Origin of the sequence: Kitasatospora sp. SolWspMP-SS2h (genome assembly GCF_003259315.1) — a bacterium.
GTDB lineage: Bacteria > Actinomycetota > Actinomycetes > Streptomycetales > Streptomycetaceae > Kitasatospora > Kitasatospora fiedleri.
Map to the genome: position 1 here is coordinate 56,184 of NZ_QLLT01000010.1, position 55,299 is coordinate 111,482.

Consider the following 55,299-nt stretch of genomic DNA (forward strand, 5'->3'; position numbering starts at 1 on the left):
GGTCGGCCGCCGCGTCCGGCTCCGTCGCGTCCGTCCCCGTACCCGTACCCGTGCTCGTCCCCGTACCCGTGCTCGTGCCCGCGTCCGGCTCCGTCCCGCCCGGCTCCGTCCCGCCCGGCTCGGCCCCGTCCTCCGGGCTCCCCCGCCCCTGGTCCGTCATACCGTCAGATGGTAGACGGCCCGTCAGGGCGGGTGGGTGAACGGACGGTAGCGGATCCGGGTGCGGACGGGGCGGCCCGTTCGTCCGTCCGGCGCATCCCGCCGCGCCCCGGGGGTGGCGGGGCGCGGAGGCTGGGGGTGTCATGCCCGTTTCCGTCCCGCCCTTCGGAGGAGCCATGAGTGCCCCGTACCGGATCGACTCCCGCGACGACCTGCCCGGGCCGTTCCAGCAGCTGGCCCGGCTGGCCTGGCAGGCGGTGCTGGCGGGCGGGCTGATCTCGCTGGCGCTGGGGGTGGTGGTGCTGGCGTGGCCGAAGCAGACGCTGTGGGTGGTCGGCGTGCTGTTCGGCCTGTACCTGCTGGTGATCGGCGTCGTGCAGCTGGTCGGCGCGTTCGGCACGCACGCGTCGACGGCGCTGCGGGTGCTGGCGTTCATCAGCGGCGCGATCTGCGTGCTGCTGGGCCTGCTGTGCTTCCGTTCGGCGGCCCAGTCGGTGCTGCTGCTGGCGCTGTGGATCGGCATCGGCTGGCTGTTCCGCGGCATCACGCACCTGGCGGCGGTGGCCTCGGACCCGGTGATGCCGGCCCGCGGCTGGCAGGGCTTCGTCGGCGGCCTGAGCGTGCTGGCGGGCGTCGTGCTGATGGTCTGGCCCGCCCACTCGATCACCGCGCTGGCGATCCTGGCGGCCTGCGGCCTGGTGGTGATCGGCGTCACCGAGATCGTCGCGGCGCTGCGCATCCGCAGCGGTGCCAAGCAGTACCCGCGCGAGCTCTGACGCCGCGTCGCACCCCGGAGGGGCCCGTCCGCAGCGGTGCGGGCGGGCCCCTCCGGTGCGGCTACCGCTCGCGCTCCGACCGGCGGGCCTCCCGGACCTCCCGGTCGACGGCCCAGGCGTCGGCGACCGGACCGAGGTGGCCGAGCTTGTCCGGGTTGATGACCGAGCGGACGGTCTGGATCCGTCCGTCGAGCACGTCCAGGACGAGGGTGTGCAGGATCCGGCCGTCACGGTCGCGGAACAGCGCGCCGGGCTGCCCGTTGACCTGCCGCGGTTCGCAGCCGATGCCGGTGCGGAGCATCAGCGGGTGGACGGCCGCGAGCAGCCGGGCCACGTTCTCGGCCCCGGCGACGGCCCGGGCCAGCTGCGGGGCCTTGCCGCCGCCGTCCCCGACCAGTTGGACGTCGGCGGCGAGCAGGTTCTGCAGACCGTCGACGTCGCCCCGGGAGAGCGCCTCGAAGAAGCGCTCCGCGAGTTCCCGCTGTTCCCGGCGGTCGGCCTCGAACCGGGGCCGGCCGTCGTCCATGTGGCGGCGGGCCCGGACGAGCAGCTGCCGGCAGGCCGCCTCCGAGCGTCCGACGGCCGCGGCGACCTCGTCGAAGCCGAACGCGAAGACCTCCCGCAGCACGAACACCGACCGCTCCAGCGGGCTGAGCCGTTCCAGGAGCAGCAGCGCCGCCATCGACACCGAGTCGGCCAGCTCGGCCGCGCGGGCCGGGTCCTGGTACGGGTCGTCGAGCAGCGGTTCGGGCAGCCAGGGCCCGACGTAGGCCTCGCGCCGGACCCGGGCCGAGCGCAGCACGTCGATGGCGATCCTGGTCACGGTGGTCGACAGGTACGCCTTGGCCGACGCGGGCCGGGTGGGCGTGGCCGCGTAGCGCAGCCAGCCCTCCTGCACCGCGTCCTCGGCCTCGGCCACGCTGCCCAGGATCCGGTAGGCGATCGAGAAGAGCAGCGGCCGCAGCTCCTCGAACTCCTCGACCTTGTCCATCTCGGAACTCCCTTCCCTCGTCCGGCGGTTCGGCGTGCTCAGTGGAACGAGCCCGCGACGTAGTCGCCGGCGGGCTGCCGGGTGATGGCGTTCAACCGGTTCACCATGTTCATGAACGAGACCAGCATGACGAGGGCGGTGAGCTGCTCCCGGTCGTAGTGCCGGGCGGCGGCCTCCCACACCCGGTCGTCGACCCCGGCCGCACCGTCCGCGATCCGGGTGCCCCGCTCGGCGAGTTCGAGGGCGACGCGCTCGGCTTCGGTGAAGACGGTGGCCTCGCGCCAGGCGGCGACCAGGTTGAGCCGCTGCTGGGTCTCCCCGGCGTGCGCGGCCTCCTTGGTGTGCATGTCGATGCAGACCGCGCAGCCGTTGAGCTGGCTGATCCGCAGGGCGACCAGTTCCTGGGTGGCCGCGGGCAGCGGCAGGGCCTTCAGCTCCCGGCCGGCCGTCATGACGTGCTTGAGGACCCTGCCCGCGGCCGGGTCGGCGAAGTAGTCCAGTCGTGCGTCCATCGTGTGCTCCTCCGTGCTCGGTTGCTGCCTCCACCCCTCAGGACGAGGCGGCTCCCGGGCCTGTGACACGACGCGGTGTGACGCACGTCTCCCCGCCGTCCGGCCCTGTCGTGTCACGGAACCGGCCGCGGATCGCTCTCAGTACCGGAAAGTGTCCACCGGTTCTGGAGAGATCACTGGCATGGAGATCCTGCGGTACGTCCTCCTCGTCTTCCACCTGTTCGGCTTCGCCGCGATCCTGGGCGGGCTGTTCTACCAACTGCGCGGGAAGGACCCGGTGACGGGCGGGTACATGGTGTCCAGCGCGGTGGTGCAGCTGGTCACCGGCGCCGGGCTGGTCTGGACCCGGCACGCCCTGGACCTGCCGGTGCTGTACCCGAAGATCGGCGTGAAGCTCGGCCTGGACGTCCTGGTGGCGGTGGTCGCGCTGGTGGGCCTGCGCAACCGGCGGCCGTGGGCGTTCTACGCGGTGGGGACGTTCACCGCGGCCGCCGTCGTGGTGTCCGTCGCCTGGACGTAGACCCGGCCCCGGACGCGGACGCGGACCCGGACGCGGACGCGGGCCCGGCCAAGGATGCGGGCCCGGACGCGGACGCGCCCGCCCCGGCGTGCTGCGGGGCGGGCGCGCGGCGGGTCACCTCCCGGCGGCGGCGGGCCGCTCGGGGGCGAGCGAGTTGCCGGCCGGGATGCGCCCGCAGTCGGACGGGGCGGCCTTCCCGGCGAACCGGTCGTTCAGGTAGAGCACGGCGGTGGGCGCCCACGGGACGGCCGCGCCGAGGTGGCTGAGCAGGTCGTACTGCTGGTACTTGATGCTGCCGTTGCCGGTGGCGCAGTACTGCCGGGCCAGCGCCCGGACGTCGCCGGCCACCATCACGCCGTCGCCGGTGCCGATGCCGGGGACGTTGCTGAAGGTGCCCTCCAGGACGCCGCCGTTGCCCTGGGCGATGTAGCCGGGGACGGTGGGGGTGGCGGCCGAGCCGAGGTTGACCTTGTTGACGGCCTCCAGGAACTCGGGGATCGAGTTCGGGTCGGCGTAGGCGGACTTGGCGAGCTTCTGCCAGGTCAGGCCGGGGTACTGGCCGAGCGCGTTGGCGATCGAGGCGTCCTGCGTCTTCGCGAACACCTGCTTGCCGTAGTCGCTCAGGTAGGGCTGGAGGTCGAAGCCGTAGGCGCGGGCCACGCCGGTGACCGCCATCGGGATGACGCCGGGCCACACCACGCCCCCGGCCACGTACTTGAGGTTGTGCGCGGGGTCGACCAGCAGGCCGCCCTCGGCGAAGCCGACCAGGTGGCGGTTGACGTCGGGGGCGTAGCCGGGGGCGAGGGCGGCGGCCCAGTTGGTGGCGATCGCGCCGCCGGAGTAGCCGAGCATGCCGAACCGGGTGTTCGCGTTCATCCCGGTGGCGGACGAGGCGGAGGCGGCCCGGATCGAGTCCAGCGTGGTGGTGCCGTACTCGGGCCCGGCGGCGAAGTCCGCGGTCTGGCCCTCGGTGTCGGGGATCACCACGTCGTAGCCCTGGAGCACGAACGGGACGACGAACAGCGACTCGGCGTTGGCGATCGCGCCGCCCAGGCTGACGTCGCCCGCGACCGCCCGGGACGGGGCGTGCTCGGGGTTCAGCGAGTCGTAGAAGGACTGGTAGGAGACCGCCTTGGAGCCGTCGCTGCCCAGCCCGCGCACCACGGTGGTGACGCCCGCGCTGGGGCGGCCCTGCGCGTCGGTGGTGCGGAACAGCAGTTGGACGGCCCGCACGGGGGTGGGCAGACCGAGCAGGTGGTACGAGAGGGTGCGGGTCTTGAGCACGGTGCCGGGCGCGATCGAGGACAGCGGGGCGCTGCCGTCGTAGCGGTAGAACGGGTCGGCCGCGGTGGTGGCGGTCGCCGCGGCGGCGGTGGCGACGGGGGCTGCGGTGGCGACCGCGGCGGCGGCGAGGGCGGCGGCGATCGACCGGGCGGCTCGGTTCATGGCGGTTCCCGTTTCTGGGTGGGGGTGGGGGCGCGCGACCTGAACAACGGTGGGGGCTCGCGGGAGTTACCTACGGGTAGGTAACCTCCGGGAAACCATGATGACCGCGCCGCCCGGCCCCGTCGCCGGGCCGCCGCACAGAGATTCGCGAGGTGGATTGTGACCGCGCCCAACGCCCGACCCGCCGCCGGACTCACCACCACCGCCCTCACCACCGCCCTCGCCGCCGCCGGACTCACCGCCGAACCCACCGCCGCCGGAACCGCGAACGGGGGCGCGGACGGGGGCGCGACCGGAGCTGCGACCGGAGCCGTGACCGCCGCCGGGCCCGGGCCCGCGCCGGTGTCCGCCGCCGAAGCCGCCGGGCCCGCCCCCGGACCCGTCCCCGAACCCGCCGTCGACGGCCCCCGGTTCGGCGGCCGGCCGGTCCACCTGCGGCTGCTCGCGCTGGCCCCCGCGCTGGCCGGCGAGGTGATGGCCCGGCTGCTGGACCGGCTCCCGGCCTACCACGCGCTGCCGCCCGAGCAGTTGCGCGGCGAGGTGGCCCGTCAGGTCGAGCGCGGCATCCGGGCGTTCGTCGAGGTGATGCGCACCGGCGAGCTGCCGGGCGAGGCCGAGCTGGCCCGGATCCGGGAGTCCTCGGCCCGGCGCGCCGACGAGGGGGTGCCGCTGGAGTCCGTGGTCGGCGCCTACCACCTGGGCGCCCAGCTCTGCGCGGCCCGGGTGCTGGCCGAGGCCGCCCCCGCCGACCTGCCCGACGTCGTCACCGCCCAGGACCGGCTGCTCGGCTACCTGCGGGTGGTCAGCTGCGCGGTCGCCGCCGGGTACGTGCAGGAGCGGCAGGCCGCGCTCGGCGACGAGCAGGTCTCCCGGCAGGCGCTGCTCTCCCGGCTGCTGGAGGGCGGCGACCCGCGCGCCGCCGCCGACCGGGCCGGCATCCGGCTGCCCGCCCGCTACCTGGTGCTCTCGCTGGCCGTCGGCCCGCACCCCGACGAGTCCCGCCCCGGCGTCAACCGCTCGGTCGCCGCCCGGCGCAAACTCCGGCGACTGCGCGCCGAGTTGGAGCGCCGCACGGACGGGGTGCCGCTGGCCGCGCTGGCCGCCGACGGCGGCCCGGTGCTGCTGCCGGACGACTCCCCCGAACCGGCCCCCGACCGCGCCGCGCTCACCGACCTGGTCGACCGCCTCGCCCGGGCCTGCGGCGCCGACCTGACGGCCGGGGCCGCCCGCGCCGTCCCCGGGGAGGTCGCCGACGCCGCCCGGCTGGCCGCCGGGGTCCGCCGGGTCGCCGAGGCCACCGGCCGCGGCCCCGGACTGCACCTGCTGGACGACGTCCTGGTCGAGTACCAGCTCAGCCGCCCAGGACCGGCCCGCGACGCGCTAGCCGCGCTGCTCGCCCCGCTGGTCGGACGGCCCGAACTGCTGGCCACCCTGCGGGCGTTCCTCGCCTGCGGCCTCGACCGCCGGCGCACCGCCACCCACCTCCAGGTGCACCCCAACACCGTCGACTACCGGCTGCGCCGCACCGCCGACCTCACCGGCCTGGACGCCGTCCGCGGCCCCGACCTGCTCACCCTGCGCGCCGCGCTCGCCGCGCACGACACGGCGACGGCGCTGCCCTGACGGGCGTCCGACCCGGCGCCGGCGGGCGGTGCCCGCCGCATCCGCGGCACCACCGCTGACGCGTTCCCGCCCCGTCCGCGACCCCGCGCCGTCCGCGATCCCGCGCCGTCCGCGATCCGGTCCCGGGCGTGGGTGGGCCCGTCGCGCCACCGGGTCCGGGGGAAAGCCCGGTGGCGCGACGGGGGTTCAGGCGGCCTCGCCGCGCAGCAGCGGGAGGCCGCTGCGGGCGGTGCCGAGCGCGGCGGCCGGGCCGTGGCCGGGGAGCAGCACCGTGCTGTCGTCCAGCGGGCCGCAGACGCGGCGCAGCGAGGACTCCAGCCGGGTGCGGCTGCCGCCGGGGAGGCCGGAGTCGCCGAGGCGGTCGGCGAGCAGGGTGTCGCCGGTGAACAGGAGGGCGGGGTCGCCGTCCCGGACCGGGTCGACCCGGAACATCGTGGAGCCCTCGGTGTGCCCCGGGCTGTGGTGGGCCCGGACCCGCAGTCCGGCCAGTTCCAGGTCGGCGGAGCCCTCCAGGAGGGTCAGCCGTTCCGGTTCGCTCTCCGGGTAGCCCGCGAGCAGGCGGCCGGGGAAGGTCGGGGGCAGCGGCGCGGCCGGGTCGGCCAGCATGAAGCGGTCGGCGGCGTGCAGCACGGCCGGCGCGCCGGTCCGCGCGCCCAGCTCCCGGGCGCACCAGCTGTGGTCCATGTGCCCGTGGGTGAGCAGCAGCGCCGCCGGCTCCAGCCGGTGCTCGGCGAACAGCCGCAGCAGCGGGTCGGTGGCGGCCTGCCCGGGGTCGACCACCAGGCAGGGCCCGCCCGGCTCGGCGGCCAGCACGTAGCAGTTGGTGCCGAAGCCGCCGGCCGGGAAGGAGAACAGGAGCATCCGGATCAGCCGTTCACCCGCAGCACCAGCTTGCCGGTGGAGGAGCGGTCGGTGAGGGTGCGGTGGGCCTCGGCGGCGTCGGCGAGGGCGAACTCGGTGAAGTCCACCCGGACGTCACCGGCGGCGACCAGCTCGGCGGCCCGCTCCAGGTGCCCGCGCACCAGCTCGGGGGCGCGGTGCGCCAGGTCGCCGATGTTGTAGCCGACCAGGGCCCGGGAGCCGAACCACAGGTGGTCGGGCTGGACCGGCGCGTCCTGCTGGGCGGCGTCGCCGAAGATCAGCTGGCGGCCCAGCGGGGCCAGCAGCCCGGCCGCTGCGGCGCGCTGCTCGCCGCCGACCGAGTCGAGGACCACGTCGACGCCGCGGCCGTCGGTGCGGTCCGCGACCAGCTCGGCCAGCGCCTCGTAGGGGACGACCTCGTCGTAGCCGAAGTCGGCGGCGTACTTGGCCTTGGTGACGGTGCTCGCGGCGCCGAGCACCAGGGAGGCGCCGGCCCGGCGGGCGATCTGCGCGGCGGCGGTGCCGACCCCGCCGGCCGCGGCCAGCACCAGGACGCTCTCGCCGGGGAGCAGCCGGGCGGCGGACTCCAGCAGGCCCAGGGCGACCGGCACGTTGCAGGGGAAGGCGGCGGCGAGGGCCGGGTCGGCGATCGCCCGCGGGCCCTCCAGGACGACCGTCAGGTCGGCGCGGGCCAGCACGACCTCGGCGTAGCCGCCGCCGTCCAGGGTGAGCGCGGCGACCCGCTGCCCGGGGCGCAGCCCGGTGACGCCCTCGCCGACGGCCCGCACCGTGCCGGTCGCCTCCAGGCCGGGGACGTGCGGGAGGCCGACCTGGATCTGGCCGCGGCGGAACATCACCTCGGCGAAGTTCACCCCGGCGTGGGTGACGTCGACGGAGATCTGGCCCGGGCCGGGCTCGGGCACGGGCAGTTCGGCCTCGGTGAGGACGTCGGGGTCGCCGTAGCGGTCGAAGAGGACAGCACGCATGGGGTCTGCTCCTGGGGAGAGGTGGGACGGGGTGGGGTGGGGCGGACGAAGCCGGGTCAGTAGCGGGGCGCGGCCGGGGCGGGCAGGGTGTCCAGCTCGGCCAGGACGGCGGCGTCCAGGGCGAGTTCGGCCGCGGCGGCGTTCTGCTCCAGGTAGCGCGCGGTCTTGGTGCCGGGGATCGGCACGACGTGCCCGCCCTGGGCGAGCAGCCAGGCCAGCGCGACCTGGGCCGGGGCGGTCCCCAGGCGGGCGGCGACGCCCTCGATCCGCTCCACCAGCGCCTGGTTGGCGTCGATCTCGGTGGGCTGGAAGCGCGGGCTGCCGTGCCGCCAGTCGCCGGCCGGGAGGTCGGCGGAGCTGCGGATCGCGCCGGTCAGGAAGCCGCGGCCGAGCGGCGAGAAGGGCAGCAGGGTGATGCCGTGCGCGGCGGTGTGGGCCAGCACCCCGTTCTCCAGGACGTCCCGGGACCAGAGCGAGAACTCGGACTGCACGGAGGCCACCGGGTGGATGGCGGCGGCCCGTTCGATCTCCGCGACGCTCACCTCGGAGAGGCCGATGGCGCGGGCCTTGCCCGCCTTCACGGCCTCGGCCATCGCGCCCCAGGACTCCTCCAGCGGGACGGCCGGGTCGACCCGGTGCAGCTGGTAGAGGTCGACGTGGTCGGTGCCCAGGCGCAGCAGCGAGGCGTCGATGGAGGCCCGGATGTGCTCGGGGCGGCCGTTGCGGTGCATGGTGCGGCTGCCGTCGACGACCAGGCCGACCTTGGTGGCGAGCACCGCGTCCGCGCGCCGCCCGGCCAGCGCGCGGCCGACCAGGTACTCGTTGGTGAACGGGCCGTAGGCGTCGGCGGTGTCGATGAGGTTGACGCCGAGGTCCAGGGCGCGGTGGACGACGGCGATCGAGGCGGCGTCGTCCCGGCCGGGCTCGTCGTACGCCCAGGACATGCCCATGCAGCCGAGGCCGATCCGGCCGATCGCGGGTCCGGTGGTACCGAGGGTGGTGGTGTGCATCGCGGTTCGTCTCCCTGGACGTCGTGCGGAGGTGCGGGGCGGGTGGGGTGGGGTGGAGCGGGTGGAGTGGAGCCGGGGTCAGCCGCGGGCGGCGGCGGGCTCCGGGGCGGTGCGGGTGCGCGGGGCCAGGCCGTCGAGGTGCCGGACCAGGTCGGCCAAGCCGCTGCGGGTGGCCGGGGCGACGTACTGGACGTGGCCGTCCGGGCGGAGCGCCACCAGGACGGGGCGGGGGCCGAACGCGCGGAGCAGGGTGGCGGACGCGGTGTCGTCCACGGTGCGGACCACGGCGGGGCGTCCGGCGAGCGCGGCGGCCACCGCGGCACTGCCCCGGTCGTCGGCTCCGGCGGGGCCGGACGGGCCGGACGGGCGGCGGACCAGGACGGTGAAGCCGTCGCGGTCGAGCGCGGGGTCGGCCGGGGCGGCGGACGTGGCGGGGGCGGCGGGTCCGCCGAGGGCTTCGGGGGCGCCGAGGGCTTCGGGGGCTTCAGGGGCTGCGGGGGCGAAGACCGGCAGCCGGTCGCCCGGCCGCGGGTGGCCGGGGCGGGCGCGCCGGAGGCCGTCCGCCGCGTAGCTGACGTCGGTCTGGGCCATCATCGGCGCGATCCGGCGGCGCAGCAGGCCGCCCAGGGCCGCGCCGCGCACCAGGGTGTCGCGCAGGACCCGGCGCGGGCCGCCCGCGATCATGCCCCAGCGGGTCTGGGCGGCGGTGACGGCGGCGACCCGGGCGACCGCGGCGTGCCGTTCGCGGTGGTAGCTGTCGAGCACCGCGGCGTCGAGGGTGCCGCGCAGCACGCCGGCCAGCTTCCAGCCGAGGTTGAAGGCGTCCTGGAGGCCGTAGTTCATGCCCTGCCCGCCGGCCGGGCTGATGATGTGTGCGGCGTCGCCGGCCAGGAAGCAGTGGCCGTCGCGGAAGCGGTCGGCGATCCGGCAGCGGACCCGGAACGATCCGGTCCAGCGGGGTTCGCCCAGTTCGCCCAGGCCGGGGGCGCGCCGCCGCAGGGCTTCGGCGAACACCCCGGCGGGCGGCGGCTCGGCCGGGTCGCGGTGCGGGATGCTGATGGCGACCCGGAACAGCCCGTCGGGCAGCGGGACGACGCCGAGCGCGCCGTCGGCGGTGTAGCAGTAGTGGAGGGTGTCGCGGGCGGCCGGGCCGTCGATCGGCGCGTCGGCGATGCCGAAGGTGACGTCCACCGTGTCGCCGTCGAAGCCGATGCCCAGCTTCTTGCGCACCGAGCTGTGCGCGCCGTCCGCGCCCACCAGCCAACGGGCGTGCGCCTGCTCCTCGTTGCCGTCGGGGTGGCGCAGCCGCGCGGTGACGCCGCGGGCGTCCTGGCGCAGGTCCTCGAGGACGACGCCGCGCTCGACGGTGCCGCCGAGTTCGGCGAGGCGCTCCAGCAGCAGGCGCTCGGTCTCGTACTGGGGCAGGGTGGCGGCGAACGGGTACGGGGTGTCGGCGATCCGATCGACCGCGGCCCGGCCGAGCAGCCGGCCCTCGGAGCGGTAGCCGATGCCGGTCAGCCGGTGCCCGGTGGCCGCCAGGCGCTCCGCGACGCCGATGCCGCGCAGCAGTTCGAGGGTGCGGGGCCAGACCAGCACGGCCCGGGACCGGGGAGCCGGGGCGGGCGCGGCGGCGCTGTCCACCAGGCGCACCCGCACGCCGCGCTGCAGCAGGTCGCAGCCCAGGGCGACGCCCACCGGGCCGGCGCCGACGATCAACACCTCGCTGCTGCCGACCGGCCGATCGGGCTCCATGGCGCTCAACTCTTCTCCTCCGGTGCGGTGGGTGCGGGCGGTGCGGGCGGTGCGGACGTGCGTGACGCGGTCGGACGGTGCGGACTCCGCCGGACGGTGGGGCGGGCGGTACGGGGCGCCGCCCGCCCCCGGGTGACCGGCCGTCAGGGACGGTGCCGGCCGGTCGGCGGGTCGGGCCGTCAGGCCGCGGCCGAGAAGTGCCGCTTGCGCAGGAACAGTCCGATCAGCAGGGCGGCGAGCAGCACCACCCCGGCGTCGACGGCGATCGCGGTGCGGACGCCCTCGGCGACCGCGCTCTCGCCGTGGCCGGCGGCGGCGATCCGGCTGGTGGCCAGGGTGCTGATGATCGGGATGCCGATGGTGATGCCGACCTGCTGCGTCATCGAGGTGATGCCGGTGGCGCGGCCCTGGTCGTCGTCGGAGACCCCGAGGGTGCCGGTCACCATGAAGGAGACGATCGACAGCACGTGGCCGAAGCCCCCGACGGTGGTGGCGGCGATCATCAGGGTCAGGCCGGGGCCGTGGTCGGTGCCGATCAGCAGCAGCGCGGCGGTGGAGACGCCCTGGATGACCAGGCCGAGGACCAGCGCGGTGCGGCTGCCGAGGCGGCCGATGATCCGGGCGGTCCGGAGGCCGCCGAAGAAGGCCGCGGTGCCCAGGCCGCTGAACGCCAGGCCGGTGACCAGCGGCGAGTAGTGCAGGGCGTCCTGGAGGTAGAGGGTCATCAGGAACACCACGGAGGACATCATGGTGAAGGTGACCAGGCCGCCGATGTTGCCCCAGCTGATGGTGGGGCGGGCCAGCAGCCGCACCGGGAGCAGCGGTTCGGCCGTGACCCGCTCGATCGCCCAGAAGGCGACCAGCAGCGCGGCGGCGGCGGCCAGCAGGACGAGGACCCAGGTCTCCGTCCAGCCGTGCTCGCCGGCCCGGGTGATGCCGACGACCAGGGCGACCAGGCCGGTGCAGACGGTGAGCGAGCCGGGCAGGTCGATCGAGACCCGCTGACCGGAGCGGCTCTCGGTCAGCAGCCGGGGCGCGGCGGCCAGGACGGCGACGGCGACGACCACGTTGATCAGGAAGGCCCAGCGCCAGTCGAGCAGGCCGGTCAGCACGCCGCCGAGGATGGCGCCCGCGGTGAAGCCGGCCGACATCAGGGCGCCGTTGAGGCCCATCGCCCGCTCGCGGAGCTTGCCCTCGGGGAAGGACGTGGTGATCAGGGCCAGCGCCGAGGGCGTGGTGATGGCGGTGGCCAGGCCCTGCCCGACCCGGGCGACGATCAGCTGGGTGGGCGTCTGGGCGAGGCCGCCGAGCAGCGAGGAGAGGCCGAGCAGCGCCATGCCGCCCAGGAAGAGCCGCTTGCGGCCGAGCAGGTCGCCGACCCGGCCGAAGATCAGGGTGAACCCGGCCGCGGTGAGGGCGAAGGCGGTGACGATCCACTGCAGGCTGCTCAGCGAGAAGTGCAGCGAGGAGCCGATCTCCGGCACCGCGACGTTCAGGATGGAGAAGTCTGCGGCCAGCATGAACTGGGTGGCCAGTAGTACGAGCAGGATCGCCTTCTGACGCTGCGACATCTGCTCGTCACCGGTCTGCACCGGTTCGAGGTCTTGCACGACGGTCACGGTGGACTCCTGGTTTGTCCTTGATTGGCCATAGACGCTTCACGCGGTATCGAGGGTTGAGTCTATAGCGATGGTAGGTCAAATATAAAGACCCTGACACATGCCACGGTGTGGACGACCGGGCCGACCGGTCGTCCGGACGGCCGGGCGGCCGGTCAGACGGTCAGGACGTGCCGCCCCTGACCGCTCCGACCGCTGCTCAGCAGGGGTGCGGGCGCGTCCACGCCCCAGCGCAGCAGGGTGAGGCCGACGTTCATGCCGCCGCCGAAACCGGCCAGCAGCACCAGTTGGCCCGGCCGCAGCTCGCCCGAGGCGAACACCGCGTCCAGCGTGATCGGCACCGAGGCCGACCCGGTGTTGGCGAACTCCCGCACCGTCAGGCGCAGCGCCGACTCCGGCAGTCCGAGGCTGGGCAGCAGGCTGCGCAGCATCTCGCCGTTCGCCTGGTGCGGGACGAAGTGGTCGATCTGTTCGGGGCGCAGCCCGTTCTCCCGCAGCAGCTCGGCGATCGCCTGGGGCAGCTCGGCGGAGACGAACTCCCGCACCCCGCGCCCGTCCATCCGGAAGAAGTGGCCGCCCTCGCGCACCGTGCTCTCCGAGGGCGGCGTCCGGCTGCCGCCCGCCGGGACGCTGATCAGGCGGTGCTCGTCGCCGTGCCCGCGCAGCACGGTGTGCAGCAGGCCGCGGTCGGCCGCCACCGGGCCGAGCACCACCGCGCCGGCCCCGTCGCCGAACAGGACGGCGGTCCGGCGGTCGGAGTAGTCGAGGATCCGGGAGTAGACGTCGGCGCCGATGACCAGCGCGTGGCCGCCGCCGCGGACCCGCAGCAGGCCCTCCGCCATCGCCAGCGCGTAGACGAAGCCGCTGCACACCGCGTTGACGTCGACGGCCGCGGCCTGCCCGGCGCCGATCAGGTGCTGCACGATGCTGGCGGTGGCGGGCTGGGGGTGGTCGGGGGTGGAGGTGGCCAGGACGATGACGTCGACCCGGTCGGCCGGCAGTCCGGCCGCCGCCAGGGCGCGCGTCGCGGCCAGCGCGGCGAGGTCCGAGGTGGCCTGGTGCGGCGCGGCCCGGCGGCGCGCCACGATGCCGGTGCGGTTCTCGATCCACTCCGGGACGACCCCGGCCGCCGGGGCGATCTCCTCGTTGGGGACGGTGCGTTCGGGCAGGTAGGAACCGGTGCCGAGGATGCCGACGGCGGGGGCCTGGTCGGCCTGGCTGTACGGGGGCATGGGGTGTTCTCCTCCTGTGCTGACGGTGCTGGCGGTGCCGGCTGTGCTGGTGCGTCGTGCCGGGGGGCGCTGCGGTGCGGTCCGCCGGCCGCCGCGCACGGCGGTGTGCGCGGCGGCGGACGGGCACCGGGGGTGCGCGGCGGTCGGCGGGGCTCAGTGCCCGGGGGCGGCGTCCAGGAACTGCCAGCCGCGGGTGCGGGCGGCCTCGGCGAGCACCGGGTCCGCGCCGACCACCAGGCCGCGGCCGACGGCCTCCAGCAGCGGCAGGTCGCTGGCGTGGTCGCCGTAGGCGAGGCAGGCGTCGAGGTCGGCGCCGCGCAGCCAGGCCGCCGCGGTGGCGGCCCTCGCCTTGCGGCCGCCGATCATCGGCCCGACCACCTCGCCGGTCAGCTCGCCCCGGCGGACGATCGGCCGGGTGCCCAACGCCCCGTCCGCGCCGAGCAGTTCGGCGACCGGGTCGAGGCAGGCGAAGAACGACCCGGAGAGCAGCACCACCGCGGTGCCGCGGGCCCGGTGCGCCCTGAGGTGCGCGACCGGCTCCGCCAGCAGCAGCGACCCGCCGGCCTCCGCCGCGCCCCGCAGGGCGTCCTCGAACCAGGCGCGGCCGGACGCGGCCAGCTCGGTCGCCCGCTCCCCGGCGAACAGCCGGTAGTAGCGGCGGTTGATCTCGTGGCGCGGCGTCCCGGCGGCGGCGTCCGCGTGCAGCTGTCCGACCAGCGCGTCGTAGGTCTCCGGCCGTTCGCCCCGGCGCTCCAGGTGGAACCGGAGGAAGGAGAACATGCTCTTGACCGCGATCAGCGTCTCGTCGACGTCGAAGAAGGCCATCGGGGCCGCCACGGCGGTGGGGGCCCCGGCCGGTGCGAGGGTCAGCGGCACGCCAGCTCCAGGTCCACCACGATCCGGCAGTTGGCGGCCCCGTCCTGGGTGGCCAGCACCTCGACCGGGATGGGCGCGCCGGACAGCAGCGCCTCCCAGTCGGGCAGCAGCGCCTCCAGGCGCAGCGGCGAGTCCAGCTCGGCGAAGCGCTCGTACCGGGCGTCGACCGCCTGCACCCGGACCTTCCCGGGCGCCAGTCCGATGTGCTCCCGGACGGTGTACAGGGCGAGTTGGCGGGCGCCCTCGATCAGCACCATGCCGGGCAGGTGGTCCTGCGGGTGGTCGAACAGGCTCGGGTGGTCGCCGGCGATCCGCAGCGTCGACGTCGCGCCCCGGCCGGTGGCCGTCACGTCCAGCAGCACCGCGTTCTCCGGCAGCCGCCGGCCGACGAGCGGCGCGGCCACCGGCTCCCCCGCGACCGCGCCGGTGGCGAAGTCCGCGGTGGAGCCCATCGGGCGGCCCTCCCGGCCGCGCAGCCGCAGTTCCTGGTACTCCCCCGCCGCCTTGAAGCGCAGGCCGACCGTGGCCCGGCCGGCGTCCTGGACCGCGCCGGAGCCGTCGGCCACCGCCAGCGTGAGGACGTAGTCGACGCCGGTGGTGCGGCCGTCGCGCTCCCGGACCCGTTCCGGGTCGAGCCGGAGCAGCAGGGTGGTCGGCCTGGTGCCGCGGGCGAGCAGCTCGGGCCGGGTGATCCGCAGGTCCTGGTGGGTCAGGATGAACTTGTCGGTCCGGGGCACCCCGTGCTGGAGGTGCGAGGCGGCCAGGGCGGCCTGGCGGCAGACCTCCATCAGCAGCACCGGATCGTGACAGGCGGGCGCCAGCGAGTGGTCCCCCCAGTAGGCGTGCGATCTCGGCAGCTGGGCCGAGGCCAGGGTGCCGCCGCGCGGGTCGGGGACCATCGCGGTGACGAAGACCTCGCTGAGCGCACTGCGGTGCACCAGGGCGCGGTCGATGGTGCTGTCGGTGCGCGGCAGGGCCGTGCCGGCCGGCGGCAGCACCGTGGAGATCCGTGTCGACACGGAAGCGGACGCCTCTTGGCGAGACGGGGCGGTGGACGGCATGACTGGGACACCTTCCTTGAAGAGGGATCGAAGAGGGATCACCGAGGCTCCGGAACGACCGGCCCCCGCGTGCCGGGCACGGCGACGACGGGGCTCACCGCGGGAAGCCGCGGGATCGTCCGGCACCGGACCGGGCACGACGGCGTGCCGGACGGCTCCGGTGGGGTCAGGACGTACGGGGGGCGTCCCCTCCGGCGTGCCGCACTGCACGCGGGGTCCACGAGGACGCGAGGAGGGGAGCGAAGGGGTCGGCTCGGTGGCCGACGGCTCGGCCCGGGCGAGCGGCGTCGCTGCCGCACCGGGAGGAGGGGACCTGGCTGTGCTGCGGACCCGGCCCGTCGGGAACCGGACGGGAGCGCCGGAGACCGGACGCGGGGTCGGGAGAACGGGTCAGGGGAACGGGTCGGGAGGTCTGATCGGGGCGCTGTGCCTGGACGCTGGATCGGAACGCGGGGTCGGGACGCCGGCTCGGGACGCCGGGCCGGGTCGGGACGTCGGGGTGTCGGGGTGTCGGGGTGTCAGAGGGCCTGGACGACCAGGGCGGTCCAGGTGAAGCCCGCACCGGCGGAGATGACCAGCAGGTGGCCGCCGGGTGGAACGAGGCCCCGGGCGTCGGCCTCCGCCAGCGAGGCGGCGGCGTCACCGGCGCCGAGGTGGCCGGTGTCCGGGCCGAAGTCCAGCACCTCGCCCTCGACCAGCCCCGCCAGGGCGGGTAGGTACGCGCTCTCCAGGACCGAGCGGCCCAGGCGCGGCAGGGCCACCGGCAGGGTGGCGTTCGGGCCCAGCCGGGCCTGCTCCAGCGCGCCGGTCACCGCACGGCGCAGCGAGCGGTCGACCGTCTCTGCGAACACCTCCTTGCCCGCCCGGACCAGGAACGCCTTCTTGGTGCGCCGCACGTCGAGCGCCGCACCGTGCTGCCGCGGGGCCGCGGAGAAGGCGTCGTCCCCCCGGTGCATCAGCTCCAGTTCGGGCGCGGCGACGGTCGCCAGGCCCGCGACCCGGTAGCGGGCGTGCTCCCGGGTGAGCAGCAGGGCGGTGCCTCCGTCGCCGTACGCCACACCGTAGTCGGCGCGCCAGCGCTCGAACCCGGGGGCGGGGAAGCTGTCCGCCGTGGTCACCAGGGCGGCTTCCACCCCGGGGTCGGCCGCCATCCGGTCGAGCGCGATCCGCAGGGCGGCCGCGCCGCCGTTGCACATCTGCTGCACGCCGACCGGCTCGGCATTGCGCGCCCCCAGCGAGGAGGCCACGTAGTGCGCCGGGGACCAGAAGTCGTGGCCCTGGTGGTGGATCCAGGCGTGCGCGACCAGGCCCAGCCGGTCGGCCGTCAGCCCCGCGCGCTCCAGCGCCGTCCGCCCCGCCTCGACGGCGAGGTCCGGTGCCGCGCGCCGGTCGTCCACCGGCAGCCGGCGGTAGCCGTCCCGCCGCACCTCGTCGGCGTCGGCCCGACCGGCCAGCACAGCGGCGCCCGATGTGTCGTGCCGGGGTGGGAGATGCAGAACAGCAGAACGTATTCCGCTTCTGCTCTCACCACCGCCTTTTACCTCCCGGAAATACATGGCTTCCCCCCGTGTGACCTGCCGCCGCTCTCCGGCGGTGGCTGAAAGCTATCATGACCTTGATTCAAGTGTCATTAGATTTTTTCTCCCCTGACCCTGACACAAGACAAGGTAAGGAGCTTCACCCGACGCATCCGAACCGGTAGCCTGGAGCAACCAATGGGCCGCCGACGTCCGAACCGTGCACGGATGTCCGAACTGCGCACCGGGGTCCCACCAAGGAGGAAAGATGCCGACGACGGAGTCGGAGCTGCCGTTCGACCAGCGGCTCGGCAGTCTCATCAAGCAGGCCGAACAGGCCCTGATCGCCGAGAAGAACCGGGTGCTGCGCCCCTTCGGCCTGACGGTCCCCCAGTACTCGGCCCTGCTCCTCCTGGCGGAGAACCCGAACATCTCGGGCGCCCGGCTGGCCCGCATCTGCGGCGTGACCGCGCAGGCCATGAACGGGGTCATCTCGCTGCTCGACCAGCGCAAGCTGATCAGCCGGACCAACTCGCCCGACCACGCCAAGGTCCTCCTGCTCCGCCTCACCCGGGCCGGCACGGCCCTGCTCCGCAAGGCGGACCGCGAAGCCGTAGCCGTGGAGCGCCGTCTGATGCACTCCTTCGACGACCAGGACCTGGCCGCCTTCCGCAAGCAGCTCACCATCGCCATCGAGGTCCTGTCGGAGCACGCCGACTCCTGAGCCCGCCCCGGCTCCCGGCCCCGCCCCGGACCGCGATCCTCGCCCCGGCCCCACTCCGGTTGCATATCAAGGCAGTTGACGCGCCGTCACCCCGGTCGGGGCGCGCGGGTTCAGGCGGTCGCCGTCACGCCCGCCACGGCCAGCAGCAGCACCGCCGAGACCGCGGACAGGCGCCGCGCCGCCGCCGGGGTGGCGCCGAACCGGCCGCCGAGGCGGGCGGCGGCCAGGGCGACCGCCGAGTAGACGGCCGCACAGCACAGGACGTTGACCGCGCCGAGCGCCGCGACCTGCCCGCCGACCGGCAGCCCACCGTCCGGGGTGACGAACTGCGGGACCAGCGACAGGTAGAGCAGCAGGCCCTTCGGGTTGAGCAGCGCGGTCAGCAGCGACTGCCGCAGCACCGTCCGGGCGGGCTGCGGACCGGCCGCGGCCAGGGCCCGGGCGCCGCCGCCGTCCCGGCGCAGGGCCAGCAGCATCCCGGCGGCGAGGAGCACCAGGTAGCCGGCCCCCGCCAGGCGCAGGGCGGGCAGCAGCGCGGGGACGGCCCGCAGTGCGGCGGCCAGCCCGGCGGCGGAGAGCAGGGTGTGCACGGCGTAGCCCGCGCAGACGCCGGTGACGGCGGTGAGCGCGGCGCGGCGGCCCTGGCCGAGGCCGCGGGCGGCGATGTACAGCCAGTCGGGGCCGGGCGTGCAGACCAGCAGCACGTCGACGCCGAGGAAGAGCAGCAGGGCGTGCGGGTCCATGGGCACCTTCGGGAGGGCGTTCGGGGGAGCATCGGGAGGGGAAAATCTCAGCACCCGGACGCTAGCCGTCCACCGTTGGCAGCCGATGTCCCGTTTTCGCTGGTCACCGCCCTGCTCTGGCAGAATGTTGCGCCATGGACCGCCTCGACCGCAGAATCCTCCACGAGCTCCAGCAGGACGGCCGGATCAGCAACGCCGACCTGGCCGATCGGGTCGGCCTGACCCCGTCCCCGTGCCTGCGCCGGGTGCGCCACCTGGAGCGGCAGGGCGTGATCCGCGGCTACCGCGCCCGGCTCGACCCGACCGCCGTCGGACGCGGCTTCCAGCCCTTCGTCACGGTGGTGATGCGGCACGAGGACCGGGCCACCGTCGCCGAGTTCGAGCGCCGGGTGGCCGAGCTGCCGGAGGTGGTCGAGGCGCACCGCCTGTTCGGCGACCCGGACTACCTGCTGCGGGTCGCGGTGGCCGACCTCGCCGCGTACGAGCGTTTCGTCACCGACGTGCTCTCCGGGCTGCCGGGCATCGCGCAGGTGCACTCGCACCTGACGATGAAGCAGGTGAAGGCCGACACCGGCATCCCGGTGGCCTGAGCCCCCTCCCCCGGTGGCCCCCGGTGCCCCGCGCCGCCCTCCCCGCGCCGCCCTCCCCGCACCGTCCTCACCGCACCGCTCAGGCCGCGGCCGCGGACTCCCCGGGGACCTGCTCGATCCGGCGCAGCGAGTGGAAGTGCACCACCGTCGGCGGGTGCTCCAGCTCGCGCAGCTCGCCCTCCGACCAGACCGGCCGGATCCGCCACATCGGCCCGGCGTACGCCCGCAGCGCCTCCTCGTCCCGCCAGCGGGTGATCATCTGCACCCGGTGGTCCCCGTCGGCGCGGGCCCGCAGCAGTTCGCCGCCGAGGAAGCCGTCCCACCGGCCGAGGTCGGGCAGCACGGTCGAGGCGAGCCTGGCGCAGAAGTCCTCGGCCCGGTGCGGAGCGACCTGCGCCTCCCGGATTCGGATGATCATCTCGGCCTCCTCGGCCGGACCCCGGACCCCGCTGCCCATGATCGGACGGACCCCCGCCGTTTCGTTCCGGTTCCTCCGGTTCTCTCCGGTTCTCTCCGTTCGGACCGCCGCCGATTGCCGCCCGCCCGCCCCGGGCCGAGACTCGGCGGTGGACCCGTACGACGAGAGGAGCCCCGACATGGCGATCTGCGTGGTGTGCCAGAACGACTACTGGCTGTCCTTCGAGATCAAGACGATCACCGGCGACACCTACGTCTTCGACAGCTTCGAATGCGCGATGGAGAAGCTCGCCCCCCGCTGCGAACAGTGCACCGTCCGCATCGTCGGCCACGGCGTCGAAGTCGCCGGCCGCTTCTTCTGCGGCGCCCACTGCGCCCGCGCCAACAGCGTCCTGGGCGCCGAGGTCCGCGACGCGGTGGGCAGCCGCCCGTCCTGAACCCCGCCACCCGGCCCCCGGGGCGGCCACCGCTGTGCGCGGTGGCCGCCCCGCCGTCCGTTCAGAAGGTGAACCCCAGCGAGCGGACCCGCGGGCCGGTCGCGGACGGGACAGTGTCGGGGGCGGTGGTGGCGCGGATCTCCGGGAGGCGGGTGAGCAGTTCGCGGAGCAGGGCGCGCAGGTGGAGGCGGGCCAGGTGGGCGCCGAGGCAGAAGTGCGGGCCGCCGCCGAAGGCGAGGTGGGGGTTGGGCGAGCGGGTGATGTCGAAGGCGTCGGGAGCGGGGAAGACCGACTCGTCGCGGTTGGCGGAGCCGTAGCAGAGGAGCACCCTGTCGCCCGCGGCCAGCCGGAGGCCGGCGAGGCGGTGGTCGACGGCGACGGTGCGGCGCAGCCGGTCGACCGGGGTGGCGCAGCGCAGGACCTCCTCGACCGCGCCGCCCAGGTGGGCGTCGAGGTCGCCGAGCAGCAGGGCCCGCTGGGCGGGGTGGACGGTCAGCAGGTGCAGGCCGCGGGCGAGCGCGTCGCGGGTGGCCCGGACGCCGAGGTCCAGCAGCAGCGTGCAGAACGCGGTGAGTTCGCGGACGTCCAGCCCGCGGCCGTCCGGGCCGGGGGCGACCAGGGCGGAGATCAGGTCGTCGGCCGGTCGGCGGCGGCGTTCGCGGGCCGGGGCGGCCACCGCCCGCCGGACCGCCAGCCGGAGCGCCGACCCGGCCCGGGCGGTGTCGTCGCGGTCCGACCGGTCCGCGGCCCGGCGCAGGCGCTCCGGCGGGAGGCCCAGCATCGAGCAGAGCACCCGGTACGGGAGTTCGGCCGCGACGGCGGCGACGAAGTCGGTCGGGCGCTCCCGCTCCAGCCGGTCGACCAGCTCGGCGGCGGTGGCCCGGACGTCCTGCTCGACCGCGGCCAGCAGCCGGGGCGTGAACGCCCGACCGACCGTCCAGCGCAGGTCGGCGTGCCGGGGGTCGTCCAGGTCGAGCAGCGAGCCGCCGAACAGCGCCCGCGCCCACCGGCCCGGCTCCGGCCCGCCCGCCCCCGGCCCGGACAGGTACACCTCCGGCGCGCGGCCGGCCGCCGTCACCTCGGCGTGCCGGACCAGCGCCCAGCAGCGCCGCCCCGTCGCCCGGTCGGTGAACCCGACCGGGCCGGGACGCTCGCGCAGCCGGGCGAACGCCGCGGCCCGGGCCTCCTCGGGGAGCCGCCAGAACGCGGGGTCGCCGAGATCGATGCCGCGCGGGGCGGCGTGCACGGTGACGGCCATGGGGACGTTATCGCGCAACCGGTGACGCTGAGTCAAATCACCGTGACACGTGGCGACCGTCCCGACCGCGGCGATCGCCCCGGCCGACCCGACCGTCCGCCGTCAGGCCCGCGGGTCGGCGCGGTGGGGGTCGGCGGCGTAGGGGTCGGCGTACGGCCCCCGGCCCGGCCGCGGCAGCTCGCCGCCGCCGTGCTTCGCGTCCGCGTCCTCCGCGTCCGCGCCGGTGTCCGGGTCCGCATCCTCCGGGCGTCGCGCCCCCTCGGGCTCGTACGGGGAGAGCTCCCGGGCCAGCAGCGTCGCGCCCGCCACCGCGCCCGGCATCGCCAGCACCGTCACCACCGGGATCAGGAACAGCAGCGCCAGGCCCGCGCCGAAGCCGAGCGTCATCGGCAGCCGGGAGCGCAGCAGCCGCAGCCGCTGCTTCTGCGACAGGCCGCGCTTCTGCAGCGGGGTGCCCGTCAGCTCGGCGGCCAGGTAGAAGCCGGACACGCACAGCGCCACCACCGGGACGACGGTCTGCCCCAGCACCGGGATGAACCCGCACAGGAACAGCACGATCCCGAACGCCGCCGCCCGCAGCAGCACCGCGAGGCTGTCCCGCGCCGCGACCCAGAGCTGGCGCCACAGCGGGACGTCCGGCTCCGGCGGGCCGCCGCCCTCGGTCTCCTCGACCTTCGCCGACAGCGACTCGTAGAACGGCTCGCCGATCAGCAGCGCCGCCGCCGTGAAGGTCAGCATCGACAGCAGCCCGCCCGCGACGACCCCCAGCACGGCGACGACCGTCCGCACGGCGTCGCGCAGCGGCTCGCTCCAGCCGTCCGCGAACGGCGTCGCCCAGGCGGCCAGGTCGCCCGCGTAGACGATCAGCACCGCCAGTGCCACCACGTACCCGACCAGGGCGATCAGCGCCGGGATCATCCCGAAGCCCCACCACCGGCCGTGCCGCGCCACCCACCGCTGCCCGCTGAACAGGAACCGCAGTCCCGCCCCGAAATCTCGCATCCCCGCACCCTAGAGGAACCGTCAACCCCGGCGGACGCCCACCCGCCCCTGACGGGCCGTCAGCGCCGGGCGCGCGGACCCGTGCGGCCCCGGCCCGGGCCGCACGGGCGGTCTAGCGGGGGCCGCCCGCCGGGGCGGACGCGCGGGCCGGCGCGGCGGGGGCGGCGGCGGGCCCGGCGGGGCGCAGGACGGCCGCCGCCGCGGCGGTGACGGCGCACAGCAGGGTGAGCAGCAGGAAGGCGTGGTTGAGGGCGGTCAGGTGGGTGAGCCAGCCGATGACGGCGGGGCCGGCCAGCATGCCGAGGTAGCCGAGCCCGGCGACCCGCGAGACGTTGGCGCCCGCGGCGGCCGGGTCGGCGTGCCCGGCGGCGCTGAACAGTTGCGGGACGCACCCGGACAGGCCCAGGCCGAACAGCGCCCAGCCGAGGAACGCCGCCCACACCCAGGGCGTCAGGGCGGCGGCGGTGATGCCGACGGCGGCGGTGGCCGCGCCGTACCGCAGGACGGCCGCCGCCCCGTACCGGGCCGAGACCCGGTCGGCGAGCAGGCGCCCGGTGGTCATCGCGGCGGCGTAGGTGCCGTAGGCGAACGCGGCGGTGCTCGCGGGCGCGCCGAGCACGTCCTTGAGGTGCAGGGCGCTCCAGTCGTTGGCGGCGCCCTCGCTGAGCATCACCATCAGCGCCAGCACCGCGAGGACCCTGATCCGGCGGCGGACGCCGCTGTCGGCGGACGACCCGGCGGACGCGGCCGGCGTCTCGGCCGACGCGGCCGGTGTCCCGGGCGTCCCGGCCGGTGCCCCGGGTGCCTCGGGCGCGGGCCCGTCCCCGGTCGGCGCCGCGCCGCCGGGCAGCAGGCCGCGGGCGGTCAGCAGGGCGGTGGCGGCGCCGGCCGCGCCGAGGAGGGCGAGGGTGGCGGCCGGGCCGAGCCCGGCGGCGGCGGACGCGGCGGCGGCCCCGGCCGCGATCACGCCGCCGACCGAGAAGGTGGCGTGGAAGCCGGACATGACGGGACGCCCGTACGCCTGCTCCACGTGCACGGCGTGGGCGTTCATGCTCACGTCCAGGCAGCCGTTGGCGAAGCCGAAGACCAGCAGCGCCCCGGCCAGCGTCCACGGGTCCGGGGCCAGGGCGGGCAGCACCAGCGACGCGGCGCACAGGACGCCGGAGGCCGGGACGACGGCCCGGGCGCCGAGGCGGTCGGTGAGCGGTCCGGCCGCCCGCATGCCGCCGAAGGCGCCGAGGCCCAGCAGCACCAGCAGGCCGCCGAGCGCGGCGTGGCCGATGCCGACCCGGGTCTCGATCGCGGGGATGTGCACGACCCACGCGCCCATCAGGGTGCCGCACAGGACGAAGTAGACGTAGGTCGCCACGCGAGCGGCCCGGAGCGAGCGTTCCATGCGGACGACCATAACGAACATCCTGGATGTTCGAAAGTGGCGGTATCGAACAGATTGCCTGTGCGTTGTGCGGTGCGGTTCAATCTCGGTATGAACAACGCGGAGCGGCACGCCCTGATCGCCCAGACCGTCCGGGACGCGGGCAGCGCCACCGTTCCGGAACTCGCCGAGCTGACCGGCGCCTCCGGGATGACCATCCGGCGCGACCTGGACGCCCTCTCCGCGCAGGGCGTCCTGGAACGCTTCCGCGGCGGGGCCCGCACCCTGCTGCTGCGCGGCGAGGAACCCCCGTTCGCGCTGCGCGCCCGCGAGGCCGTCGACGCCAAGCGCCGGATCGCCGCCGGGATCTCCGCCCTCATCGCCGACGGCGAGACCGTCGTCCTCGACAGCGGCACCACCTGCCTGGAACTCGCCCGCCTGCTGCGCGAACGCCCCGTCACCGTGATGCCGCTCTCGCTGCCCGCCATCCACGTCTTCGGCGACACCCCCGGCCCGGCCACCCTGATCGTCCCCGGCGGACAGCCCCGCGCCGCCGAGGGCGCCCTGACCGGCCCGCTGACCCTCGCCTCGCTCTCCGCCCTGCGCTTCGACACCGCCGTCCTCGGCTGCTGCGCCCTCAGCGCCGCCGACGGCCTGACCTCCTACGACCTCGACGACGCCACCGTGAAGAGGGCCGCCACCGCCGCCGCCCGCCGCACCCTCGCCGCCGCCGACGGCGGCAAACTCGGCCGCACCGCCTTCGCCCGCGCCGTCCCCACCGACCACCTGCACACCCTGGTCACCGACCCCACCGCCCCGCCCGCCGAACTCGCCGCCCTCGAAGCCGCCGGCGTCGCCGTCACCGTCGCCTGACCCCGCCCGGCGTGGCGGAGGGCCCCGCACCGGGTACCCGGAGAAGGTGGACGCCGAAGAGCGGCGGGACGGACGACGGAGGTGGCCGGTGGACGGCGGAGTGACGGCGGAGCAGGCCCGGACGTGGCTGGACGTCGCGGTGGCCGAGGCGGAGACCGGACTCGCGGAGGGCGGCATCCCGATCGGGGCCGCGCTCTTCCGGCGAGACGGGCGGCTCCTCGGACGCGGACACAACCGGCGGGTCCAGGACGGCGACCCGTCCCTGCACGCCGAGACCTCCGCGTTCCGGGACGCCGGACGGCTGCGCGGCTACCGCGACACGGTGATGGTCACCACCCTCTCGCCCTGCTGGTACTGCTCCGGCCTGGTCCGCCAGTTCGGCATCGGCCACGTGGTGATCGGCGAGTCCACCACCTTCACCGGCGGCCACGACTGGCTCGCCGCCCACGGCACCGGCATCACCCTGCTCGACGACCCGCGCTGCGTACGCCTGATGACCGACTTCGTCACCGCCCGCCCCGACCTCTGGTCCGAGGACATCGGCGCATGACCCCCGGCCGCCCCCACCGGAACGGCACCGCCCGCCGCCGCGCACCAGGCGCGACGACGGGCGGAACACCCCACTCCCGACGGACCGTCAGGCCCGCACGGAAGCCACCGCGGCCCCCAGCGCCTCCTTGATCCGCGGCCCGAGCCGACCGAACCCGAGCTCCTTCATCGCCGCCCGCAGCAACTCGTCGTCACTGCGCTTCTCCCCGTCCGCGTCCAGCCAGGCCACCAGCGCGACCAGCTCCTCCGCGGAGTACCCGGTGATCGGCTTGCCCGGCGTCAACTCGGGCTTGACCGGCCCGGCCGCCACCACAACAGCCTCGGGCTCGGGTTCGGGCTCCGGCTCCACGGCCTCGGGCTCGGGCTCGACCACAGCAGCCTCGGGCTCCACGGCCTCCGGCTCCACCGCAACGGGCTCGACCTCGGGCTCCGGCTCCGCCACGACGGCTTCCGGCTCCACGACCTCGACGGCCTCCGGCTCCGGCTCCGGCTCCGGCTCCGGCTCGACCACAACAGCCTCAGTCTCGACCGTCACAGCCTCGGCCTCCGGCTCCGGCTCCACGACCTCGGCCTCAACGGCGACAGCCTCGACCTCAACGGCCTCCGGCTCCGCCACCTCGGCCTCGACCACAACAGCCTCAGCCTCGACGGCCTCCGGCTCCGCAATCTCGACCGTGGCCTCGACCTCGGTCTCCGCCACCGGCTCAACGGCCTCGACGGCGATCTCCGCCTCCGGCTCCTCAGCAGCAGCCTCAGCAGCCTCGACCTCGATCACCGACTCCTCGACGGCGACCTCAACCTCGGTCTCCACCGCCGGCTCCTCGGCCACCGGCTCCGAGACCTCAGCCTCGGTCTCAGTCTCGGTCTCCGCCTCGGTCACGGTCACGGCCTCGGTCTCCACCGCGACAGCCTCGGTCTCCACCACCGTCTCCTCGACAGCGGTCTCGACCTCCGCCTCCGCAGCCGCCCGCGGTCCCGCCGCCAGCGCGGCCTTCGCGGCGACGTGCCGGTCGTACGCCGCCAGCGCAGCGTCCTTGTCGGCGCGCCGCTCGTGCAACTCGTCCAGCAGCTCCGTGAGCCCCTGCTCGGCGAGTTCCAGCCGCAGCTGGCGCAGGGCGGAGAGGCGGTAGAGGGTGCCCTCGTCGGCGGCCAGGCGGTCGACGAGTTCGGCGAGTTCGGCGAGCGGGAGGGAGTCGAGGGCGCGCTCGGGGAGGAGGCGGGCCAGTGAGCGGACCGCGTCGGTGAGCGACTCGACGACGTTGGCGGTCTCGGTGAGCAGGGTGCCGTCCACGGGCACCGCGGGGCGGGAAGCCGCGGTGGAGAGGATGTTCCAGTCGCGGTGGGTGGCCGCGGCGGCGACCAGCGCGGCGTGCAGGTCGGCGCGGCCGGGGCGGGTGCCGGCGGCGGCGAGGGCGCGGGCCTGGGCGCGGAGCTGGCGGCGGCGGTTCCAGCCGAGCTTGGCGCCGCTGTCCTTGCGGTAGGCGGCGCTGCCGGTCGCGGCGGCGAGTTCGATCAGGTCCTGCTCGTAGACCTCGGTGCGCAGCGTCGCGCTGGTGGCGTGGACGCGCTGGAGGAGTTCGAGCAGGGTGGCGAGGCCGCCGAGGGTGTCGGGGATGTCGAGGCCGGCCTTGGCGGCGATCGCGTTGGCGGCCTGGCCGATGGCGCGGGTGTCGCGGCTGCGGAGCTCGGCGAGGACGGTGGACGCGGCGCGGGCGTCCTCGGGCCCGGTGAGCGTCTCGGCGGCCTCCAGCCAGGGGTTGGCGTCGGCGGTGAGGGTGAAGCCGCCCTGGTCGGCGAAGCGGCCGAGTTCCTCACGGGTGCTCTGGCGGGTCTCGCCGTCCGTCGCGGACGCGGTCGCGGACGCGGCGTCGTCGGCGTCGTTCAGGGTGCGCACTGTCATGTGAAGTCCGGTTCGTGGCGTTTGGCGGGCAGAAGGACTGGCGGGGCGGGTGGGGTGGTTGCGGCGGTGGTGGCGTCGCGGGAGGCCAGAATACGGGTGCGCGTTCGAGCCGTGCACGCACCGGCCCTCCGTGAAATGCCGGGCCGCGGCGGACCGGTGGCGGTGGGCGCGGGCCCGTCCGCGTGGTCCGCATGGTAGGGAGCGGCACCGACAGTACGCCCCGCCGGGGTGGGGGCCGGGCGTTGGGTGGGGTCATCGGCGCTCTCAGCTCGTCCGGCCGGGGACGCCGGGAGCGCCGGGGGCACCGGGGGCACGGCCGGGGGCGGCGTCCGCGGGCAGGAAGCGGCGCAGTTCGGCGAGCCCGACGGGCGGCTGGTGGTCGCGGACGTGGTCGCGGTGCCACCAGGCGCCGGTGTCGCGCAGTTCGGGGCCGTCGGTGAAGCGGTAGCGGTACAGGCGGGCCCGGACCAGCGCGGGCGGCGCGTCGGGGAAGGGGTTGCGGCGCAGCAGCCGCAGGGTGGCGGGGTCGTTGACGAGCAGGCGGGCGAGCAGCGGGAGGAACCAGGGGCGGGCGTAGGACGGGGAGATCGCGGCGAACCACATCAGCCAGTCGAGCCGCAGGTGGTAGGGGGCGAACTGCCGTGGCAGGCGGCGCACTTCACCGGGTTTTCCGGGGAACTCGTACTCCTGCCAGCCGTCCGCGCCGCGCGCGTCGCGGGTGCCCTCCAGGACGATCTCGTACCTGGTCCGGTTGACCGAGCCGAACGCGCCGTAGCTGTTGACCAGGTGGAGGCGGTCCCAGGAGCGGTTCATCTGCTGGCGCGGGGAGACCAGGTTGCGCGCGGGCTGCCACGAGCGGGCGAGCACCAGCAGCGCGTACGCGGCCACCAGGGCCTGGTACCAGGCGGGTTGGCCCGGGTAGCCGTGGTCGGGGCCGACCGGCAGGGCGCGGCGCAGGGTGCCGGTGTCGAGGACGGACAGGGCGAGGGCGACGGTGAGCCAGTTCAGCCAGGCGAAGTTGCCAGAGGCGATCAGCCACAGCTGGGTGGCGACCATCAGCAGGGCGGCGTCGGAGGCGATCGGCTGCGGGAGGAACAGGCTGAAGGGGACGGCGAGTTGGACGACGTGGTTGGCGGCGGCCTCGACCTTGTGCAGCGGCCGGGGCAGGTGGTGGAAGAACCAGCTGAGCGGGCCGGGCATGGGCTGGGTCTCGTGGTGGTGGTAGAGGCAGGTGAGCTTGCGCCAGCAGGCGTCGCCGCGCCACTTGATCAGTCCGGCGCCGAACTCGACCCGGAACAGCAGCCAGCGCAGCAGCCACAGCACGGGCAGCGGCGGGGCGACCCGGTCGTTGCCGAGGAACACGGCGAGCGCCCCGGCCTCCAGCAGCAGGGACTCCCACCCGAAGGCGTACCAGGTCTGCCCGGTGTTGACGATCGACAGGTAGAGGACCCAGAGCAGCGCCCAGAGCGCCATCGCCGCGCCGAGCGGCAGCAGGTTCGCGGCTCCGGCGAGCAGGGCGGCGGACAGCAGCAGGCCGGTCCGGGCGAGGGCGGCGTAGAGGCGGTCGCTGTAGTGCCAGTGGAACAGGCTGGGGGCGCGGCGGAACGGGACGCGGGCCAGGAAGCGCGGGATCGGGAGCAGGCCGCGGCTGCCCAGCAGGGCGCGGAACTGCCGGGCGGCGGCGAGGAATCCGCAGCCGTAGACGAGGGCGAGCAGGCGCAGGAACAGCTCGCGGGCGAGCCGGTACTCGGGTGCGGCGAACCATGCCATGCGGCCGCTCCTCCGATCGGCTGCGCCAGGGCCCGCCCCCATGCCTACCATCCGGCGCGGCCGGGGCGGCCCGGCCGGGGGCGCGGTGGTGCGCCGGTTCATCCGGTCGGCCCTGTCCGGCGTGCGGTGGAGGGGATTCGCCCGTAGTGACCCGTACCGGGTGCTGGAACTCCCTGCCGGGCGCGGGCGGAGTGTGGTGTCATTCCGCCGAACGCCCGTGTCAGGACCAAGACCAGGAGACGCCCATGTCCGCGCCCTCCCCGCAGACCCCGGCCGACGCCGACCCCGACTGTCCGGCCCCGGGGGCACCCCCCTCCGACGCGCCCTCCGCTCCCGCTCCCGCCTCCGCCTCCGCCTCCGCCTCCACGGCCGGGGCCGCCGTCCCCCCGGGCGGGCTCGGGGCGGCGGTGTGGGCGGCGCTCGGCGTCGTGTACGTGGTGTGGGGGTCGACCTACCTGGCGATCCGGGTGGTGGTGGAGACCATGCCGCCGCTGCTGTCGGGCGCGCTGCGCTTCGGCGCGGCGGCGCTGCTGCTCGGGGCGGGCCTGGCGGTCCGTCAGGGGTGGCGGGCGCTGCGGGTGACGTGGCCCCAGTTCGGCTCCGCGTTCCTGGTGGGCGCGCTGCTGCTGGTCGGCGGCAACGGGCTGGTGGTGCTGGCCGAGCGCACCGTGCCGTCGGGGCTGGCGGCGCTGATGGTGGCGAGCGTGCCGCTCTGGGTGGTGCTGCTGCGCCGGGTGTTCGGGGTCCGGACCGGCGGGACCACCCTGGCGGGGGTGCTGCTCGGGCTGGTGGGCCTGGTGGTGCTGACCGCGCCGGGCCTGACCGGCGAGGTCGGGCTGTCGGGGCTGCTGCTGGTGGTGGTCGCCGCGGTGGTGTGGGCGCTGGGCTCGGTGCTGGCGGGCCGGCTGCCGATGCCGGCCGACCCGTTCGTGGCGAGCGTGTACGAGATGCTGGCGGGCGCGCTGGGCGCGCTGGCGCTGTCGTTCGTCCGGGGCGAGCCGGGCCGGTTCGACCCGGGGGCGGTGTCCACCGGATCGTGGGCGGGGCTGGTGTACCTGGTGCTGTTCGGATCCATTGTCGCGTTCACGTCTTACGCTTGGCTGCTACAGCGCGCACCGCTGACCCTGGTGGCCACCTATGCGTACGTCAATCCGGTGGTGGCGGTTTTCCTCGGCTGGCTCTTCCTCTCCGAGGCGCTGACCTGGCCGATCATGCTCGGCGGCGCGATCGTGGTCGGTGGCGTGTTCCTGGTGGCCCGTAACGAGCGGTGAACGCTCCGTAGGCAAATCTCCCGGATTGCATTCAAGAAGGTAACGACTTGGCTGAATCACCCCCACCAATGATTTACTTCTTGACGACACATGATGGGTGGGCTTGACTCCCCTTCACCTCGCCGTAGGGACACGGCGCTGTCAGGGAGGCACCACCCACCATGAACTCGATGACGCGTCGACTCGTCATCGGCACGGCCGCCGTGTCGATGGCGCTGTCGCTCGCCGCCTGCGGGGACGACAAGCCCTCGTCCTCGGGCAACCAGTCCATCGGACTGCTGCTGCCCGAGCGATCCTCGTCCACCCGCTACGAAGCGTTCGACAAGCCGCTGATCCAGGCGTCCGTCGAGGGGCTGTGCACCAAGTGCGCCCTCGACTACGCCAACGCCGACGGCGACGAGAAGGTGCAGAAGGAGCAGTTCGACGCCCTGCTCTCGCGCGGGGTCAAGGTGATCCTGCTCGACCCGGTGAACGCCGCCGTCACCGCGCCGTGGGTCGAGGAGGCGAAGAAGAAGGGCACCAAGGTCATCGCGTACGACCGGCTGGCCGCCGGCGACGTGGTCGCCTACATCTCCTTCGACAACCAGCGCACCGGCGAACTCCAGGGCCAGGCCCTGCTGGACGCGATGGGCAAGGCCGGCAAGAAGCCCGCCGACTCCGACATCCTGATGATCAACGGTGCGGAGACCGACCCCAACGCCGCCGCCTTCAAGACCGGCGCGCACCTGGCGCTGGACGGCAAGGTCAAGCGGATCGCCTACGAGCAGTCCGGCGAGTGGAAGCCCGAGGTCGCCTCGGCGAAGATCGACGAGGCCGTCTCCAAGCTCGGCAAGAACGGCTTCCAGGCCGTGTACTCGGCCAACGACGGCATGGCCGGCGCGATCATCGACGCCCTGCACAAGGCCGGGCGCACCGACGTGCCGGTCGGCGGGCAGGACGCCTCGCTGGACGCGATCCGCCGCATCCTCACCGGCGATCAGGCGTACACCATCTACAAGCCGTACCAGCCGGAGGCCGAGGCGGCCGCCAACATGGCGGTCTACCTGGTCAAGGGGATCGACATCACCTCGGTGGCGGCCGCCGTCACCCAGTCCGGCGACAAGCAGATCCCCTCGATGCTGCTCACCCCGGTCGTCGTCACCAAGGACAAGATCGCCGAGACGGTGATCGACGGCGGTCTCTACAAGGCCGAGGACATCTGCACCCCGCAGTTCGCCAAGGCCTGCAAGGACGCCGGCATCCCCGGCTCCTACTGACCGGAGCGGGCGGCGCGGCACCTTGTGCGGGGGCGCCGCCCCGCCCGCTCCACCTCGCCGGAACCTCCCGCCCCGGCCGGCTCGTCCGTCCCGGCCGCCGTCCGCGCCCCGGGCCCGGCTCGGCCCTCACCGGCGGAAGCCGGTGCGCGAACCGCCGGGGCGGAACGTCCTCCCGGCGACGGGGAGCGAGATCACAGGACGGCGACGCGGTACCCGCGGCGGCCCGGGCTGTGATGCACTGGGCGCCTTGCCGAACGATGGGGAGCGTCGCGACATGGACCTGCAGACCGACTACTTCCGGGCCGCCGACGAGGCCGCCGTGCGGAAGGTGATGACGGGTGGGGAGCGCCCGGCCGCCGAGGTGTTCGAGTCGGTGCGGGCCCGGGGGATCGACCCGACCGTGGTGCTGCCCCGCCTGGTGTCCGCGTTGCGCGAGGAGGACGCCCCGGCCCCCGTGAAGGACGGCCCGGACCGCTCGGTGTGGCCGACCGGCCTGCAGCCCTGGCACGAGGAGGCCCCGGCCACCGCCGTCGACTTCGAGGACCCGTGGATGACCGGCCCCTGGGTGGTCGAACTCTCCGACGAGACCCGGGACGCCCTGGCCGGCGTGCAGCGCAAGCGGCTGCCCCGGCTCACCAGCCAGTGGGCCCGCACCGAGGAGGTGAAGAGCGTCGAGCGGATCGAACTCATGAAGCTGATCCACCAGTTGGGCGTCCTGGCCCGCCGCGCGCAGCAGGACGGGCAGCATCTCTACTGCGTCCTGACCGCCTGACCGTCCGCCGCCCGCACCCGCTCCGCCGCCTTCTCCGTTTTCCCCTCCGCCTTCCCCTTCCGCCAGGCCCTCCTCCGACCGGCCCGGTTCCGCCCGGCCCGCTGGGTGGCCGCGATGCAGGCGACGACGGCGAGGGCGGTCGGGACGGCGGTGGCCGGCAGTGTCTCGGCGAGCAGCAGGACGGCCCAGCAGAGCGTCAACAGCGGCTGGGCGAGCTGGAGTTGGCTGGCGCGGGGGACGCCGATGGCGGCCATGCCGCGGTACCAGACGACGAAGCCGCCGAACTGGGAGACCGCCGCCAGGTAGGCCAGTCCGGTGACGCCGTGCCAGTTCCAGCGCGCGGGTTCGACGGTCAGCGCGAGCGCGCCGGTGAGCGCGGTGACGGGCAGCGCGGCGACCACGCCCCAGCCGATCACCTGCCAGCCGGGCATCCGCCGGGCCAGCCGCCCGCCCTCCGCGTAGCCGAACGCGCAGACCAGCAGGGCCCCGAACAGGTACAGGTCGGCGGTGGTCAGGCCCGCGCCGCCGCTCTGCTGGACGGTGAAGGCGAGGACGGCGGCGGCCCCGGCCAGCGCGGCGGTCCAGAACGCGCGCGGGGGCCGCGCCCCGGCCCGCAGGGCGCCGACGGCGGCGGTGGCCAGCGGCAGCAGGCCGATCACCACGGCGGAGTGCGCGGTGGAGGAGAGCCGCAGCGCGAGCGTGGACAGCAGTGGGAAGCCGACCGCGCAGCCCACCGCGACGGCCGCCAGGCCCGGCCAGGCGGACCGGGGCGGGACGCGGGCGCCGGTGGCCAGCAGGCAGGCCCCGGCGAGCAGCCCGGCGAGTATCCCGCGCAGGCCGGTGACCGTCCACGGGCCGAAGCCCTCCAGGGCCCAGGCGGTGGCGGGGAAGCTGAACGAGAAGGCGAACACCCCGAGGGCGGCCTGGGCGGTGCCGCCGACCGCTATCGGGCGGAGTGCGGTAGCGCTATCTTTCTCTGACATGCAGGACGGTAGCAGTTGCCGCCCGTCGCCCGGAAGGGCCGTCCCGCACCACCGGAGGAGAAGAGCAGATGACCGTCCAGGAGCTGACCGACGCGCTGCGCGGCACGGTGTTGCGCTACTCCCGCGGCGAGCGGATTCCCAGTAGCAGGGAGTTGGTGGAGCGCTACCGGGTCAGCCCGGTCTCGGTGTCGCGGGCGATCCGGGAGCTGGTCGCGGAGGGCGTGGTGGTGTCGCGTCCGGGCGCGGGGGTGTTCCGGGCCGGTCCGCGGCCGGCGCCCGCCGCGCGGGGCGACTTCTCCTGGCAGGAGGTGGCGCTGAGCGCGCAGGCGGGTGCGCCGCCCGCCCGGGTGGTGGACGCCTCGGGGGTGCTGGCGGCGCTCGCGCCGGCCCCGCCGGAGGTGATCGACCTGAACAGCGGCTACCCGCACGCCTCGCTGCTGCCGGAGCGGGCGCTGGCCGGTGCGCTGGCCCGGGCCGCCCGGCGTCCCGGGGCGTGGGGGCGCCCGCCACTGGAGGGGCTGCCGGAGCTGCGCGGCTGGTTCGCCCGGGAGGTGGGCGGCGGGGTCACGGCGGCGGAGGTGCTGGTCACCGCGGGCGGGCAGAGCGCGCTGACCTGCGCGCTGCGCTCGCTGGCCCCGCCCGGCGCACCGGTGCTGGTCGAGTCCCCCACCTACCCGGGCCTGCTGGCGATCGCCCGGGCGGCGGGGCTGCGCCCGGTGCCGGTGCCGGTGGACGCGGACGGGGTGCTCCCGGAGCTGCTGGAGGAGGCGTTCGCGGCGTCGGGGGCGCGGCTGTTCGTCTGCCAGCCGCTGTTCCAGAACCCGACCGGCTCCGTTCTGCCCCCGGGGCGGCGGCGGGCCGTGCTGGCGGCGGCGAAGCGGGCGGGGGCGTTCGTGGTGGAGGACGACTTCGCCCGGCTGCTGGCCCACACCGACGCGGGCGAGCTGCCCGCGCCGCTGGCCGCCGACGATCCGGACGGCGTGGTGGTGCACGTCCGCTCGCTGACCAAGGCGGCCTCGCCGAGCCTGCGGGTGGGGGCGCTGGTGGCCCGGGGCCCGGCGTTGGCCCGGTTGCGCTCCGTCCAGGCGGTGGACTCCTTCTTCGTGCCCCGCCCGCTCCAGGAGGCCGCCCTGGAACTGGTCGCCGCCGCCGAGTGGCCGCGCCACCTGCGTTCGCTGGCAAGGGAGTTGACCGATCGGCGGCAGCTCTTCGCGACCGCGCTGGCCGCCCGGGCGCCCGCCCTGCTGCCGCCGGGCCTGCCGCGCGGGGGTTTCCACCTCTGGCTGCCGCTGCCCGACCGGGTCGAGCCGGCCGCCTTCACCGCCGCCGCCCTGCGCCACGGCGTCGCCCTCTCCCCCGGCCCGAACTACTTCACCGCCGAGCCCGGCCCCCGCACCCGGGTCAGCCTGGCCGCCGCCGAGCACCCCGCCCAACTCACCACCGCCGCCGACCGGTTGGCCGCCGCCCTGGAGTCCTTCGACTGACGGGTCGTCAACTCATCCTCCCTCTGCCCTCAGTGGGCGAGTTCCAGCAGCGCGATGCCCGCCAGCACGGTCGCGCTGGCGGCCAGCCGCAGGGCGCCGAGGCGTTCGCGCAGGACCAGGGTGCCGATCAGGGCGGCGATGACGATGGAGGTCTCGCGCAGCGCGGCGATGGTGGGCAGGTCGCCGACGGTCTGCGCCCAGACCACCAGCCCGTACGCGGTGAGCGACATCAGCCCGCCGGCCAGTCCGACGGCGCGGCCCTCGCGCAGCGCGGGCCGCAGGGTGCCGCGGCGGACGGCGGCCACCGCGGCGAGGACGGCCAGGCCCTGGAGGAGGAACATCCAGGCGATGTACCCGGCGGCCGAGTGGGCGGCGCGGACCCCGCCCGCGTCCACCACGGTGTACCCGGCGATCAGCACGCCGTTGCCCAACGCGGCTCCGATCGCCGGGAGTTGGTCCCGACCGGGGACGCCGCCGACCAGCGCGAGCCCGGCCAGGCCGAGCGAGATCACCACGACGGCGGCGAACTGCCCGGCGGGCAGCGGGCGGTGCAGGACGGTGGCGGAGAGCAGCGCGACCACCGCCGGGGAGGTGCCGCGGGCGATCGGGTACAGCTGGCCGAAGTCGCCGAGCCCGTAGGCGCGGACCAGCAGCAGCTGGTACCCGGTCTGGAGCGCGGCGGAGGCCAGCAGGTACGGCAGGGCGCCCGCGCCGGGCGCCGGGACGGACAGCGCGAGCGCCCCGCCGAAGGCCACGAACACCAGGTTCATCTGCGCGATCCCGGCCATCCGGTCGCGCACCCCGTGCACCAGCGCGTTCCACACGGCGTGCAGCAGCGCGGCGGCGAGCACCACGAACGGGACGGCGCCCTGGCTCACGGGTTCTCCCTCCCCAACGGTTCGACCCCAGAAGATGTACAGCCAACTTAGCGTCCCGCGCCATCCCGCCCACCACCGCCCCCGCTCCGGTCGCAGGCCGACCGCCCCGTCCTCGGGCCGAACGGCCGGGAATCCCACTTCCCTGCTCGAATCTGCGCGGAAACCGATATGATCACGCAGATTCAGTCACGCATACCGTCCGTGCACCCGTCCGACGGACAACCGACCACCACCCTGGGGGCGTCCACCGTGATCCTCACCGTCACGCCGAATCCGGCGCTGGACGTCACCTACACCGTCCCCGGGTTCCGCCCGCACACCAGCCACCGGGTCACCGAGGTGGCCGCCCAGGCGGGCGGCAAGGGCGTCAACGTGGCCCGGGTGCTCGCCGCGCTGGGCCGCCCCGTCCGCTGCGTGCTGCCGCTCGGCGGGCCCACCGGGGAGGCGGTGCGCGCCGACCTGGCCGCCGCCGGGCTGGACCACGCCGCGGTGCCGATCGGCGGCGACACCCGGCGCACCGTCACCGTCGCGGACGGCGCCGACGCCACCGTGCTCAACGAACCCGGCCCGGCGCTGACCGCCGCCGAGTGGGACGCCCTGCTCGACGAGACCGCCCGGCAGCTGCCGCAGGCCGCCGTCCTGGTGCTCTCCGGCAGCCTGCCGCCCGGCGCCCCCGCCGACGGCTACGCTCGACTCGTCGCGCTGGGACGGCGGTTCGACCTGCCCGTGGTGCTCGACGCGGACGGCCCGGCGCTGCTCGCCGCGCTCCCGGCCGGCCCCACCGTGATCAAGCCGAACGCCGCCGAACTCACCGCCGCCACCGGCCTGCCCGACCCCCGCGACGCCGCCCGGGTGCTGATCCGGCGCGGCGCCGAGTCCGTCCTCGCCTCGCTCGGCCCGGACGGCCTGCTCGCCGTCGACCGCCAGGGCACCTGGCGCTGCGCCCCGCCCGCCGCCGTCACCGGCAACCCGACCGGCGCGGGCGACTCCGTGGTCGCCGCCCTCGCCGCCGGCCTCTCCGGCAACGTGGGCTGGCCCGCCGTCCTCCCCGACGCCGTCGCGCTCTCCGCCGCCACCGTCCTGCACCCCCGCGCCGGCCACTTCGACACCCCCGCCTACCACCACCTGCGCGCCACCCTCACCGCCACCCGGGTCGACGCCACCGCCTCCCTCACCCCCTGACCAGCGCCCGGGCGGCCCCCGCGCACCGGCGACGTCACCGCGCCGCCGTTCCCGGACGCGGCCTTCGACCTGGTCACCTCCGCCCTGGTCCCGCACAACGTCCCCGACCCGGACGCCCGCCTGCGCGCCGCGGACGAGGCGCTGCGGGTGCTGCGCCCGGGCGGCCGGCTGCTGCTCGCCGACCTCTCCCCGAGGGTCCGCCGCTACGCTGCCCACCTGGGCGCGGGCACCGTCCGCGGCCTCGGTCCGGCGTCCTGGTACGGCGGGCCGTGGCTGCCGGTGTCGATGCTGGAACTGCGCGAGGACGGCTGACGGTTCAGACGCTCAGCGACTCCAGCACCAGCAGCGCGGCCACCGCGAGGTTGGCCCACCGGTAGGTGACCAGCACGGCGACGAACTCGCGGATGGTCGCGCTGGGCCAGAAGTACGCGGCGGTGGGCGAGCCGACCACGTGGCCGTTGACGCCCTCGCGGCGGGCGAACACGGCGGCGCGGAAGGCGTGGAAGTTGTTGGTGACGACGACGCAGCGGTAGCCGGGGTCGGCGGCGGCCATGATCGCGTGGCTGAAGCGGAGGTTCTCCTCGGTGGTGCGGGAGCGGTCCTCGCGGATGATCCGGTCGGCGGGGAAGCCGTGTTCGACCAGGTGGTCGGCCATGGCGTGGGACTCGGGGAGCTGTTCGTCGGAGCCCTTGCCGCCGGAGACGATCATGAACGGGGAGCGCCCGCGCTCGACCTGCCGCTCGTACAGGCGGCGGCCGCGCTCCAGGCGGCTGGCGAGCAGTGGCGGGACGCGGCTGCCGTCGCGCAGGCCGGTGCCGAGGACGACCACGTAGTCGACGTCCTCGCGGGGGGTCAGGCGGCCGTACAGGTAGGCGTAGCCGACGAAGCAGACGAACAGGAAGGAGAGGTAGCAGGCGAGCACGAAGACGGTGCGGGCGATCACGACCAGCACCTCGGAGTCGGCCCCGGTCGCGGCCAGCAGCAGGGCGAACACCGCCAGGATGGCGAGGCCGGCCAGCAGCGCGAGCAGGCTGCCGAGGCTGCGGCCCTCCTTGCGGACCATCTTGAGCCCGTTGGCGATCAGCAGCCCGGCGAGCACCAGGCTGCCCAGCGCGGGGGCCAGCACCACCACGATCAGGACGGCCTCGGCGGCGGCCGAGTCGGCCCGGTGGAGGGTGGCGAGCAGGGCGAGGGTGAGCAGGGTGACGGAGAGTCCGAGGCAGACGGCGTTGCCGAAGCGGCGCCGGTCGCGCAGCACGCCGACGCCGAACAGCAACAGGAAGACGAGCGCGAGGGCGTACAGGAGCATGGGGGCAGCCTAGGGCCCGTCCCGCGCGGAGGTGCGGGACGGGGCCGGGGCGGGGGTGAGGACGGGGCCGGCGGCGGGGCTGAGGACGGGGCCGGCGGCGGGGCCGGGGGCGGTGAACGGGCCGTCAGCGGCGGCCGGCGAGGGTGCTGCCGACCACCGGGATGCCCTCGGCGAGGTCCTCGGCGATCATCCGCTTGGCGATGGTGTCGGCGGCGGCGCGCAGTTCGGCGCTGCGCGGGCGGCCGCGGTCCTCCTCCAGGCGGCGGTTGAGCCAGTCGGCCCAGGTGCGGGTGATGGTCGCGGCCTCCTGCGCGCCGGCCGGGGTGTGCTGGTAGAAGCCGCTGCCGCCCTCCAGGTAGCCCTCGGCGACCATCCGGTCGAAGACCGGCTGGAGCACCTCCGGGGGGATGCGGCGGCGGGCGGCGATCAGGTTGAGGCTGGCGTGGCCGACGGTGCGGGTGAACAGTTCGACCTGCATGACGGCCCAGGCGCCGGCCACGTCGAGGCGGGTGCCGGAGACGTGGACGACCTCCCGGGCGGTGTCCAGCCCGGCGCTGCCGAGGAGCTTGGCGACGGCGAGTTCGAGCAGCCGGGAGGAGTCGCCGGAGGAGGGCTGGGCGAAGCCCTCGCCCATGTCGGAGGAGCTGGCCCGGGCGGAGTCGCGGAGCTTGACCTGCTTGAGGAAGAGCGCGACCACGAAGCCGACCAGGGCGACCGGGATGGTCCACAGGAAGACGGTGTGCAGCGAGTCGGCGTACGCCTGGATGATCGGCGCGGCCTGGTCGGGGGGCAGGTCGTGGACGCCGTGCGGGCTCTGCGCGGCGGCGCCGAGCAGCCGCGGGTCGGCGCCGGTGGCCCGGGCGGACTCGGCGACGCCGTCGGCGAGGTTGGTCTTGAGCGTGTTGGCGTAGATGGTGCCGAAGACGGCGGTGCCGAACGAGGAGCCCAGGGTGCGGAAGAAGGTGACGCCCGAGGTGGCGGTGCCCAGGTCCGCGTAGTCGACGGTGTTCTGCACGGCGATGGTGAGCACCTGCATGCACAGGCCGATGCCGGTGCCGAGCACGAACATGTAGAGGCTGGCGAGCCAGGCGCTGGTGCCGACGTCCAGCAGCGAGAGCAGGTACAGGCCGGTGGCCATCACCAGCGAGCCGACGATCGGGAAGAACCGGTACTGGCCGGTCTTGGAGACCACGTTGCCGGAGAAGATCGAGGCGATCAGCAGGCCGAGCACCATCGGCAGGGTGCGCACGCCGGAGACGGTCGCCGAGTCGCCGTCGACGTACTGGAGGAAGGTCGGCAGGAAGGTCAGCGCGCCGAGCATGGCGAAGCCGACGATGAAGCTGAGGATCGAGCAGACCGTGAACACCTGGTTGCGGAACAGCCGCATCGGCAGGGTCGGTTGGGCGGCCCTGGTCTCGGCCCGGCAGAACAGGGCGAGCGCGACCACCCCGGCCGCGAACAGGCCGATGATCACGGCCGAGCCCCAGGCGTACTCGTTGCCGCCCCAACTGGTGGCCAGGATCAGGGCGCTGGCGCCGATCGCGACCAGCGTGATGCCCAGGTAGTCGATGACCGGGCGGACGGCGGACTTGACCACGGGGATGTTCCGGGCGGCGGCGATCACCACCACGATCGCGATCGGCACGTTCACGTAGAACGCCCAGCGCCAGGACAGGTGGTCGGTGAACAGGCCGCCGAGCAGCGGGCCGATCACCGTGGCCACGCCGAACACCGCGCCGATCGCGCCCTGGTACTTGCCGCGCTCGCGCAGCGGGATGACGTCGGCGATGAGCGCCATCGAGGTGACCATCAGACCGCCGGCGCCGACGCCCTGGACAGCCCGCCAGACGATCAGCAGCAGCATGTTCGTGGACAGACCGCACAGGAATGAGCCGATGATGAAGACGATCGTGGAGACCTGGAAGACGATCTTGCGGCCGAACAGGTCGCCCATCTTGCCGACCAGCGCCGTGGTGACGGTCTCCGCGAGCAGGTAGGAGGTCACCACCCAGGACATGTGGGAGGCGCCGCCGAGGTCGGCCACGATGGTGGGCAGCGCGGTGCCGACGATGGTCTGGTCGAGGGCGGCCAGCAGCATGCCGAGCACGATGGTGCCGAACACGACGTTCCGCTGCCGCCGGTCGAGGACGGGCGGGGCTGCCTGACTGACTTGGCTGGAGGTGGTCACCCTCGCATCGTCACACTTCGTCCTGTTCTGTCCGGTCCGACACCCCGCCGCTGCGCCGCACGATCGGCCGGTGGTGCGACAAGGTCCCGGGGCCGCCGCGCGGGAGGGCCGCGGACCGCCCGACGACGACCGGCCGAGCCGCGCGGCGGGGCCGGGCGCGGCGGCGGTCAGCGGGCCGCCGTCTCGGCGAGGGCGGTGTCCAGCGGGGTGGCGGGCGGGAGGCCGAGGGCGGTCTCGGTGGCGGTGGAGTCGATCAGGGCCGGGCGGTCGTACAGGTAGAGCATCTCCGGGACCTCGGCCATCACCGCGTCCGCGCGGGCGGCCCCGGCGAGCGCCCCGGTGCTCATCCGATCCAGCCGCGGGGCGGGCGCGCCCGCCAACCGGGCCAGCCGGACGGCGAGTTCGCGGGCCGGGGCGTGCGAAGCGGACGGCACGTGCCAGGCCCGGCCCCAGGAGCGCTCGTCGCGGGCGGCGGCGACCAGCGCGCGGGCGGCGTCCCCGGTGTACGTCCAGCTGTGCGCGGCGTCGGGGTCGCCGGGGTAGGCGACCGGCCGGCCCGCCAGCACCGGCGCGGCCACCAGCAGGGTGAACGGCGAGACGGCGCCCGCGCCGAGGAAGTCCCCGGCCCGCACCTCCGTCGCCCGCACCCGGCCCGCCCGGTGGGCGGCCAGCGCGTCCGCCCAGATCCGGGCCCGCACCTCGCCCTTGACGCTGCTCGGCCGCAGCGGCAGATCCTCGGTGAACGGGCCGTCCACCGGCCCGTAGCCGTAGACGTTGCCCAGCATCACGTACCCGGCGCCGGTCCGCTCCGCCGCGCCCAGCAGCCCGGCCGCCAGTGCCGGGAACTCCTCCGGCCAGCGGTGGTACGGGGGCATCGCGCAGTTCACCAGCGCGGCGGCGCCGGAGGCGAGTCCGGCCAGCCGGACCGGGTCGGTGGCGTCCGCGGCGATCCGCTCGATCAGCGGGTGGACCGGGCCCGCGCCCCGGCGGGTCACCAGCCGGACCCGCTCACCGGCCCGGGCCAGCAGCAGCGCGGTGGCGGCTCCGGTCGCTCCGGCGCCCACGACGACGTACAGGGAGGACATGCGTGCTCTTCTCTCGCTCCGGGAACGCCGGGGGCCTGCGCGCCCCGGCCCCGCCAGCCTGCTCCCCGGGCCGGGCGCCGGGCAGTGGCCCGGCTGCCGTTCCTGCGGAAGTTCGGGCCACCCGCCGCTCCCCCGCCCGGGGCCGCTCCCGGCGGCCCGTAGCCTGGCGGCCCGCACACCAGCGCCTCCGGAGGTCCGGGCCATGCACCGCGTCGCCGTCATCGCCGTCCCGCCCGTCACCGCCTTCGACCTGTCGATCCCCGACCTGGTCCTCGGCGGGGCCCGGGTCGACGGCCACCGCGCCTACCGGGTGCGGGTCTGCGGCAGCGCGCCGGGGCCGGTCGCCTCCGGCGGCAGCCTCCAGGTGGCCGTCCCGCACGGGCTGGAGGCCGTCGACGACGCCGACACCGTGCTGGTCACCGGCACGGGCGCCCGCGACGACGTCGACACCGCAGTGCTGGCCGCGCTGCGCCGGGCGCACGCGAACGGCGCGCGGATCGCCTCGATCTGCACCGGCGCGTTCGTCCTCGCCGAGGCCGGGCTGCTGGACGGCCGCACCGCCACCACCTTCTGGGCCCGGTCGGCGGAGTTCGCCCGCCGCTACCCGGCGGTGACGCTCCGCCCGGACGTGCTGTTCGTCGAGGACGGCACCGTGCTGACCTCCGCCGGGCTGTCCGCCGGCATCGACCTGTGCCTGCACCTGATCCGACTGGACCACGGCGCCGCCGCCGCGAACGCCGCCGCCCGGCTGATCGTCGCCGCGCCCGTCCGGCCGGGCGGGCAGGCCCAGTTCATCCGGTCGCCGCTGCCGCCGGACCGGGCCGGCGCCTCGCTCGCCCCGACCCGCGCCTGGGCGCTGGAACGCCTGCACGAGCCGCTCGGCCGCCCCGCCCTCGCGGCGCACGCGAGGGTCAGCGTCCGGCCCCTGACCCGCCGCTTCGAGGCCGAGACCGGCCTGACGCCGCTCCAGTGGCTCCTGCACCAGCGGGTCGACCGCGCCCGGGAGCTGCTGGAGACCACCGACCTGCCCGTCCCGCGGGTCGCCGAGCTCAGCGGCCTGGCCACCGCCGACTCGCTGCGCCACCATCTGGCCCGCCGCACCGGCCTCACCCCGACCGCCTACCGCGCCACGTTCACCCGGCGCGGGTGAACGCGGCGCGGGTGAACGGCGGCGTCACGGCACGGCGGTGTCACGGCAGCACGGCACGGCGGTGTCAGGAGTGGCGCGCCAGGTCCCCGGTGAAGCCCTGCTGGACGAAGCGCAGCGAGCCGTCCTTGTTCGGGGTGAGGACGCCGTCGCCGGCGAGCGGGGTGCAGCCGGCGCTGACCGTCTCGGGCAGCGAGCGGGCCACCAGGCGGGTCCTGGTCGCGGAGACCAGGGCCGCCTCGTTGGTGCACACGACCTGGTTGGTGCCCAGGCCGCCGTCGCTCTCCACGAAGGCGATCGTGTCACCGACCGCGCCCTGGTGGACGGTGATCCGGATGACGAGCCGCGGCCCGTTCCCGGACGCGCTGATCGGCCCCTCGAAGACGCCCAGGAACGCGTCCGCGACGGCGTCCCCGTCGTCCGGGGGCGAGGGCGCGGGGGACGCCGACGGGGAGGGCGAGGACGACGGCGAGGGCGCGGGCTCGGCCTTCTTGCTGTCGTGCCCGGCCGGGGTGACCGTCCCGGTCGGCCGGGCGCTCGTGCTGCCGGTGACCGCCGGGCTGCCGGACGGGCCGCCCGCGGCGGCGTCCGACCCGCCCGTCCCGGCCGTCGCGGCCCACACGCCCAGGCCCGCCAGCACCGCCGCGACGACACCGGTGGCGACCAGCGGCGCCGCCCGGCGCTTGGCCGGCGGCTGCGGGGCGGGGTGCGGCGCGGGCGTGTGCGGGTGGGGGTACGGGTACTGGCCGGGCGGGGTGGGCGCGGCGGCCGGGTAGCCCGGCGGGGGCGGGCCGAAGCCCGGGGACGCCGGGTACGGGGCGGTGGCCGCCCGGTACGGGGCGGTCGGCGGCGCGGCGGGCGTCGGCGGCGCGGCCAGGACGGTGGGCGGGGGCAGCGGCCGGGACTCCAGGTCGAGCAAGGCGACGGCCATCCGCGCCACCTCCTCGGAGACCGCGCCGGGCAGCCAGCCCCGGTCGCCGAGCCCGGTCTGGCCGGCGGCGCTGCGGACCAGCCGCTCCCGGACGGCGGCCGGGGTCGGCCGGCGCTCCGGGTCCTTGTCCAGGCAGTTGCGCACCAGTTCGAGCAACTCGCCGTCCAGGCCGTCGAGTTCCGGCTCCTCGTGGACGATCCGGTAGAGCAGTCCGGCGGCGCTGTCCTGCTCGCCGAACGGGGCCCGCCCGGTGGCGGCGAAGGCGAGCACCGCGCCGAGCCCGAACACGTCGCCGGCCGGTCCGGACGGCCGGCCCCGGGCCTGCTCGGGCGACATGAACCCGGGCGAGCCGACCACGTAGCCGGACCTGGTCAGGGCGGAGGTCGCGTCCAGCGCCCGGGAGATGCCGAAGTCGATCAGCCGCGGCCCGTCCAGCGCCAGCAGCACGTTCGACGGCTTGACGTCCCGGTGGAGCAGCCCCAGCTCGTGCACGGCCGCCAGGGCGTCGGCCAGGCCGGTGCCCAGCGCCCGCACGGTGGCCGTCGGCAGCGGCCCGAACTGCCGCACCGCGTCCGACAGCGAGGGCCCGGCGACGTAGCCGGTGGCCACCCACGGCTGCGGCCCCTCGGTGTCGGCGTCCAGCACCGGCGCGGTCCACCGGCCGCCGACCCGCCGGGCCGCGGCCACCTCCTGCCGGAAGCGCTGCCGGAACTCCCGGTCCCCGGCGAACTCCTGGCGGACCGTCTTCACCGCCACCGTCCGGCCGCCCGCCGTCCGCCCGAGGAACACCTCGCCCATGCCGCCGGCCCCCAGCCGCCCCAGCAGCCGGTACGGGCCGACCGTGTGCGGATCGCCCGCCCCGAGAGTCTCCAACGTTCCGTGCTCCTAGGCTGGTTCCGCGCCGCTGTCAGGAGAAGCCCCCGCGACCGAGCACAGGACCTTCACCGGGCACCCTAGAGGTCCGCCCCCTCCCGACGACACCGCCGGGCCCTTTTCCAGACCGGATCGGAACCGGACGGTGACGCACTGCGGACACGCGGGCCGGTCAGCGCCCCTCCGCGCCGGTCAGCGCCGGTCAGTGCCGGTCCACGCCGGTCAGCGCCGGTCCACGCCGCCGCGGACGGCCGCGCGGAAGGCGGTGGGGGTGGTGCCGGTGCGCTGGTGGAAGAACTTGGCGAAGTTGGCGGCGTCGGCGAAGCCCAGGTGGTCGGCGATCCGGGCGGCGGAGCCGTCGCTGTGGGCGAGCAGGCGCTTGGCCTCCAGGACGGCCCGGCGGTCGACGAACTCCTTGGCGCCGACGCCCGCGGCGGCCAGGGTGGCGCGGGAGAGGGTGCGCGGGGAGTAGCCGAGCAGCCGGGCGTAGTCCTCGACCCGGCGGGTGCGGGTGAAGTGGTGCTCGACGGCCTGCCGGAAGCGCCGGTAGGTCTCGCCGGGTTCGCTCGCGGCGCTGCCGCACGGCACCGCGGGGTGGGCCAGCCGCAGCAGCAGCGCGGCCAGCAGGTGGCGCAGCAGGGCGTGGCGGACCTCGGCGGGCAGGTCCGCGCCGGAGGCGTACTCGCGGTGCAGGTGGCGCACCGCGTGGAGCAGGGCCTCCCGGTCGGTGCCGCCGGTGTGCAGGACGGCAGCGGCGAAGGGGTCGTCGAGCCGGGCGGCGGCGACGGTCGCCGGGTCGGGGAAGCCGGGTTCGAAGAGCACCAGGGTGCCGTCCGCGTCGCCGAGTTCGCCCCACTGCTGGACCTGGCCGGGTCGGACCCAGAGCCAGCTGCCGGGTTCGACGGTGTGCGCGGTGAAGTCGACGGTGTGGCGCAGCCGGCCGCGTTCCAGGGTGAGCAGGTGGTGGAAGGCGGGGCGCTGCGGGCGGTGGAAGTCCCCGTCGGTGGCGGCGGCCCGGCGGGCGCGCAGGTCGGCGAGCGTCATGACCTCGACGCCGGCCGGTCCGCCGGGTGGCGCGGTGAACGGGACCTCGGGGATCGCCGTCCCGGACGCCTGGGGTTGGTTCGCTCGCATGGTCACCACATCCGCTGCCAGGCTACCTCCGGTCGATCTTCCACCGGGAGGGCCGGGGAGCCGGGGCGCGGAGGACCTGCGGCCCGGCGGCCCGGGGGCCCTCCGGCGCGGCCCTTGACCGCCGCCCGGCGGCCGGTGGAACGTGGGGCCTCCCCCACCCACCCCCGAGGAGCGCGGATGGCCCCCCAGTTCGGCGACTACCAGAACGAGATCTACTTCGAGGCGCTGTTCGGCGTCGCCCCGGCGTACCCGATGACGTACGCGGGCCTGGCCGAGCGGGCCCGGGCGGCGCTCGCGCCGGAGCTGTGGTCGTACGTCGCGGGCGGGGCGGGCGACGAGCACACCCAGCGGGCGAACGCCGCGGCGTTCGAGCGGTGGGGGCTGGTGCCGCGGATGCTGGTGGGCGCGAAGGAGCGGGACCTGCGGGTGGACCTGTTCGGGCTGGAGCTGGCCTCGCCGCTGTTCCTGGCGCCGGTGGGGGTGGTGGGGCTGTGCGCGCCGGACGGGCACGGGGACGTGGCGACGGCCCGGGCGGCGGCCCGCACGGGGGTGCCGATGGTGGCCTCGACGCTCTCGGTGGACCCGATGGAGGCGGTGGCGGCGGAGCTGGGCGGCACCCCGGGCTTCTTCCAGCTGTACACGCCGACCGACCGGGCGCTGGCCGAGTCGCTGGTGCACCGGGCGGAGGCGGCCGGGTTCAAGGCGCTAGTGGTCACCCTGGACACCTGGGTGACCGGCTGGCGGCCGCGCGACCTGGGCAGCGGGAGCTTCCCGCAGCTGCGCGGGCACTGCCTGGCGAACTACACCTCGGACCCGGTGTTCCGGGCCCGGCTCCAGGACCCGGACGGGGACCCGCGCGGCGCGGTGATGGACTGGGTGCAGGTCTTCGGCAACCCGCTGACCTGGGACGACCTGCCGTGGCTGCGTTCGCTGACCGGGCTGCCGATCGTGCTGAAGGGCCTGTGCCACCCGGAGGACGTGCGCCGGGCCGTGGACGCGGGCGTGGACGGGGTCTACTGCTCGAACCACGGCGGCCGGCAGGCGAACGGCGGGCTGCCCGCGCTGGAGTCGCTGGCCGAGGTGGTCGAGGCGGCGGACGGCCGGCCGGTGCTGTTCGACTCGGGCGTGCGCAGCGGCGCGGACGTGGTCAAGGCGCTGGCGCTGGGCGCGACGGCGGTGGGCGTGGGGCGGCCGTACGTGTACGGGCTGGCGCTGGGCGGCGAGGCGGGCGTGGTGCACGTGCTGCGCTCGCTGCTGGCGGAGGCGGACCTGCTGATGGCGGTGGACGGGTACCCGTCGCTGGAGAGCCTGCGCGCGCCGGGCGCACTGCGGCGCTGCTGAGCGCCGGGTCCGGCGCTCCGGCTTATTGCGACTTACTTGCAATAACAGTAGGCATGCAGCAGAGTGGAGCCGCGGGGTCGTCCGACGATCGTCTTCCCAACCGGCGTCCGCCGGGACGCGGCGCCGGCCCCGCGCCAGACCTCTCCCCCGCGCCCGCCCGGCTCGGCACCCGGCTCCGCCCGGTCCGGTGCCCGAGCCCGGTCCGGCGCCCGCCCGCCTCCGGTGCGCTCGGTGCGCTCAGGGCCCGACCGGCAGGCGCACCACCATGGTCTTGCCGCCGCCGTCCGGATCGGCGACGGTCTCCGTCACCCCGCCGGCCAGCGCGGCCAGCTCGTGCACCAGGCCCAGGCCCCAGCCGCCGCTGCCGTCCCGGTGCGGGACCTCGGGGCGCTGCGGGCAGTGCGGGTGCCGGTCGTGCACCCGGATCGCCAGTTCGCCCGCGCCGAAGTCGAGTCGGAGCACGGTGCGGGGCGAGCGCGGGGCGGCGTGGCGGACCGCATTGGTGACCAGTTCGCTGACCACCAGCAGCACGGTGTCGGTCAGCGGATCGTCCGGGCCGATCCCGCGGGCGGCCAGTTCGGCGCGCGCCCCCCGGCGCGCCTCGGGTACGGACGCGGGCACGGTCGCCAGGCTCAGGCGGTAGCGCACGGTCTGGGGTGGGTCCGCGACGGCCATGGTCGGTCCCTTCGCAACGGGGGCGACCGGGGTCGGAGCGGAAGGGCGCCGTCGTCCGGCCGCGTCGGGGCTCGGCAGCCCTGCCCCGTCCGAGCGAACCGGACAGATCACCGATACTCAGTACGGTAAGGCCGAACGGGCCCGACTGCGGCGGCGGATGCTGGACAGTGGCCACAACTCGCCACCGCCCCGAGCGTCCTGGGGACCGGGCCCGCCGACCTGCCGGAACCCCGCGGCCCCGGCCCGCCGGAGGGCGGCACCGTACCCGCGGGTGCCGGACGGGGCCGGCCGCGGACGGGTCGACGGGGCGTCAGATCGGTGATCCGGCCCCGGGGATGCGCTCGAAGACCAGGTTGGTGCGGGTCTGCGCGACCGCCGGGTGGGTGGTCAGGTGGTCGACCACGAAGCAGCGCAGCGCCTCCGGGTCGGCCACCGCCACGTGCAGCAGGTAGTCGTCGCTGCCCGCCATGTGGAACACCGCCAGCACGCCCGGCAGCCCGGGCGCGGCGGCCCGGAAGCTGCCGTTCTGCTCCCGGGTGTGCGCCCGCAGCCGCACCGAGATCATCGCCTGGAGCGGCAGCCCGACCGCCGGCAGGTCCACCTCGGCGTGGTACCCGGCGATCACCCCGCGCCCGCGCAGCGCCCGCACCCGCGCCAGGCAGGTGGACGGGGCCACCCCGACCTGCTCGGCCAGCGCGTTGTTGGGCGTGCGCGCGTCGGCCAGCAGCGCCCGCACGATCGCGCGGTCGACCTCGTCGAGTTCCGCCGCGCGGGCCCGTGGAATGTTCGGCACGCCACCAGCGTGGCGGCCCGCGCCGAACATCCGCAAGGGTGCCGCCGCCCCCGCCGAATCGTCTGCCGTCACTCTGGCCATTCGACGCCCACCCGTTCACCATCGAGCGCCATGAGCCGACTCGACACCCGAGCCGTGCACGCCGGCCGCGACGACCTCGCCGGACTCGGCACGCACGTCCCCCCGCTCGACCTGTCCACCACCTACCCCGTACCGGACCTCACCACCGGCGGCGACGCCTACCAGGCGCTGGCCACCGGCGGACGCCCGCCCGCCGAGGGCGGCCTGGTCTACCAGCGGCTGTGGAACCCCACCGTCGCCCGCTTCGAACAGGCGCTGGCCGAACTGGAGGGCTGCGCCGAGGCGGTGGTCTTCTCCTCCGGCATGGCCGCGCTCTCCGCCTGCCTGCTCGCCGCCGCCGCGGAGGGCCGCCGGCACGTGGTGGCGGTGCGCCCGCTGTACGGCGGCTCCGACCACCTGCTGGACTCCGGCCTGCTCGGCACCGAGGTGACCTGGGCCGCCCCCGGCACGCTGGCCGCCGCGCTGCGCCCCGACACCGGGCTCGTCCTGGTCGAGACCCCCGGCAACCCCACCCTGGACCTGCTCGACCTGGCCGCGACCGCCGAACGCTGCGGCGGCGTCCCGCTGCTGGTCGACAACACCTTCGCCACCCCGGTCCTGCAGAACCCCGCCGCGTTCGGCGCCACCCTGGTGCTGCACTCGGCGACCAAGTCGATCGGCGGCCACGGCGACGTGCTGGCCGGGGCGGTCGCCTGCACCGCCGCCTGGGCGGAGCGGCTGCGCCGGGTCCGGGCCGTCACCGGCGCCGTCCTGCACCCGCTGGCCGGCTACCTGCTGCACCGCGGCCTGCAGACCCTGCCGCTGCGGGTGCGCGCCGCCTCCGCCTCCGCCGCCCGGATCGCCGACTGGCTGGCCGAACAGCCCGAGGTCGCCGCCGTGCACTACCCGGGCCGCTCCGGCTCGCCGCTGCTGGGACGCCAACTCCGGGGCGGCGGAAGCACCCTGGCCTTCGAGGCGGCCGGCGGTCACCCGCACGCCGCGGCGATCGCCGAGCGCTGCGAACTGATCACCCACGCGGTCTCGCTCGGCGGCGTCGACACCCTGATCCAGCACCCCGCCTCGCTCACCCACCGCCCGGTGGCCGCCGCGCACAAGCCCGCCGGGGCCGTCCTGCGGCTCTCCGTCGGCCTGGAGGACCCGGACGACCTGATCGCCGACCTGGCCAAGGCGCTGCCGCGCTGAGCGGGCCGTCACCGCACCCCGGAGGCCGCCCGCAGGTGGTCGAGCACCAGCGGGTCGATCCGGCCCTCGGCGAGGCGGCCCTCCAGGTTCTCCACCCCGGCCCAGCGGTCCAGCGAGTCGTACCCGAGCCCGCCCAGCAACCGCCTTACCTCCTCGGCCAGTTCACCCTCCAGCGGGAGCAGCTCGGCCGGGTCGGACACCCCGTGCAGCACCTCGTGGACGGCCAGCAGCCGCCCCAACTCGCCCACCGGGTCCGGGTGGTCGTCCACCCGCAGGTCGTACGCGAGGTCGCCCCACCCGCCGACGCCCCGGCCCGGGTCGACCACGTACAGCGCGGCGCCCTGCCGCCCGCGGGCGTCCCCGCCCGCCGCGTCCCCGGCCGCGAGGGCGGCCACCAGCCGTTCGGCGAACGGCAGTTCGGCGGAGTCCAGCCAGACCGCCCGCATCTCCCGCACCACCTCGGGCCCGGTCAGGATGTTCCCCTGCACCGCGTACCCGTCCCCGGCCAGACCTCCCGCCCAGGGCAGGCACTCCTCCCCCGTGTACGTCTCCGCCCGCCCGTCCGCCCCGACCACGCCCACCTGCCGGTGCGCCCGCCGCCCGTCGGCCGCCAGCAGCGCCGCCACCGCCTCCGCCGGGGAGGCCCCGCTGCGCAGCATCGCCATCCCCTGCGGCCGGTACGCCAGGTTGGCCCACGCCTGCGTCGCCAACGCGCCGACCCCCGCCTCGGCCGCGGGCACCAACGCCCCCACCGAGAGGAACTTGCTCGCCACTGCCACACCGAGCGCACTGCCCTGCCGGGCCACGATGGAAAAGGTCACGAGCGGCGACGATAGCCCTCCCGGGGCGGTTCGTCCACGCCCCGCCGCCCTCCGGCAAAGCCCGGCACGACGCGCGACGGGGGCGCGGTCCCCCGCGCCCCCGGTTCCGCCGCGGGCGGGTGCGCTCAGAGGTCGAACGCGGCGCGCTTCTCCTCCGGCACCAGCGTCACGTACTCCTGGTGCTTGGCGATCCAGCCGCGGATGAACGGGCAGTACGGCAGGACGTGCGCGCCGCGGTCGCGGACGGCGTCCAGCGCGGCGCGGGCCAGCTTGCCGCCCAGGCCCTGGCCCTCGAAGGCGGGGTCGATGACGGTGTGGACGAAGGCGAACGTCCGCCCCTCGTCGCGGAGTTGGTACTCGGCGAAACCGGCGGGGCCGGCGTCGGTGTCGATCTCGAAGCGGGACTGCTCGGTGTTGTCGTGGATGCGGGGTTCCATCGGGGTCTGCTCCTCGGGTCAGTGGGCGCGCAGCGCCGCGAGCTGCTGGGCGAAGGGGACGACCTGCTCGGTCGGCCGGGTGCGGGGGGCGGCGGGCCGGCCGGCCAGGCTCTCGGCGAGTTCGCCGGCCGCCCGGGCGATCCGTCCGGCGAGCGAGCCGTCGCCGCCGGTGCCGTCGGCGCCCCAGTCCTCGGAGGCGGCGAAGACCGCGGTGGGGACGACGGCGGCGCGCAGGTAGGAGAAGAGCGGGCGCAGCGCGTGTTCGAGGGCGAGGCTGTGCCGGGCGGTGCCGCCGGTGGCGGCGATCAGCACGGGCTTGCCGGTCAGCGCGTCCCGGTCGAGCACGTCCACGAAGGACTTGAACAGCCCGCTGTAGGAGGCGGAGAAGATCGGCGTGACGGCGATCAGCCCGTCCGCCTCCTCGACCGCCCGCACGGCGTCGCGCAGCGCGGGCGGCGGGAAGCCGGTGACCAGGTTGTCGGCGATGTCCCGGGCGAGCTCGCGCAGTTCGACCACCCGGACGTCCACCTCCCGGCCGGCCGCCCGCAGGTCGCGGGCGGCGGCCTCGGCGAGGCGGTCGGCGAGCAGCCGGGTGGAGGACGGGACGCCCAGGCCGGCCGTCACCACCACGAGGTCGAGGGTGTTCACGGGGTGGTCACCTCCTCGCGGGCGGCGACCCGCGCGGCGTGGGTGGGGCCGTCGGGCACCTGTGCCGGGCGGCCGGCCGCGAACTCCTTGCGCAGCACCGGGACGACCTCCTCGCCGAGCAGGTCGAGCTGTTCCAGGACGGTCTTGAGCGGGAGCCCGGCGTGGTCCATCAGGAAGAGCTGGCGCTGGTAGTCGCCGAAGGTCTCGCGGAAGGCGAGCGTCTTCTCGACGACCTCCTGCGGGCTGCCGACGGTGAGCGGGGTCTGCTCGGTGAACTCCTCCAGCGAGGGGCCGTGGCCGTAGACCGGGGCGTTGTCGAAGTAGGGGCGGAACTCGCGGACCGCGTCCTGGGAGTTGGCGCGCATGAAGACCTGCCCGCCCAGGCCGACGATCGCCTGCTCGGGGGTGCCGTGGCCGTAGTGGGCGTAGCGCTCCCGGTAGAGCTCGATCAGGCGCTGGAAGTGCTCCTTGGGCCAGAAGATGTTGTTGGCGAAGAAGCCGTCGCCGTAGTAGGCGGCCTGTTCGGCGATCTCGGGGCTGCGGATGGAGCCGTGCCAGACGAACGGCGGGGTGTCGTCGAGCGGGCGCGGGGTGGAGGTGAAGGACTGGAGCGGGGTGCGGAAGCGGCCCTGCCAGTCGACGTTCTCCTCGCGCCAGAGCTGGTGCAGCAGCGCGTAGTTCTCGATCGCGAGCGGGATGCCCTGGCGGATGTCCTTGCCGAACCACGGGTAGACCGGGCCGGTGTTGCCGCGGCCCATCATCACGTCGACCCGGCCCTCGGCGAGGTGCTGGAGCATCGCGAAGTCCTCGGCGATCTTCACCGGGTCGTTGGTGGTGATCAGCGTGGTGGAGGTGGAGAGGATCAGCTTCTCGGTCCGGGCCGCGACGTAGCCGAGCATGGTGGTCGGCGAGGACGGGACGAACGGCGGGTTGTGGTGCTCGCCGGTGGCGAACACGTCGAGCCCGACCTCCTCGGCCTTGAGCGCGATGGCCACCATGGCCTTGATCCGCTCGTGCTCGGTGGGGGTCCGCCCGGTGGTGGGGTCGGTGGTCACGTCGCCGACGCTGAAGATGCCGAACTGCACCGTTCTCAACTCCTTCGGGGTTGATTCAACATTCAACCACTCGCGACAACGGGGCGCCACTCCGACCTATTCCCGCCACCGCGCCCCCAGGGGTCGACCGAACCCCCGACATCCTCGGCGACCGCACGAGCACGCAGGGTTGACCGGTCGCCGACGGCCACCTCGACCGGATCAGCCGGCGCCGCCCCCGGCCGGACCGACACCGCCCGGGCCCGCACCGCCGTCCCCGGCCCGGCCGGCCAGCGCCTCGTCCAGCCAGGCCAGCCAGAACGACTCCAGTCGGATGCCCGCCCGCAGCACCAGGTGCTGCGGGCGGTTCTCCGTCCCGGCCCGCTCCGGCGGGAAGTCCCGCCGCTCGATCTCCAGGTACTCCGCCAACTGCGCCCGGTGCAGCTCGCGGTGCCGGGCCAGCTCCGCCTCCAGCCCGCCCGCCCCGAGCACGGCGGCCGCCCGCAGCCGCAGCAGCAGCGGGTCGCGGACCGGCTTCGGGTCCTGCGCCAGGGCGGTCCACCGGGCCAGTTCGGCCCGCCCCTCCGGCAGCACCTCGTACTCCTTGCGCTGCCCCCGCCCGGTCCCCGGCCCGGACGCCCGCACCAGCCCCTCGCGCTCCAGCCGTCCCAGTTCGCGGTAGATCTGCTGGTGGGTGGCCGACCAGAAGAACCCGATCGACCGGTCGAACCGCCGGGTCAGCTCCAGCCCCGAGGACGGCTTCTCCAGCAGGGCGGTGAGGATCGCGTGCGGCAGTGACATGCGGCGATCGTACGGGTGGGGTCGGTCCGGGCCACCGTGCGGGCCGGGCGGCGCGCGGTGACGGGACGCCAAGTGCGGCCCGCCGCAGCGGCGTTGACGCCGGGCCGCCGGGCGGGAAAACTCTTGCGGGGTCTTGCGCAGCCCCGCCGGCGGTCCGCATACTCCCGGATAGCGCCTGTCAGGAGCACATCAAAAACCGGCCCATGAGGCCGGTCCCGACCGCTCCTGCCCGCGCCTCACGGCCCCTACCCCAGGGCCTCTCCCACTCCCCCAGGAGGAGATCTGTGAGGACCACGCGCACCACCTCCCGCCCGAGCCGCACCGGCGGCCGCCTGCTCGCCGTCGCCGCCGCCCTCGCGGCGGCGACCGCCCTCGCGGTGCCCGCCGCCGGGGCCGCCACCCCGGCGCCGGACGCCGCGACCCTGGCCCGGGTCAGCGACTCGGTCGAGCTCAGCGGCGTCAACGGCATCGCCTGGCACACCGACACCGCCACCGGACGGATCGTGGTGACCGCCGACAGCACCGTCACCACGGCCGCGCTGGCCCGGCTCACCGCCGCCGCCGGGGCGGACGCCGCCCGCCTCAAGGTCGAGCGCACCTCCGGCACCTTCAGCCCCAAACTGTCCGCGGGCGCCGCGATCTACGGCGGCGGCTACCGCTGCTCGCTGGGCTTCAACGTGGTCAAGGGCAGCACCTACTACTTCCTCACCGCCGGGCACTGCGGCAACATCGCCAGCACCTGGTACACCAACTCCGGCCAGAGCACGGTGGCCGGCACCACCGCCGGCTCCAGCTTCCCGGGCAACGACTACGCCCTGGTCCGCTACACCAACACCTCGCTCAGCCACCCGGGCGGCTTCACCGCCGCCAACGCCGTCGTCGGGGAGTCCGTCAAGCGCACCGGCTCGACCACCGGCACCCACAGCGGCAAGGTCACCGCCCTGAACGCCACCGTCCGCTACTCCGACGGCGGCACCGTCAGCGGCCTGATCCAGACCACCGTGTGCGCCGAGGGCGGCGACTCCGGCGGCCCGCTGTACGACGGCACCAAGGCGCTGGGCCTGACCTCCGGCGGCAGCGGCGACTGCACCTCCGGCGGCACCACGTTCTTCCAGCCCGTCACCGAGGCGCTGTCGGCGTACGGGGTCTCGCTCTACTGACCCCGGGGCGAGCCCGCCCCACCGGGCCCGCCGCACGCCCGCCCGACGCCCACCGGAGCCCCGGCCCCGGTGGGCGTCGGCGCGCGCTCAGAGCGCGGCGGCCAGCCGGGTGCCCTGGTCGATGGCGCGCTTGGCGTCGAGTTCGGCGGCCACGTCGGCGCCGCCGATCAGGTGCGGTTCGACGCCGCGCCCGCGCAGCGCGTCGAGCAGCTCGCGGCGGGGCTCCTGGCCCGCGCACAGCACCACGGTGTCGACCGGCAGGACCTGCTCCTCGCCGCCCACGGTGACGTGCAGGCCCGCGTCGTCGATCCGGCGGTACTCGACGCCGGGGACCATCACCACGCCGCGGTGGCGCAGTTCGGTGCGGTGGATCCAGCCGGTGGTCTTGCCCAGGCCCGCGCCGACCTTGCCGTCCTTGCGCTGGAGCAGGAAGACGCTGCGCGGGCTCGCGGCCCGGACGGGGGCGGCCAGGCCGCCGGGGGCGGTGTGCTCGCGGTCGACGCCCCACCGGGCGAGGAAGTCGGCGCCGCTGCCCGGGTCGGTGAGGTACTCGGCGACGTCGAAGCCGATGCCGCCCGCGCCGATCACCGCGACCCGGTCGCCGACCTTCGCGCCGTCGCGCAGCACGTCCAGGTAGCCGAGCACGCTGGGGTGGTCGACGCCGTCGATCTCCGGGACGCGCGGGGTGACGCCGGTGGCCAGCACCACCTCGTCCCAGCCGGTCAGGGTGTCCGCGTCGGCGACCGTTCCGAGGCGCAACTCGACACCGGTGCGGGCGAGTTCGTGCCGGTAGTAGCGCAGCGTCTCGTCGAACTCCTGCTTGCCGGGCACCCGCCGGGCGACGTTCAGCTGGCCGCCGATCGCGTCGGCGGCGTCGAACAGGGTGACGTGGTGGCCGCGGTCGGCGGCGGAGGTGGCGAAGGCGAGGCCGGCCGGTCCGGCGCCGACCACGGCGATCCGCTTGGCCCGGCGGGTGGGGGCGAGGACGAGTTCGGTCTCGTGGCAGGCGCGCGGGTTGACCAGGCAGGAGGTGATCTTCGCGCTGAAGGTGTGGTCCAGGCAGGCCTGGTTGCAGCCGATGCAGGTGTTGATCGCCTCGGGGGCGCCGGCGGCGGCCTTGTTGACGAAGGCGGGGTCGGCGAGCATCGGCCGGGCCAGCGAGACCAGGTCGGCGTGGCCGGTGGCGAGCAGGTGCTCGGCGACCTCGGGGGTGTTGATCCGGTTGGTGGTGACCAGCGGGATGCCGACCTCGCC

Annotated in this window: 52 protein-coding genes and 1 pseudogene (2 of these 53 running past the window's edge); 18 read left to right on the forward strand and 35 right to left on the reverse strand. The window is 75.6% G+C overall.

All coding sequences use genetic code 11. The annotated features are described in order from the left end of the window. Window positions 1–160, reverse strand: the 5' end (the start) of a protein-coding gene (locus K353_RS14180; RefSeq protein ID WP_111553954.1) for an NAD(P)-binding protein. It extends 1,742 nt beyond the left edge of the window; the window shows 160 of its 1,902 coding nt (coding positions 1–160); the start codon lies at window positions 158–160; its stop codon lies beyond the left edge, outside the window. 175 nt (window positions 161–335) lie between these two features. Here K353_RS14180 and K353_RS14185 point away from each other — a divergent pair, with 175 nt between their 5' ends. Continuing rightward, window positions 336–935 carry an HdeD family acid-resistance protein gene (locus K353_RS14185; protein WP_233533577.1) on the forward strand — a complete coding sequence of 200 codons (600 nt, stop codon included), beginning with the start codon at window positions 336–338 and terminating at the stop codon, window positions 933–935. A gap of 61 nt (window positions 936–996) precedes the next feature. Here K353_RS14185 and K353_RS14190 read toward each other — a convergent pair whose 3' ends face one another. Both K353_RS14190 and K353_RS14195 read right to left on the reverse strand, forming a co-directional pair. After that, window positions 997–1,926, reverse strand: coding sequence for an RNA polymerase sigma-70 factor (locus tag K353_RS14190; RefSeq protein ID WP_111553956.1), 930 nt, complete (start codon window positions 1,924–1,926; stop codon window positions 997–999). Window positions 1,927–1,964: 38 nt separating this feature from the next. Beyond that, complete coding sequence (locus K353_RS14195; RefSeq protein ID WP_111553957.1) at window positions 1,965–2,438, reverse strand: carboxymuconolactone decarboxylase family protein; 474 nt, start codon at window positions 2,436–2,438, stop codon at window positions 1,965–1,967. Between the two features lie 181 nt (window positions 2,439–2,619). Between K353_RS14195 and K353_RS14200 the strand changes: the two genes are divergently transcribed. Next, entirely contained in the window at window positions 2,620–2,958 is a 339-nt protein-coding gene (locus K353_RS14200) for a hypothetical protein (protein ID WP_111553958.1), read from the forward strand. A gap of 114 nt (window positions 2,959–3,072) precedes the next feature. Here K353_RS14200 and K353_RS14210 read toward each other — a convergent pair whose 3' ends face one another. Continuing rightward, on the reverse strand, window positions 3,073–4,404 hold the full coding sequence (locus K353_RS14210) for a lipase family protein (protein WP_111553959.1): 1,332 nt from the start codon (window positions 4,402–4,404) through the stop codon (window positions 3,073–3,075). A gap of 159 nt (window positions 4,405–4,563) precedes the next feature. Between K353_RS14210 and K353_RS36535 the strand changes: the two genes are divergently transcribed. Then, window positions 4,564–6,027 carry a CdaR family transcriptional regulator gene (locus K353_RS36535; RefSeq protein ID WP_255410728.1) on the forward strand — a complete coding sequence of 488 codons (1,464 nt, stop codon included), beginning with the start codon at window positions 4,564–4,566 and terminating at the stop codon, window positions 6,025–6,027. Window positions 6,028–6,213: 186 nt separating this feature from the next. Here the strand turns inward: K353_RS36535 and K353_RS14225 are convergent, their stop codons facing one another. From K353_RS14225 to K353_RS14265, 9 genes are all read right to left on the reverse strand, one after another. Continuing rightward, the gene (locus tag K353_RS14225) at window positions 6,214–6,888 is read right to left on the reverse strand and encodes an MBL fold metallo-hydrolase (protein WP_111553960.1); all 675 of its coding nucleotides are present in this window, start codon (window positions 6,886–6,888) and stop codon (window positions 6,214–6,216) included. Between the two features lie 5 nt (window positions 6,889–6,893). Next, window positions 6,894–7,874: a zinc-binding dehydrogenase gene (locus tag K353_RS14230; RefSeq protein ID WP_111553961.1), complete on the reverse strand. Its 981-nt coding sequence runs from the start codon at window positions 7,872–7,874 to the stop codon at window positions 6,894–6,896. Window positions 7,875–7,930: 56 nt separating this feature from the next. Then, complete coding sequence (locus tag K353_RS14235) at window positions 7,931–8,884, reverse strand: aldo/keto reductase (protein ID WP_111553962.1); 954 nt, start codon at window positions 8,882–8,884, stop codon at window positions 7,931–7,933. Between the two features lie 78 nt (window positions 8,885–8,962). Next, entirely contained in the window at window positions 8,963–10,636 is a 1,674-nt protein-coding gene (locus tag K353_RS14240) for an FAD-dependent monooxygenase (protein WP_111553963.1), read from the reverse strand. Between the two features lie 179 nt (window positions 10,637–10,815). Beyond that, window positions 10,816–12,207, reverse strand: coding sequence for an MFS transporter (locus K353_RS14245; RefSeq protein WP_111554106.1), 1,392 nt, complete (start codon window positions 12,205–12,207; stop codon window positions 10,816–10,818). A gap of 203 nt (window positions 12,208–12,410) precedes the next feature. Then, on the reverse strand, window positions 12,411–13,487 hold the full coding sequence (locus K353_RS14250) for a 3-oxoacyl-ACP synthase III family protein (RefSeq protein ID WP_111553964.1): 1,077 nt from the start codon (window positions 13,485–13,487) through the stop codon (window positions 12,411–12,413). 153 nt (window positions 13,488–13,640) lie between these two features. Then, a complete protein-coding gene (locus K353_RS14255; RefSeq protein WP_111553965.1) occupies window positions 13,641–14,363 on the reverse strand; it encodes an HAD family phosphatase in 723 nt (240 codons plus the stop codon). Continuing rightward, on the reverse strand, window positions 14,354–15,382 hold the full coding sequence (locus K353_RS14260) for an AfsA-related hotdog domain-containing protein (RefSeq protein WP_158585407.1): 1,029 nt from the start codon (window positions 15,380–15,382) through the stop codon (window positions 14,354–14,356). Before K353_RS14260 ends, K353_RS14255 begins: the two co-directional genes overlap by 10 nt. A gap of 560 nt (window positions 15,383–15,942) precedes the next feature. Beyond that, window positions 15,943–16,881, reverse strand: a complete 939-nt coding sequence (locus K353_RS14265) for a ketoacyl-ACP synthase III family protein (protein WP_233533578.1) — start codon at window positions 16,879–16,881, stop codon at window positions 15,943–15,945. 328 nt (window positions 16,882–17,209) lie between these two features. Here K353_RS14265 and K353_RS14270 point away from each other — a divergent pair, with 328 nt between their 5' ends. Continuing rightward, a complete protein-coding gene (locus K353_RS14270; RefSeq protein ID WP_111553968.1) occupies window positions 17,210–17,665 on the forward strand; it encodes a MarR family winged helix-turn-helix transcriptional regulator in 456 nt (151 codons plus the stop codon). 110 nt (window positions 17,666–17,775) lie between these two features. Here K353_RS14270 and K353_RS14275 read toward each other — a convergent pair whose 3' ends face one another. Next, a complete protein-coding gene (locus K353_RS14275; RefSeq protein WP_111553969.1) occupies window positions 17,776–18,408 on the reverse strand; it encodes a LysE family translocator in 633 nt (210 codons plus the stop codon). Window positions 18,409–18,542: 134 nt separating this feature from the next. Between K353_RS14275 and K353_RS14280 the strand changes: the two genes are divergently transcribed. Then, window positions 18,543–18,998 (forward strand): Lrp/AsnC family transcriptional regulator, encoded by a 456-nt coding sequence (locus K353_RS14280; protein WP_111553970.1) that lies wholly within the window; start codon window positions 18,543–18,545, stop codon window positions 18,996–18,998. Between the two features lie 79 nt (window positions 18,999–19,077). Here the strand turns inward: K353_RS14280 and K353_RS14285 are convergent, their stop codons facing one another. After that, window positions 19,078–19,416 carry an antibiotic biosynthesis monooxygenase gene (locus tag K353_RS14285; RefSeq protein WP_158585408.1) on the reverse strand — a complete coding sequence of 113 codons (339 nt, stop codon included), beginning with the start codon at window positions 19,414–19,416 and terminating at the stop codon, window positions 19,078–19,080. Window positions 19,417–19,594: 178 nt separating this feature from the next. Between K353_RS14285 and K353_RS14290 the strand changes: the two genes are divergently transcribed. Continuing rightward, window positions 19,595–19,852, forward strand: coding sequence for a Prokaryotic metallothionein (locus K353_RS14290; RefSeq protein WP_100839697.1), 258 nt, complete (start codon window positions 19,595–19,597; stop codon window positions 19,850–19,852). Between the two features lie 61 nt (window positions 19,853–19,913). Here the strand turns inward: K353_RS14290 and K353_RS14295 are convergent, their stop codons facing one another. The 3 genes from K353_RS14295 to K353_RS14305 all read right to left on the reverse strand — a co-directional run bounded on the left by K353_RS14295 (window position 19,914) and on the right by K353_RS14305 (window position 23,508). Then, window positions 19,914–21,110, reverse strand: a complete 1,197-nt coding sequence (locus K353_RS14295; protein WP_111553972.1) for a cytochrome P450 — start codon at window positions 21,108–21,110, stop codon at window positions 19,914–19,916. Window positions 21,111–21,212: 102 nt separating this feature from the next. Then, window positions 21,213–22,112, reverse strand: a complete 900-nt coding sequence (locus K353_RS14300; protein ID WP_111553973.1) for an EI24 domain-containing protein — start codon at window positions 22,110–22,112, stop codon at window positions 21,213–21,215. Between the two features lie 112 nt (window positions 22,113–22,224). Next, complete coding sequence (locus K353_RS14305; RefSeq protein WP_233533579.1) at window positions 22,225–23,508, reverse strand: MFS transporter; 1,284 nt, start codon at window positions 23,506–23,508, stop codon at window positions 22,225–22,227. 90 nt (window positions 23,509–23,598) lie between these two features. Here K353_RS14305 and K353_RS14310 point away from each other — a divergent pair, with 90 nt between their 5' ends. Further along, a complete protein-coding gene (locus tag K353_RS14310; RefSeq protein WP_111553975.1) occupies window positions 23,599–24,360 on the forward strand; it encodes a DeoR/GlpR family DNA-binding transcription regulator in 762 nt (253 codons plus the stop codon). Between the two features lie 88 nt (window positions 24,361–24,448). Beyond that, the gene (locus K353_RS14315) at window positions 24,449–24,910 is read left to right on the forward strand and encodes a nucleoside deaminase (protein WP_111553976.1); all 462 of its coding nucleotides are present in this window, start codon (window positions 24,449–24,451) and stop codon (window positions 24,908–24,910) included. An 87-nt stretch (window positions 24,911–24,997) separates the two neighbouring features. Here K353_RS14315 and K353_RS14320 read toward each other — a convergent pair whose 3' ends face one another. Both K353_RS14320 and K353_RS14330 read right to left on the reverse strand, forming a co-directional pair. Further along, a complete protein-coding gene (locus K353_RS14320; protein WP_146616462.1) occupies window positions 24,998–26,809 on the reverse strand; it encodes a hypothetical protein in 1,812 nt (603 codons plus the stop codon). A gap of 264 nt (window positions 26,810–27,073) precedes the next feature. Next, a complete protein-coding gene (locus K353_RS14330) occupies window positions 27,074–28,579 on the reverse strand; it encodes a lipase maturation factor family protein (RefSeq protein ID WP_233533580.1) in 1,506 nt (501 codons plus the stop codon). 245 nt (window positions 28,580–28,824) lie between these two features. Here K353_RS14330 and K353_RS14335 point away from each other — a divergent pair, with 245 nt between their 5' ends. From K353_RS14335 to K353_RS14350, 3 genes are all read left to right on the forward strand, one after another. Continuing rightward, window positions 28,825–29,850 carry an EamA family transporter gene (locus K353_RS14335; RefSeq protein ID WP_111553979.1) on the forward strand — a complete coding sequence of 342 codons (1,026 nt, stop codon included), beginning with the start codon at window positions 28,825–28,827 and terminating at the stop codon, window positions 29,848–29,850. 161 nt (window positions 29,851–30,011) lie between these two features. Further along, the gene (locus K353_RS14340; protein ID WP_111553980.1) at window positions 30,012–31,106 is read left to right on the forward strand and encodes a sugar ABC transporter substrate-binding protein; all 1,095 of its coding nucleotides are present in this window, start codon (window positions 30,012–30,014) and stop codon (window positions 31,104–31,106) included. A 274-nt stretch (window positions 31,107–31,380) separates the two neighbouring features. Beyond that, window positions 31,381–31,878 carry a hypothetical protein gene (locus K353_RS14350; RefSeq protein WP_111553981.1) on the forward strand — a complete coding sequence of 166 codons (498 nt, stop codon included), beginning with the start codon at window positions 31,381–31,383 and terminating at the stop codon, window positions 31,876–31,878. On the opposite strand, the gene K353_RS14355 is transcribed toward K353_RS14350, so the two are convergent. Next, complete coding sequence (locus K353_RS14355) at window positions 31,857–32,861, reverse strand: DMT family transporter (RefSeq protein WP_111553982.1); 1,005 nt, start codon at window positions 32,859–32,861, stop codon at window positions 31,857–31,859. The two genes, K353_RS14350 and K353_RS14355, sit on opposite strands and share 22 nt — an antisense overlap. A 68-nt stretch (window positions 32,862–32,929) precedes the next feature. Between K353_RS14355 and K353_RS14360 the strand changes: the two genes are divergently transcribed. Beyond that, complete coding sequence (locus K353_RS14360; protein ID WP_111553983.1) at window positions 32,930–34,345, forward strand: PLP-dependent aminotransferase family protein; 1,416 nt, start codon at window positions 32,930–32,932, stop codon at window positions 34,343–34,345. Between the two features lie 29 nt (window positions 34,346–34,374). Here the strand turns inward: K353_RS14360 and K353_RS14365 are convergent, their stop codons facing one another. Beyond that, the gene (locus tag K353_RS14365; RefSeq protein ID WP_111553984.1) at window positions 34,375–35,223 is read right to left on the reverse strand and encodes a DMT family transporter; all 849 of its coding nucleotides are present in this window, start codon (window positions 35,221–35,223) and stop codon (window positions 34,375–34,377) included. Between the two features lie 249 nt (window positions 35,224–35,472). Here K353_RS14365 and K353_RS14370 point away from each other — a divergent pair, with 249 nt between their 5' ends. Then, complete coding sequence (locus K353_RS14370) at window positions 35,473–36,405, forward strand: 1-phosphofructokinase family hexose kinase (protein ID WP_111554107.1); 933 nt, start codon at window positions 35,473–35,475, stop codon at window positions 36,403–36,405. A gap of 33 nt (window positions 36,406–36,438) precedes the next feature. Continuing rightward, window positions 36,439–36,717, forward strand: a pseudogene (locus K353_RS36540) (class I SAM-dependent methyltransferase); the annotation flags it as partial. Between the two features lie 4 nt (window positions 36,718–36,721). On the opposite strand, the gene K353_RS14380 reads toward K353_RS36540, so the two are convergent. The 3 genes from K353_RS14380 to K353_RS14390 all read right to left on the reverse strand — a co-directional run bounded on the left by K353_RS14380 (window position 36,722) and on the right by K353_RS14390 (window position 40,987). After that, window positions 36,722–37,714: a YdcF family protein gene (locus K353_RS14380; protein ID WP_111553985.1), complete on the reverse strand. Its 993-nt coding sequence runs from the start codon at window positions 37,712–37,714 to the stop codon at window positions 36,722–36,724. Window positions 37,715–37,838: 124 nt separating this feature from the next. Next, entirely contained in the window at window positions 37,839–39,902 is a 2,064-nt protein-coding gene (locus tag K353_RS14385) for an MDR family MFS transporter (protein WP_111553986.1), read from the reverse strand. 167 nt (window positions 39,903–40,069) lie between these two features. Beyond that, window positions 40,070–40,987 (reverse strand): NAD-dependent epimerase/dehydratase family protein, encoded by a 918-nt coding sequence (locus tag K353_RS14390; protein ID WP_111553987.1) that lies wholly within the window; start codon window positions 40,985–40,987, stop codon window positions 40,070–40,072. Between the two features lie 202 nt (window positions 40,988–41,189). On the opposite strand from K353_RS14390, the gene K353_RS14395 reads away from it, so the two are divergent. Continuing rightward, entirely contained in the window at window positions 41,190–42,137 is a 948-nt protein-coding gene (locus K353_RS14395) for a GlxA family transcriptional regulator (RefSeq protein WP_111553988.1), read from the forward strand. A gap of 64 nt (window positions 42,138–42,201) precedes the next feature. On the opposite strand, the gene K353_RS14405 is transcribed toward K353_RS14395, so the two are convergent. After that, entirely contained in the window at window positions 42,202–43,938 is a 1,737-nt protein-coding gene (locus K353_RS14405) for a serine/threonine-protein kinase (RefSeq protein WP_199528097.1), read from the reverse strand. A 222-nt stretch (window positions 43,939–44,160) separates the two neighbouring features. Beyond that, window positions 44,161–45,072, reverse strand: coding sequence for an AraC family transcriptional regulator (locus K353_RS14410; RefSeq protein WP_111553990.1), 912 nt, complete (start codon window positions 45,070–45,072; stop codon window positions 44,161–44,163). A gap of 177 nt (window positions 45,073–45,249) precedes the next feature. Here K353_RS14410 and K353_RS14415 point away from each other — a divergent pair, with 177 nt between their 5' ends. Beyond that, complete coding sequence (locus tag K353_RS14415; RefSeq protein WP_111553991.1) at window positions 45,250–46,413, forward strand: alpha-hydroxy-acid oxidizing protein; 1,164 nt, start codon at window positions 45,250–45,252, stop codon at window positions 46,411–46,413. A 237-nt stretch (window positions 46,414–46,650) separates the two neighbouring features. Here the strand turns inward: K353_RS14415 and K353_RS14420 are convergent, their stop codons facing one another. Both K353_RS14420 and K353_RS14425 read right to left on the reverse strand, forming a co-directional pair. Next, the gene (locus tag K353_RS14420) at window positions 46,651–47,088 is read right to left on the reverse strand and encodes an ATP-binding protein (protein ID WP_111553992.1); all 438 of its coding nucleotides are present in this window, start codon (window positions 47,086–47,088) and stop codon (window positions 46,651–46,653) included. 310 nt (window positions 47,089–47,398) lie between these two features. Then, on the reverse strand, window positions 47,399–47,881 hold the full coding sequence (locus tag K353_RS14425) for an Lrp/AsnC family transcriptional regulator (protein ID WP_233533582.1): 483 nt from the start codon (window positions 47,879–47,881) through the stop codon (window positions 47,399–47,401). Between the two features lie 111 nt (window positions 47,882–47,992). On the opposite strand from K353_RS14425, the gene K353_RS14430 reads away from it, so the two are divergent. Then, entirely contained in the window at window positions 47,993–49,144 is a 1,152-nt protein-coding gene (locus tag K353_RS14430) for a PLP-dependent aspartate aminotransferase family protein (protein WP_111553993.1), read from the forward strand. An 8-nt stretch (window positions 49,145–49,152) separates the two neighbouring features. Here K353_RS14430 and K353_RS14435 read toward each other — a convergent pair whose 3' ends face one another. From K353_RS14435 to K353_RS14455, 5 genes are all read right to left on the reverse strand, one after another. Beyond that, the gene (locus K353_RS14435) at window positions 49,153–49,965 is read right to left on the reverse strand and encodes a DUF1028 domain-containing protein (RefSeq protein ID WP_111553994.1); all 813 of its coding nucleotides are present in this window, start codon (window positions 49,963–49,965) and stop codon (window positions 49,153–49,155) included. Between the two features lie 125 nt (window positions 49,966–50,090). After that, complete coding sequence (locus K353_RS14440; protein ID WP_111553995.1) at window positions 50,091–50,402, reverse strand: GNAT family N-acetyltransferase; 312 nt, start codon at window positions 50,400–50,402, stop codon at window positions 50,091–50,093. Between the two features lie 18 nt (window positions 50,403–50,420). After that, window positions 50,421–51,050 carry an FMN reductase gene (locus K353_RS14445; RefSeq protein ID WP_111553996.1) on the reverse strand — a complete coding sequence of 210 codons (630 nt, stop codon included), beginning with the start codon at window positions 51,048–51,050 and terminating at the stop codon, window positions 50,421–50,423. Next, window positions 51,047–52,135: an LLM class flavin-dependent oxidoreductase gene (locus K353_RS14450; RefSeq protein WP_111553997.1), complete on the reverse strand. Its 1,089-nt coding sequence runs from the start codon at window positions 52,133–52,135 to the stop codon at window positions 51,047–51,049. Before K353_RS14450 ends, K353_RS14445 begins: the two co-directional genes overlap by 4 nt. A 171-nt stretch (window positions 52,136–52,306) precedes the next feature. Then, a complete protein-coding gene (locus K353_RS14455; protein ID WP_111553998.1) occupies window positions 52,307–52,885 on the reverse strand; it encodes a PadR family transcriptional regulator in 579 nt (192 codons plus the stop codon). Window positions 52,886–53,169: 284 nt separating this feature from the next. Between K353_RS14455 and K353_RS14460 the strand changes: the two genes are divergently transcribed. After that, entirely contained in the window at window positions 53,170–54,045 is an 876-nt protein-coding gene (locus K353_RS14460) for a S1 family peptidase (protein ID WP_233533583.1), read from the forward strand. A gap of 87 nt (window positions 54,046–54,132) precedes the next feature. Here the strand turns inward: K353_RS14460 and K353_RS14465 are convergent, their stop codons facing one another. Further along, window positions 54,133–55,299: the 3' portion of an NADPH-dependent 2,4-dienoyl-CoA reductase gene (locus tag K353_RS14465; protein WP_111554000.1), read on the reverse strand. Its footprint extends 837 nt past the window's final position; 1,167 of the gene's 2,004 nt are visible here — the last part of the coding sequence; the start codon falls outside the window, past its right edge; the stop codon is at window positions 54,133–54,135.

Excerpts from the sequence above, each read along its gene's own strand:
- K353_RS14420 (WP_111553992.1), bottom strand. The coding sequence starts at position 47,088 with ATGGCCGTCGCGGACCCACCCCAGACCGTGCGCTACCGCCTGAGCCTG.
- K353_RS14185 (WP_233533577.1), top strand. The coding sequence starts at position 336 with ATGAGTGCCCCGTACCGGATCGACTCCCGCGACGACCTGCCCGGGCCG.
- K353_RS14335 (WP_111553979.1), top strand. The coding sequence starts at position 28,825 with ATGTCCGCGCCCTCCCCGCAGACCCCGGCCGACGCCGACCCCGACTGT.
- K353_RS14285 (WP_158585408.1), bottom strand. The coding sequence starts at position 19,416 with ATGATCATCCGAATCCGGGAGGCGCAGGTCGCTCCGCACCGGGCCGAG.
- K353_RS14355 (WP_111553982.1), bottom strand. The coding sequence starts at position 32,861 with ATGTCAGAGAAAGATAGCGCTACCGCACTCCGCCCGATAGCGGTCGGC.
- K353_RS14430 (WP_111553993.1), top strand. The coding sequence starts at position 47,993 with ATGAGCCGACTCGACACCCGAGCCGTGCACGCCGGCCGCGACGACCTC.
- K353_RS14225 (WP_111553960.1), bottom strand. The coding sequence starts at position 6,888 with ATGCTCCTGTTCTCCTTCCCGGCCGGCGGCTTCGGCACCAACTGCTAC.
- K353_RS14350 (WP_111553981.1), top strand. The coding sequence starts at position 31,381 with ATGGACCTGCAGACCGACTACTTCCGGGCCGCCGACGAGGCCGCCGTG.
- K353_RS14240 (WP_111553963.1), bottom strand. The coding sequence starts at position 10,636 with ATGGAGCCCGATCGGCCGGTCGGCAGCAGCGAGGTGTTGATCGTCGGC.
- K353_RS14270 (WP_111553968.1), top strand. The coding sequence starts at position 17,210 with ATGCCGACGACGGAGTCGGAGCTGCCGTTCGACCAGCGGCTCGGCAGT.
- K353_RS14300 (WP_111553973.1), bottom strand. The coding sequence starts at position 22,112 with ATGCGAGATTTCGGGGCGGGACTGCGGTTCCTGTTCAGCGGGCAGCGG.
- K353_RS14330 (WP_233533580.1), bottom strand. The coding sequence starts at position 28,579 with ATGGCATGGTTCGCCGCACCCGAGTACCGGCTCGCCCGCGAGCTGTTC.
- K353_RS14195 (WP_111553957.1), bottom strand. The coding sequence starts at position 2,438 with ATGGACGCACGACTGGACTACTTCGCCGACCCGGCCGCGGGCAGGGTC.
- K353_RS14305 (WP_233533579.1), bottom strand. The coding sequence starts at position 23,508 with ATGGAACGCTCGCTCCGGGCCGCTCGCGTGGCGACCTACGTCTACTTC.
- K353_RS14440 (WP_111553995.1), bottom strand. The coding sequence starts at position 50,402 with ATGGAACCCCGCATCCACGACAACACCGAGCAGTCCCGCTTCGAGATC.
- K353_RS14410 (WP_111553990.1), bottom strand. The coding sequence starts at position 45,072 with ATGCGAGCGAACCAACCCCAGGCGTCCGGGACGGCGATCCCCGAGGTC.
- K353_RS14250 (WP_111553964.1), bottom strand. The coding sequence starts at position 13,487 with ATGCCCCCGTACAGCCAGGCCGACCAGGCCCCCGCCGTCGGCATCCTC.
- K353_RS14415 (WP_111553991.1), top strand. The coding sequence starts at position 45,250 with ATGGCCCCCCAGTTCGGCGACTACCAGAACGAGATCTACTTCGAGGCG.
- K353_RS14380 (WP_111553985.1), bottom strand. The coding sequence starts at position 37,714 with ATGCTCCTGTACGCCCTCGCGCTCGTCTTCCTGTTGCTGTTCGGCGTC.
- K353_RS14230 (WP_111553961.1), bottom strand. The coding sequence starts at position 7,874 with ATGCGTGCTGTCCTCTTCGACCGCTACGGCGACCCCGACGTCCTCACC.
- K353_RS14295 (WP_111553972.1), bottom strand. The coding sequence starts at position 21,110 with ATGGCCGTCACCGTGCACGCCGCCCCGCGCGGCATCGATCTCGGCGAC.
- K353_RS14235 (WP_111553962.1), bottom strand. The coding sequence starts at position 8,884 with ATGCACACCACCACCCTCGGTACCACCGGACCCGCGATCGGCCGGATC.
- K353_RS14310 (WP_111553975.1), top strand. The coding sequence starts at position 23,599 with ATGAACAACGCGGAGCGGCACGCCCTGATCGCCCAGACCGTCCGGGAC.
- K353_RS14455 (WP_111553998.1), bottom strand. The coding sequence starts at position 52,885 with ATGTCACTGCCGCACGCGATCCTCACCGCCCTGCTGGAGAAGCCGTCC.
- K353_RS14390 (WP_111553987.1), bottom strand. The coding sequence starts at position 40,987 with ATGTCCTCCCTGTACGTCGTCGTGGGCGCCGGAGCGACCGGAGCCGCC.
- K353_RS14190 (WP_111553956.1), bottom strand. The coding sequence starts at position 1,926 with ATGGACAAGGTCGAGGAGTTCGAGGAGCTGCGGCCGCTGCTCTTCTCG.
- K353_RS14200 (WP_111553958.1), top strand. The coding sequence starts at position 2,620 with ATGGAGATCCTGCGGTACGTCCTCCTCGTCTTCCACCTGTTCGGCTTC.
- K353_RS14245 (WP_111554106.1), bottom strand. The coding sequence starts at position 12,207 with ATGTCGCAGCGTCAGAAGGCGATCCTGCTCGTACTACTGGCCACCCAG.
- K353_RS14340 (WP_111553980.1), top strand. The coding sequence starts at position 30,012 with ATGAACTCGATGACGCGTCGACTCGTCATCGGCACGGCCGCCGTGTCG.
- K353_RS14360 (WP_111553983.1), top strand. The coding sequence starts at position 32,930 with ATGACCGTCCAGGAGCTGACCGACGCGCTGCGCGGCACGGTGTTGCGC.
- K353_RS14280 (WP_111553970.1), top strand. The coding sequence starts at position 18,543 with ATGGACCGCCTCGACCGCAGAATCCTCCACGAGCTCCAGCAGGACGGC.
- K353_RS14320 (WP_146616462.1), bottom strand. The coding sequence starts at position 26,809 with ATGACAGTGCGCACCCTGAACGACGCCGACGACGCCGCGTCCGCGACC.
- K353_RS14210 (WP_111553959.1), bottom strand. The coding sequence starts at position 4,404 with ATGAACCGAGCCGCCCGGTCGATCGCCGCCGCCCTCGCCGCCGCCGCG.
- K353_RS14395 (WP_111553988.1), top strand. The coding sequence starts at position 41,190 with ATGCACCGCGTCGCCGTCATCGCCGTCCCGCCCGTCACCGCCTTCGAC.
- K353_RS14290 (WP_100839697.1), top strand. The coding sequence starts at position 19,595 with ATGGCGATCTGCGTGGTGTGCCAGAACGACTACTGGCTGTCCTTCGAG.
- K353_RS14275 (WP_111553969.1), bottom strand. The coding sequence starts at position 18,408 with ATGGACCCGCACGCCCTGCTGCTCTTCCTCGGCGTCGACGTGCTGCTG.